Annotated in this window: 51 protein-coding genes, 1 tRNA gene and 1 pseudogene (2 of these 53 only partly in view); 27 read left to right on the top strand and 26 right to left on the bottom strand. The window is 60.7% G+C overall.

Translation table 11 applies throughout. The annotated features are described in order from the left end of the window. Together ngg and P3C18_RS08460 are read right to left on the bottom strand one after the other, a co-directional pair. A protein-coding gene (gene ngg, locus P3C18_RS08455) for an N-acetylglutaminylglutamine synthetase (protein WP_275961372.1) crosses the window boundary here: on the bottom strand, positions 1-472 show its beginning. Its footprint begins 1,265 nt before the window's first position; 472 of the gene's 1,737 nt are visible here — the first part of the coding sequence; the start codon lies at positions 470-472; the stop codon falls past the left edge of the window. A 105-nt stretch (positions 473-577) separates the two neighbouring features. Continuing rightward, on the bottom strand, positions 578-2,347 hold the full coding sequence (locus P3C18_RS08460; protein ID WP_275961373.1) for an N-acetylglutaminylglutamine amidotransferase: 1,770 nt from the start codon (positions 2,345-2,347) through the stop codon (positions 578-580). Positions 2,348-2,458: 111 nt separating this feature from the next. Here P3C18_RS08460 and P3C18_RS08465 point away from each other — a divergent pair, with 111 nt between their 5' ends. After that, a complete protein-coding gene (locus P3C18_RS08465) occupies positions 2,459-2,932 on the top strand; it encodes a MarR family transcriptional regulator (RefSeq protein ID WP_275961374.1) in 474 nt (157 codons plus the stop codon). A gap of 38 nt (positions 2,933-2,970) precedes the next feature. Here the strand turns inward: P3C18_RS08465 and dacB are convergent, their stop codons facing one another. Next, entirely contained in the window at positions 2,971-4,419 is a 1,449-nt protein-coding gene (gene dacB, locus P3C18_RS08470) for a D-alanyl-D-alanine carboxypeptidase/D-alanyl-D-alanine-endopeptidase (protein ID WP_275961375.1), read from the bottom strand. 234 nt (positions 4,420-4,653) lie between these two features. Here dacB and P3C18_RS08475 point away from each other — a divergent pair, with 234 nt between their 5' ends. After that, positions 4,654-4,995: a YggL family protein gene (locus P3C18_RS08475; RefSeq protein WP_275961376.1), complete on the top strand. Its 342-nt coding sequence runs from the start codon at positions 4,654-4,656 to the stop codon at positions 4,993-4,995. A gap of 202 nt (positions 4,996-5,197) precedes the next feature. On the opposite strand, the gene P3C18_RS08480 is transcribed toward P3C18_RS08475, so the two are convergent. The 8 genes from P3C18_RS08480 to P3C18_RS08515 all read right to left on the bottom strand — a co-directional run bounded on the left by P3C18_RS08480 (position 5,198) and on the right by P3C18_RS08515 (position 14,026). Further along, positions 5,198-8,167 carry an HD domain-containing phosphohydrolase gene (locus P3C18_RS08480; protein ID WP_275961377.1) on the bottom strand — a complete coding sequence of 990 codons (2,970 nt, stop codon included), beginning with the start codon at positions 8,165-8,167 and terminating at the stop codon, positions 5,198-5,200. 99 nt (positions 8,168-8,266) lie between these two features. After that, complete coding sequence (locus P3C18_RS08485; RefSeq protein ID WP_275961378.1) at positions 8,267-9,337, bottom strand: FUSC family protein; 1,071 nt, start codon at positions 9,335-9,337, stop codon at positions 8,267-8,269. A 3-nt stretch (positions 9,338-9,340) separates the two neighbouring features. Next, complete coding sequence (locus P3C18_RS08490) at positions 9,341-10,672, bottom strand: deoxyguanosinetriphosphate triphosphohydrolase (protein ID WP_275961379.1); 1,332 nt, start codon at positions 10,670-10,672, stop codon at positions 9,341-9,343. Positions 10,673-10,799: 127 nt separating this feature from the next. Next, positions 10,800-11,594 carry a hypothetical protein gene (locus tag P3C18_RS08495; RefSeq protein ID WP_275961380.1) on the bottom strand — a complete coding sequence of 265 codons (795 nt, stop codon included), beginning with the start codon at positions 11,592-11,594 and terminating at the stop codon, positions 10,800-10,802. Between the two features lie 127 nt (positions 11,595-11,721). Next, positions 11,722-12,885, bottom strand: a complete 1,164-nt coding sequence (locus P3C18_RS08500; protein WP_275961381.1) for an EAL domain-containing protein — start codon at positions 12,883-12,885, stop codon at positions 11,722-11,724. Positions 12,886-12,959: 74 nt separating this feature from the next. Beyond that, positions 12,960-13,316, bottom strand: coding sequence for a hypothetical protein (locus P3C18_RS08505; RefSeq protein WP_275961382.1), 357 nt, complete (start codon positions 13,314-13,316; stop codon positions 12,960-12,962). Next, a complete protein-coding gene (locus P3C18_RS08510) occupies positions 13,313-13,696 on the bottom strand; it encodes a phage holin family protein (protein WP_275961383.1) in 384 nt (127 codons plus the stop codon). The genes P3C18_RS08505 and P3C18_RS08510 overlap by 4 nt, the downstream gene beginning before the upstream one ends. A gap of 12 nt (positions 13,697-13,708) precedes the next feature. Further along, entirely contained in the window at positions 13,709-14,026 is a 318-nt protein-coding gene (locus P3C18_RS08515) for a YqjD family protein (protein WP_090248105.1), read from the bottom strand. A 377-nt stretch (positions 14,027-14,403) separates the two neighbouring features. On the opposite strand from P3C18_RS08515, the gene P3C18_RS08520 reads away from it, so the two are divergent. Then, positions 14,404-15,612: an ammonium transporter gene (locus tag P3C18_RS08520; RefSeq protein WP_275961384.1), complete on the top strand. Its 1,209-nt coding sequence runs from the start codon at positions 14,404-14,406 to the stop codon at positions 15,610-15,612. Between the two features lie 70 nt (positions 15,613-15,682). Here P3C18_RS08520 and P3C18_RS08525 read toward each other — a convergent pair whose 3' ends face one another. After that, a complete protein-coding gene (locus P3C18_RS08525) occupies positions 15,683-16,936 on the bottom strand; it encodes an OprD family porin (protein WP_275961385.1) in 1,254 nt (417 codons plus the stop codon). A gap of 259 nt (positions 16,937-17,195) precedes the next feature. Here P3C18_RS08525 and P3C18_RS08530 point away from each other — a divergent pair, with 259 nt between their 5' ends. The 3 genes from P3C18_RS08530 to P3C18_RS08540 are packed head-to-tail and all read left to right on the top strand — an operon-like array spanning position 17,196 to position 19,577. Next, positions 17,196-18,350, top strand: a complete 1,155-nt coding sequence (locus tag P3C18_RS08530) for a DUF5610 domain-containing protein (RefSeq protein WP_275961386.1) — start codon at positions 17,196-17,198, stop codon at positions 18,348-18,350. Between the two features lie 50 nt (positions 18,351-18,400). Then, positions 18,401-18,643, top strand: coding sequence for a glutaredoxin family protein (locus tag P3C18_RS08535; protein ID WP_275961387.1), 243 nt, complete (start codon positions 18,401-18,403; stop codon positions 18,641-18,643). A 49-nt stretch (positions 18,644-18,692) separates the two neighbouring features. Beyond that, complete coding sequence (locus P3C18_RS08540; protein ID WP_275961388.1) at positions 18,693-19,577, top strand: chemotaxis protein; 885 nt, start codon at positions 18,693-18,695, stop codon at positions 19,575-19,577. A gap of 53 nt (positions 19,578-19,630) precedes the next feature. Here P3C18_RS08540 and P3C18_RS08545 read toward each other — a convergent pair. The 3 genes from P3C18_RS08545 to mobA form a co-directional block, all read right to left on the bottom strand. Continuing rightward, positions 19,631-19,707, bottom strand: a tRNA-Pro gene (locus tag P3C18_RS08545). A gap of 141 nt (positions 19,708-19,848) precedes the next feature. Then, positions 19,849-20,070: a YgdI/YgdR family lipoprotein gene (locus P3C18_RS08550; protein ID WP_275961389.1), complete on the bottom strand. Its 222-nt coding sequence runs from the start codon at positions 20,068-20,070 to the stop codon at positions 19,849-19,851. A 76-nt stretch (positions 20,071-20,146) separates the two neighbouring features. Next, positions 20,147-20,728 carry a molybdenum cofactor guanylyltransferase MobA gene (gene mobA, locus P3C18_RS08555; protein ID WP_275961390.1) on the bottom strand — a complete coding sequence of 194 codons (582 nt, stop codon included), beginning with the start codon at positions 20,726-20,728 and terminating at the stop codon, positions 20,147-20,149. Between the two features lie 67 nt (positions 20,729-20,795). Between mobA and moaB the strand changes: the two genes are divergently transcribed. Beyond that, positions 20,796-21,335: a molybdenum cofactor biosynthesis protein B gene (gene moaB / locus P3C18_RS08560; protein ID WP_275961613.1), complete on the top strand. Its 540-nt coding sequence runs from the start codon at positions 20,796-20,798 to the stop codon at positions 21,333-21,335. Then, positions 21,332-22,546: a gephyrin-like molybdotransferase Glp gene (gene glp / locus P3C18_RS08565; RefSeq protein WP_275961391.1), complete on the top strand. Its 1,215-nt coding sequence runs from the start codon at positions 21,332-21,334 to the stop codon at positions 22,544-22,546. Before moaB ends, glp begins: the two co-directional genes overlap by 4 nt. Before the next feature lie 94 nt (positions 22,547-22,640). Here glp and P3C18_RS08570 read toward each other — a convergent pair whose 3' ends face one another. After that, positions 22,641-23,663 carry an AraC family transcriptional regulator gene (locus P3C18_RS08570; protein ID WP_275961392.1) on the bottom strand — a complete coding sequence of 341 codons (1,023 nt, stop codon included), beginning with the start codon at positions 23,661-23,663 and terminating at the stop codon, positions 22,641-22,643. A gap of 125 nt (positions 23,664-23,788) precedes the next feature. Between P3C18_RS08570 and P3C18_RS08575 the strand changes: the two genes are divergently transcribed. From P3C18_RS08575 to P3C18_RS08585, 3 genes are all read left to right on the top strand, one after another. Beyond that, positions 23,789-25,384 carry an FAD-binding oxidoreductase gene (locus P3C18_RS08575; RefSeq protein WP_275961393.1) on the top strand — a complete coding sequence of 532 codons (1,596 nt, stop codon included), beginning with the start codon at positions 23,789-23,791 and terminating at the stop codon, positions 25,382-25,384. 2 nt (positions 25,385-25,386) lie between these two features. Then, a complete protein-coding gene (locus P3C18_RS08580) occupies positions 25,387-26,970 on the top strand; it encodes a glycerol-3-phosphate dehydrogenase/oxidase (protein ID WP_275961394.1) in 1,584 nt (527 codons plus the stop codon). An 81-nt stretch (positions 26,971-27,051) separates the two neighbouring features. Continuing rightward, entirely contained in the window at positions 27,052-28,611 is a 1,560-nt protein-coding gene (locus P3C18_RS08585) for an FGGY-family carbohydrate kinase (RefSeq protein ID WP_275961395.1), read from the top strand. A 51-nt stretch (positions 28,612-28,662) separates the two neighbouring features. Here P3C18_RS08585 and P3C18_RS08590 read toward each other — a convergent pair whose 3' ends face one another. Next, the gene (locus P3C18_RS08590; RefSeq protein WP_275961396.1) at positions 28,663-29,361 is read right to left on the bottom strand and encodes a pirin family protein; all 699 of its coding nucleotides are present in this window, start codon (positions 29,359-29,361) and stop codon (positions 28,663-28,665) included. Between the two features lie 211 nt (positions 29,362-29,572). Between P3C18_RS08590 and yegS the strand changes: the two genes are divergently transcribed. Both yegS and P3C18_RS08600 read left to right on the top strand, forming a co-directional pair. Continuing rightward, positions 29,573-30,469: a lipid kinase YegS gene (gene yegS / locus P3C18_RS08595; RefSeq protein WP_275961397.1), complete on the top strand. Its 897-nt coding sequence runs from the start codon at positions 29,573-29,575 to the stop codon at positions 30,467-30,469. A gap of 153 nt (positions 30,470-30,622) precedes the next feature. Further along, positions 30,623-31,558 (top strand): chemotaxis protein CheV, encoded by a 936-nt coding sequence (locus P3C18_RS08600; RefSeq protein WP_275961398.1) that lies wholly within the window; start codon positions 30,623-30,625, stop codon positions 31,556-31,558. A 17-nt stretch (positions 31,559-31,575) separates the two neighbouring features. Here the strand turns inward: P3C18_RS08600 and P3C18_RS08605 are convergent, their stop codons facing one another. Continuing rightward, the gene (locus tag P3C18_RS08605) at positions 31,576-32,055 is read right to left on the bottom strand and encodes a DUF1499 domain-containing protein (protein ID WP_275961399.1); all 480 of its coding nucleotides are present in this window, start codon (positions 32,053-32,055) and stop codon (positions 31,576-31,578) included. Between P3C18_RS08605 and P3C18_RS08610 the strand changes: the two genes are divergently transcribed. After that, positions 32,054-32,860, top strand: a complete 807-nt coding sequence (locus tag P3C18_RS08610; protein WP_275961400.1) for an MOSC domain-containing protein — start codon at positions 32,054-32,056, stop codon at positions 32,858-32,860. The two genes, P3C18_RS08605 and P3C18_RS08610, sit on opposite strands and share 2 nt — an antisense overlap. A 49-nt stretch (positions 32,861-32,909) precedes the next feature. On the opposite strand, the gene P3C18_RS08615 is transcribed toward P3C18_RS08610, so the two are convergent. Further along, the gene (locus P3C18_RS08615) at positions 32,910-34,835 is read right to left on the bottom strand and encodes a transglycosylase SLT domain-containing protein (protein WP_275961401.1); all 1,926 of its coding nucleotides are present in this window, start codon (positions 34,833-34,835) and stop codon (positions 32,910-32,912) included. Between the two features lie 167 nt (positions 34,836-35,002). Next, the gene (locus P3C18_RS08620) at positions 35,003-35,206 is read right to left on the bottom strand and encodes a hypothetical protein (RefSeq protein WP_275961402.1); all 204 of its coding nucleotides are present in this window, start codon (positions 35,204-35,206) and stop codon (positions 35,003-35,005) included. Here P3C18_RS08620 and P3C18_RS08625 point away from each other — a divergent pair. Both P3C18_RS08625 and P3C18_RS08630 read left to right on the top strand, forming a co-directional pair. Beyond that, a complete protein-coding gene (locus P3C18_RS08625; RefSeq protein WP_275961403.1) occupies positions 35,205-37,127 on the top strand; it encodes an ATP-binding cassette domain-containing protein in 1,923 nt (640 codons plus the stop codon). The genes P3C18_RS08620 and P3C18_RS08625 overlap by 2 nt on opposite strands. 63 nt (positions 37,128-37,190) lie before the next feature. Continuing rightward, positions 37,191-37,877, top strand: coding sequence for a hypothetical protein (locus tag P3C18_RS08630; RefSeq protein ID WP_275961404.1), 687 nt, complete (start codon positions 37,191-37,193; stop codon positions 37,875-37,877). A gap of 31 nt (positions 37,878-37,908) precedes the next feature. On the opposite strand, the gene P3C18_RS08635 is transcribed toward P3C18_RS08630, so the two are convergent. Beyond that, positions 37,909-38,349, bottom strand: a complete 441-nt coding sequence (locus P3C18_RS08635; RefSeq protein WP_275961405.1) for a universal stress protein — start codon at positions 38,347-38,349, stop codon at positions 37,909-37,911. Between the two features lie 86 nt (positions 38,350-38,435). On the opposite strand from P3C18_RS08635, the gene P3C18_RS08640 reads away from it, so the two are divergent. After that, positions 38,436-38,873 carry a hypothetical protein gene (locus P3C18_RS08640; RefSeq protein ID WP_275961406.1) on the top strand — a complete coding sequence of 146 codons (438 nt, stop codon included), beginning with the start codon at positions 38,436-38,438 and terminating at the stop codon, positions 38,871-38,873. 158 nt (positions 38,874-39,031) lie between these two features. Here the strand turns inward: P3C18_RS08640 and P3C18_RS08645 are convergent, their stop codons facing one another. After that, positions 39,032-39,850 carry a hypothetical protein gene (locus P3C18_RS08645; RefSeq protein ID WP_275961407.1) on the bottom strand — a complete coding sequence of 273 codons (819 nt, stop codon included), beginning with the start codon at positions 39,848-39,850 and terminating at the stop codon, positions 39,032-39,034. Between the two features lie 482 nt (positions 39,851-40,332). Between P3C18_RS08645 and fadB the strand changes: the two genes are divergently transcribed. From fadB to P3C18_RS08675, 6 genes are all read left to right on the top strand, one after another. Next, positions 40,333-42,480: a fatty acid oxidation complex subunit alpha FadB gene (fadB, locus tag P3C18_RS08650; protein WP_275961408.1), complete on the top strand. Its 2,148-nt coding sequence runs from the start codon at positions 40,333-40,335 to the stop codon at positions 42,478-42,480. A 30-nt stretch (positions 42,481-42,510) separates the two neighbouring features. Next, positions 42,511-43,686, top strand: a complete 1,176-nt coding sequence (fadA, locus tag P3C18_RS08655) for an acetyl-CoA C-acyltransferase FadA (protein ID WP_090248066.1) — start codon at positions 42,511-42,513, stop codon at positions 43,684-43,686. 86 nt (positions 43,687-43,772) lie between these two features. Next, complete coding sequence (locus P3C18_RS08660) at positions 43,773-44,009, top strand: DUF1653 domain-containing protein (RefSeq protein WP_090387350.1); 237 nt, start codon at positions 43,773-43,775, stop codon at positions 44,007-44,009. Positions 44,010-44,134: 125 nt separating this feature from the next. After that, complete coding sequence (gene topA, locus P3C18_RS08665) at positions 44,135-46,744, top strand: type I DNA topoisomerase (protein WP_275961409.1); 2,610 nt, start codon at positions 44,135-44,137, stop codon at positions 46,742-46,744. An 82-nt stretch (positions 46,745-46,826) separates the two neighbouring features. Then, positions 46,827-47,345 carry a DUF6586 family protein gene (locus P3C18_RS08670; protein ID WP_275961410.1) on the top strand — a complete coding sequence of 173 codons (519 nt, stop codon included), beginning with the start codon at positions 46,827-46,829 and terminating at the stop codon, positions 47,343-47,345. Positions 47,346-47,423: 78 nt separating this feature from the next. Further along, positions 47,424-47,657: a hypothetical protein gene (locus P3C18_RS08675; protein ID WP_090248059.1), complete on the top strand. Its 234-nt coding sequence runs from the start codon at positions 47,424-47,426 to the stop codon at positions 47,655-47,657. 111 nt (positions 47,658-47,768) lie between these two features. Here P3C18_RS08675 and sulA read toward each other — a convergent pair whose 3' ends face one another. Together sulA and lexA are read right to left on the bottom strand one after the other, a co-directional pair. Then, the gene (gene sulA / locus P3C18_RS08680) at positions 47,769-48,245 is read right to left on the bottom strand and encodes an SOS-induced cell division inhibitor SulA (protein WP_275961411.1); all 477 of its coding nucleotides are present in this window, start codon (positions 48,243-48,245) and stop codon (positions 47,769-47,771) included. 255 nt (positions 48,246-48,500) lie between these two features. Then, positions 48,501-49,112, bottom strand: a complete 612-nt coding sequence (gene lexA, locus P3C18_RS08685) for a transcriptional repressor LexA (RefSeq protein WP_160084936.1) — start codon at positions 49,110-49,112, stop codon at positions 48,501-48,503. A 272-nt stretch (positions 49,113-49,384) separates the two neighbouring features. On the opposite strand from lexA, the gene P3C18_RS08690 reads away from it, so the two are divergent. From P3C18_RS08690 to P3C18_RS08705, 4 genes are read left to right on the top strand one after another with little or no spacing between them, the layout of a single operon-like run. Next, positions 49,385-50,092: a TetR/AcrR family transcriptional regulator gene (locus tag P3C18_RS08690; protein WP_275961412.1), complete on the top strand. Its 708-nt coding sequence runs from the start codon at positions 49,385-49,387 to the stop codon at positions 50,090-50,092. 47 nt (positions 50,093-50,139) lie between these two features. Beyond that, positions 50,140-50,664, top strand: a complete 525-nt coding sequence (locus P3C18_RS08695) for a L,D-transpeptidase (RefSeq protein ID WP_275961413.1) — start codon at positions 50,140-50,142, stop codon at positions 50,662-50,664. A gap of 21 nt (positions 50,665-50,685) precedes the next feature. Beyond that, positions 50,686-51,684 (top strand): beta-N-acetylhexosaminidase, encoded by a 999-nt coding sequence (nagZ, locus tag P3C18_RS08700; RefSeq protein WP_275961414.1) that lies wholly within the window; start codon positions 50,686-50,688, stop codon positions 51,682-51,684. Between the two features lie 10 nt (positions 51,685-51,694). After that, positions 51,695-52,432, top strand: coding sequence for an S-methyl-5'-thioinosine phosphorylase (locus P3C18_RS08705; protein ID WP_275961415.1), 738 nt, complete (start codon positions 51,695-51,697; stop codon positions 52,430-52,432). Positions 52,433-52,493: 61 nt separating this feature from the next. Here P3C18_RS08705 and P3C18_RS08710 read toward each other — a convergent pair. Beyond that, positions 52,494-53,712: pseudogene (locus P3C18_RS08710) on the bottom strand (IS3 family transposase). A gap of 107 nt (positions 53,713-53,819) precedes the next feature. Then, positions 53,820-56,032, bottom strand: the 3' portion of a protein-coding gene (gene rne / locus P3C18_RS08715) for a ribonuclease E (RefSeq protein WP_275961416.1). 910 nt of this gene lie beyond the right edge of the window; 2,213 of the gene's 3,123 nt are visible here — the last part of the coding sequence; its start codon lies off the right edge, out of view; it ends in the stop codon at positions 53,820-53,822.

Below are 56,032 nucleotides of genomic sequence, written 5' to 3' on the forward strand. Positions count from 1 at the left end.
GCCAGTACACCGGGCCACCCAGGTGGCGCGGGGTGAGTTTCTCGGGCTCGATCGGCAGCATGCCGCGCAGTTGATACAGCTGATTGATTGACTGCCAGTCCTCGGCATTCTGCGCGCGGCGCACGCGGTAACCGCGAAAGCCCCGGCGTGCCGGGCGGTAGTCGGTAAACCACAGGCGCATGGTGTCGGAGGGGTCGAGAAACAGCTGCTGCGGCGCCTGCGCGAGCACCTGGTGCGGCGCGGCCACATACAGGGCGATATCGCGCTCGCCGGGCTGCTCGGTCAGCAGGTCGCTGGCCAGGGCGGCAGCATCCGGGTAGGTGTGACCGAGCAGCAGGCGCCCCCAGCCGCAGTGCACGGCTTGCGGCTCGCTGGGCCGGGCGGTGTGATCCTCGGCCAGGCGCGCCTGCAGGCGCTCGTAGGAGGGCGCTTGGCCGCGCAGCAGGCGTTGATTAAAGGCAGTGGCACGCATTGGAGGAGTCCTTTGCTCATTCGCTTGGCCTGGGCTGTGCCAGGTTGTGGGTTTGAGCCGCAACACCCCCGGATTGCATCCGGGCTACGGCGGTGTTGCCGAGGTCTACAGACCGTGTTCGTTGAGCCAGAGGTTGAGCGCCGCCAGTTGCCACAACTTGGAACCGCGCAAAGGCGTCAACTGGCCGTGCGGGTCACTCAGCAAACGATCCAGCATGGCCGGGTTGAACAGGCCGCGATCTTGGCTGGGGTCGAGCAGCAGATCACGCACCCAGCCCAGGGTTGCGCCTTGCAGATGCTTGAGGCCGGGCACCGGGAAGTAACCCTTGGGCCGGTCGATTACCGCGCTGGGGATTACCTGGCGCGCGGCTTCTTTGAGCACATGCTTGCCGCCATCGGGCAGCTTGAATCGCCCTGGAATACGCGCCGAAAGCTCGGCCAGGCGATAGTCGAGGAACGGTGTGCGCGCCTCCAGACCCCAGGCCATGGTCATGTTGTCGACCCGTTTGACCGGGTCATCGACCAGCATCACCGTGCTGTCCAGGCGCAGTGCCTTATCTACCGCCGCCACGGCGCCAGGCTGGGCGAAATGCTCACGGACGAAGTCACCGGCCATGTCGCCGGTCAGCCAGGCGGGCTGTACGCAGGCGGCGTACTCGTTGTAATCACGGTCGAAGAACGCCGCGCGGTAAGCGCCGAAGGCATCCTCGGCGGCGTCCACCTGCGGGTACCAGTGGTAGCCGGCGAACAGCTCATCGGCGCCCTGGCCGCTCTGCACCACCTTGCAGTGCTTGGCCACCTCGCGTGACAGCAGGTAGAAGGCGATGCAGTCGTGGCTGACCATCGGCTCGCTCATGGCGCGAAAGGCCGCCGGCAGTTGTTCGAGAATCTCGTGCTCACCGATACGCAGCTGATGGTGACGGGTGGCGAAGTGCTCGGCGATCAGGTCGGAATACTGGAACTCGTCGCCGCGCTCGCCGCCGGCATCCTGGAAACCGATGGAGAAGGTCGACAGGTTTTCCACGCCAGCTTCGCGCAGCAGGCCGACCAGCAGGCTCGAGTCGACGCCGCCGGAAAGCAGCACGCCGACATCCACGGCGGCGCGCTGGCGGATCGATACCGCCTCGCGCATGCCATCAAGCACACGCTCTTGCCATTCTTCCAGGCCGAAGGCGATTTCCTCGCGCAGCGGACCGAAGGTGAGGTTCCACCAGGTCTGCTGTTCACAGTTGCCCTGGGCGTCGATACGCATCCAGCTGGCAGGCGGCAGTTTTTCCACGCCGGCCAGCAGGGTGCGCGGTGCAGGCACCACGGCGTGGAAGTTCAGGTAGTGGTTGAGGGCGACGGGGTCGAGGGTCTTGCCAATATCCCCGCCGGCCAGCAGCGCCGGCAGGCTGGAAGCAAAACGCAGGCGTTCGCCGGTGCGTGACAGGTACAGCGGCTTGACCCCGAGGCGGTCGCGGGCGATGAACAGTTGTTGGCTGTCGCGCTCCCAGATGGCAAAAGCGAACATGCCATTGAGCTTGGGCAGCAGGTCGGTGCCCCAGGCGTGATAGCCCTTGAGCAGTACTTCAGTGTCGCCAGCGGAGAAGAAGCGATAGCCGAGGGCCTTCAGCTCTTCGCGCAGTTCCGGGTAGTTGTAGATGGCACCGTTGAATACCATCGTCAGGCCCAGCTCGCTGTCGATCATCGGCTGGCCGGAGGCTTCGGCCAGGTCCATGATTTTCAGGCGGCGGTGGCCGAGGGCTAGCGTGCCCTGGCTGAAGAAGCCGTGGGCATCGGGGCCGCGGGCGGCCATATGGTGGGTGATTCGCTCGACTGCAGCCAGGTCGGCCGGTCGTTGATCAAAACGTAATTCTCCAGCGATTGCGCACATAATTCCTTACCGGTATTGCCGTTGGGGAGTGGTTCGGGGCTGCCGAACCTTTTACACCAAAACAAAATAATGATTTCATGTCAAAGTTTTATATCGAATTAAAAGGCATATATGGCTGATAAAAAGGTTTCTACTGAAATAGATTTGTCATCTGTTTCAGCCTTCGAGCTGCCGCTGTTTCAGGCCTTGCGGCGTTTGCAGCAGGCCGGTGAAGTGCATGCCAAACGCCTCGGCCGCTTTGGTGGGCTGACGCCGATGCAGCTGCTGATTCTGCAGGTGCTGGCGGGGGAGACGCGGCTGACGGCCAGTGACTTGAGTGGTCGGGTCAGCCTCACGGCTGCAACCTTGTCCGGCATGCTTGACCGGCTGGAGGAAAAGGGCCTGCTGCAACGCCAGCGCGACGATCAGGACCGGCGCCGCCAGTGGCTGCTGCTTAGCGAGCAGGGCCGCACCCTGCTGAAACAGGCGCCGAGCCTGCTGCCGCCGGAGTTTGTCGAGCGTTTTGCCGGGCTGCAGGAGTGGGAACGGCACAGCCTGACCGCCGCGTTGTTACGCGCGGCGCAGCTGTGTGGAGAGATGGAGTAGAGCCGCCGCGCCCGGGAAAGCGCGGGGTTGACGAAGGCTTAGCGCTGGGCGCTGAGCTTGGGCTGCTTGTACAGATCGATCAGCACCTGATCGAGAATCGACGAGGCGCCCCACGGGCGTGGGTCGTTGAGAATGGCCACCACGGCCCAGCTGTTGCCGTTGCTGTCGCGGCTAAAGCCGGCGATGGCGCGCACATTGTTCAATGTACCGGTCTTGATTCGCGCCTCGCCCACCAGCGGGGTGCGGTGCAGGCGTTTGCGCATGGTGCCGTCCATCGCCACCAGCGGCAGCGAAGCCATAAATTCGGCCGCATAAGGGCTCTTCCAGGCTGCCTGCAGCAGGGTGGCCATTTCCCGCGCGCTGACCCGCTCGGCACGTGACAAGCCGGAGCCGTTCTCCATCACCAGGTGCGGTGCAGTAATGCCTTTACGCGCCAGCCAGCTGCGAATCACCCGTTGTGCGGCCTTGCTGTCGTCCTGGTCGGCGGAGTTGCGAAACTGCGCGCCGAGGCTGAGGAACAGCTGCCGGGCCATGGTGTTGTTACTGTACTTGTTGATGTCGCGGATGATCTCGGTCAGGTCCGGCGAGTAGGCACGGGCCAGCAGGCGGGCTTTCTCCGGCACCGGGGCGAGGCGGTCCTTGCCCATGATGCTGCCACCCAGTTCCTGCCAGATGGCGCGGATGGCGCCGGCGGCATAGCTCGGGTGGTCGAGCAGCGACAGGTAGGTCTGCGAGCTGCAGCCTTCGGCCAGTTGGCCGCTGACAATCACCGTGGTGCCATCGAACTCGGTCACCGGGTTGTAGCGTACATCCGGCCAGCCTGGGCATTTGGCGGCAGGCAGGGCTTTGACGCGGTTGTCGATACGGATATTGGCAATCGGCGGCTCGGCGGCGATATACACCTTGCCGCCCTCGGTACGGGCGATAAAACGCAGCGCCTTGAGGTTGACCAGCAGCGAGTCGGGGGCCACCAGGAACGGCTTGTTGGCGTCGCCGCCGTCGTCATTGAAGCTCGGTAGCTGCGGCTGCACGAAGTGGCTGCGGTCGAGCACCAGATCGCCCGTCACCTGCAGCACGCCGTTGGCGCGCAGGTCGCGCATCATCAGCCAGAGCTTTTCCATGTTCAGCTTGGGGTCGCCGCCGCCCTTGAGGTAGAGGTTGCCGTTGAGCACGCCGTTCTTCAGTTGGCCGTCGGTAAAGAATTCGGTTTTCCACTGGTGGGTTGGGCCGAGCAGCTCAAGCGCTGCATAGGTGGTGACCAGCTTCATGGTGGAGGCTGGATTTACGGAAATATCGGCATTGAAGAAATTGCTGTTGCCAGGACCGTTGAGCGGCACGGTGGCCACGGACAGCGACTGGCTGCTGATCTTGTTGGCTTTCAGCGATTGCTGAACCTTGTTGGAAATACCGCTCGTGGCGGCCGCCAGCGGCAGGCAAACAGGCAGCAGCAGGCCGGCGATGGCCAGTTGGCGTAGGGTTTTGATCATGGGCGGCTACCCTCCAGCTGAGGGACAAAGGTGACGCGAGGCATGTAAAGAGGTTCCGTCGCGGGTTGGGATAATGTTGGCAATTATGCCCCAATACGGGGCCTGCTGAGTGGCAGTAAATACCATCGGCCGGGCTTTTCTGCGGGCTATCGGCCGACCTGTCGTCTTCCAGGCGGGCGCGCAGGCCGCGAAACTGCTAGAGTGCCGCGCGTTATCACTTTTGAGGATTGTTCCATGGCTACTAACCGTTCCCGCCGTCTGCGCAAAAAACTCTGCGTGGATGAATTCCAGGAGCTGGGTTTTGAGCTGAACCTGAACTTCAAGCAAGACTTGGCTGATGAGGCCATCGACAGCTTTCTTGAGCAGTTCCTGCGTGACGCCATGACCGTTAACGGCCTGGGCTATGTCGGCGGCGATGACTTCGGTCTGGTGTGCCTGTCCAAGCGTGGCTCGGTCAACGAAGAGCAGCGCGCTGCCGTTGAAGCCTGGCTGAAAGGCCGTGATGAGTTGGTGGATTTCACCGCCAGCCCGCTGATCGACGTCTGGTACCCAGACAACGCGATCAATCAGGCCTAAGACCCGTTCACGATCTGCTGCGCGTCGGCCAGGCTGCGTTGAAAATGGCCTCGGGATGCTCATTTACCCTACGTAAACTCCGCTCCCTCGGCCATTCTCGCCTTGCCTGACTCTAGCTCGCGAGATCGTGAATCGGCTCTTTACCTGTAAGCAGGGCATGCATCGCGCATGCCCTGTTGCTTTTCCCTCCTGTACTTCCTCGTTAGTCGCTCAGGCCAGCCTTGGCCAGCAGCGCAGCGTTATCGACCTGATCAATCTGCTCACGACGTAGAAAGCGTTCGGCGTAGCTGAGATAGATCTTTTCCCGCACAAACAGCCCGAACAGCTCGGGGTCGATGTGCGCGCCTTTGCACATACCCGCCATGATGTTGAGTGATTCGGACAGCAGCTTGCCCTTTTTGTAGGGGCGATCCACCGCGGTCAGTGCTTCGAAAATATCGGCAATCGCCATCATCCGTGCCGGCAGGCTCATGTCCTCGCGTTTCAGGCGTTTTGGGTAACCGGTGCCGTCCATCTTTTCATGGTGGCCGCCGGCGATCTCGGCGACGTTGGCCAGGTGCGCGGGGAAGGGCAGGTGGCTGAGCATGCGGATGGTCTGCACCATATGACCATTGATGATAAAGCGCTCTTCGTTGGTCAGGGTGCCGCGACCGATGCTGAGGTTATAGACCTCGCCACGGTTGTGTTTGTAATGCGGCACTTCCAGCTTGAAGCCCCAGGGGTTGTCCTCGGCGATCAGCTCGCTTTCGGGGCGCTCGATCAAGTGTTCGGCTTTGTCGCTGAGCAGTGTTTCCTGCACCGGCAATGGCTGCGCGGGGGTGCGCGACTGGCGCAGGTTCTCTTCCCAGGACACCCCTAGGCGATCATCCAATGTCCGCGTCCAGGTGCGCGCGGCGATACTGCGCAGGCGCTGCAGGTCAGCTTCGGCCATCGCCTCGCCGCCCAGGTTGCAGCGGGCGATAAAGGCGAATTCATCATCCAGGGTGGCGAGCAGTTCGTCGCGCACCTGAGCCAGGCTGGCCGCTTCGCCGCCCTGGCTGAGGTTTTCCCAGTAACTGATCCAGGCATCGCGCTTGAGCACCTCAAAGCGCATGCGCACTTCATGGATGCGGTCGCAGATGGTTTCCAGTTTGGTGGCCTTGTCCACCACGTACTCAGGCACGGTGACCTTGCCGCAGTCGTGTAGCCAGGCGGCGATATGCAGGGCTTCCCATTCTTCGTCAGTGGGTTGGTAGTCGCTGAACGCGGCGTCCTCGCTGGCGGCAGCGGCGCGGGCGAGCATCAGGGTAATTTCCGGCACGCGCTGGCAGTGACCGCCGGTGTAGGGGCTTTTGGCGTCGATGGCGCCAGCGATCAGCTGGATAAAGGCGTCGAGCAGTTTCTTCTGTTGATCGAGCAGGCGCTGGCTCTCGATGCACAGCGCCGCCACACCGGAAACCGCCTCGACATAGGCGATGCGCTCGGGGCGCAGCATGGCCAGGTCGGCTTCATCTCCGGTGTCGCGGTGCAGCAGCAGCAGTACGCCCAGCGTCTGGCCCTGGCGGTTATGCAAACCGGTGCAGACCAGGTGCGCACGCGGGCTGTCGAGGGTGTGCAACAGGCTCTGGAAGCCCTGGGCATGCTCGAAACCGAGTGCCACGGTGACGCTGGAGCCGCCGGTTGCCGTCTGCGCGAGCCAGCTGGGCAGGGCCGGATCGTTTGGGTCGAAGCTCGGGATGCGGTGTTCTTCCAGGTTGTGCTGCTGCTCGTCGATAAACAGACCGTGCGGCTCCAGGCGGCCACTGCTGCTGTCGCGCAGATAGAGCAGGCCGCCGCTGGCTTCGCTGAGGTCGACGGTTTCGCGTAGCACCCGGCGTAGCAGGGCATCGAAGCGGGTTTCCGCAGAGAGTGTGGCGGCAATATCGAGGAAGCTGGAGATGGTCTCCTTCATCCGCCCCATCGATACCGCCAGTTGGTCGACTTCCTTGACGAAGGAGCGGCCGCTGGCCGGGTAATCGAAGTTGAAGCTGCGGATGGCTTCGGCTTCACCCACCAGCAGGCGCAGCGGTTTGACCAGAATATTGGAGAGCAACCAGCCAATCGGGATGCACAGCAGCAGGATGCCCAGGGTCAATATCGCGCCTTGCCAGCGGATACGGTAAGCATCGGCCAGCAGCTCACTTTCCGGGGCTAGCAAAGCCAGGCGCAGCCCCTGCGGGCCACCTTCACTGAACTGGCTGTAGGAGATTTGCCAGCGTTGTTTGTTCAGGCGCACGGCACCCTGACGATCCTCATTCAGGCCGAGGCTGAGAAAATCGGCGAGCACCGGGCTGAGATCCTTGACCTGAGCCAGTTGCAGCTTTTCCCCGGGGATTACCAGGCGTGTGCTGTCCGGGTAGGCGACTGCACTGCCATCGGGGCTGTACAGCACCACTTCGGTGGAGGGTGTCAGGCGGTGTTCGGCCAGGGTAGCGGACAGATCGTCGAGGGTCAGGTCAGCGCCCACCACCGTGGTTTCGCTGCTCTTGCGGGCAATGGTGGTGCCGATTTCCTGGGTGGAGAAGAAGGCATAGGGCGCGGTGGTGAAGTGCTCCTGGCTTTGCAGTGCGCTGTTGTACCAGGGGCGGCTGCGCGGGTCGTAGGTTTCCTTGAGGTTCTGCCGGCGACTGATCGGCTGCAGCTGCGCATCGAAGAACAGGTATTCGGAATCCAGACGTTGTTCGCTGATGCGGTCGATGCTCCACACCTGATATTCGGCACTTTCGGGGGCAAAGAAAATCTGCCGCAGTTTCTCGCTGCGCAGCGGCCGCACCATAAAGAAACTGCCATCGCCATAGCCGACATAAATTGACGCCAGCTTGGGGTTGTCGCGCAGCGCCTGGCTGAAAATCGGCAGCATGATCATGCGTTCATGGCGGTCACGGCCGTTGATCTGCTCGTTACGCGCCAGCAGGTTGATCATGTAGCGAATCGGTTGGTAGGTATTGCGCAGATCCGCCTGGACTTCCTTGCGCATCTGGCTGAACAGCTGGTCGCTGCTGCTGAGGATGATGTTGCTGGTTTGCTGGTAGTTGAAATACCCCAGCACCACCCCTGAGCCCAGCAGCAGCAGGGTGAACAGCACGCTGATATGGATATGCAGCGGAAAACGTCGTTCCTTAGACCTTGCTTGGGACTTTACTGTCTGCTGCATCCGCGCATGCCCTTGTATGCCTTGGCTAAGCGCCAAGCATAGTGGAGCCTTTCGCGCTTTGCCGTTGCGTGGATGCAGGTTTTTTACGCTGCAACAGCTCTAGATTGGGCCTGTGCTGTGCTTGATTTTTTGCAGATTGTTTCGATGTTCCAGCCAGCGTTCCAGGCCATACACCAGCAGCGCGACCAGCAAGGCCAGGGCTACACCAATCAGGCTGTTGAACAGACGCACCTGCGGCAGTTGCCAGTCATGCGCCAGGCTTTCGGCCAGCAACACGAAACACACCGTGGTCTGCAGCACAAACAGGCCGTAATGGTTGGCTTGCAGGGCGCGACTAAGGGTGATCAGCGGTAGCAATATGGCGACCATCAGCGCCGGGTTCTGCATGCTATGGCCGAGCAGAATCAGCAACCCGGCGGCGCCAAGGCTGGCGACGATTGATTGCACGGCACGCACCAGGCTGCCTTGAAAATCCAGCTGCAAGGTGGTGACCACGGTCAGCGTCAGCCAGTAGCCGCGGTGCAGCTCGGCCAGGTTGACGATCAAGCCGGAAAGGGCAAACGCCAGGGTGCAGCCCAGCGCATGCAGGCGCCACTTCTGTTGTGGCAGGCGTTTGGCGTGGCGTTTCAGTACCTTGAAAATGCTGATAAAGCGCGGCATGTACGGCCACATGCGCAGGCCATGCATGCCACGCAGGCCGAAGGCCAGCAGCATCACCCAAAGCCCGCCGAGGATAAACAGCATGGCGATGGCATAGGGATTGTTCAGCGAGCCCAGGCCTTGCTGGCCTTGGCCCAGGCACAGGCAGATGGCCAAGCCGATGCCCAGTTTGCCGGCTTCGCTGCCAAAGCGTTGCAACCAGGCGAGCAGAAAGCCAAACAGGGCGAAGACCAACAAACTGGCATAAGGATGACTGGCCGACCAGAAGCCCAACCCGGCGCTGCAGGCGCCCAGGCCGCAGAGCATCAACATACGCAGCATGCCCAGACGGTGCAGCGGGTTGGCCTGGGCCGCCTGGAAGGCACCGGCCGAGGCCCAGAGAAACCCCGGATGAGCGCTGAACAGCCCGAGCAGCAACGGCAGCGCGCAGCCGAAGCCGGCAACCATCGCCGGGCCCCAGGCGGGCGGGCCGGCATGCCAGCTGAAGGTTTGTCGCAGTAGGCTATTCATGGCTTATACCGGGCTTGAACGGCCCGTCATCTCGCGGGCCATTTCAGTAGCGTAGCTGTCAGTCATGCCAGCGATAAAATCGATCATGCGTAGGAAGGAGCGGTACAGCGGCCAGTTGGGGTCGGGTGCGTTATTGCCGAGCAGGTCGAGGATGCGCCGGTTCTTGAACGACGGCGTACGCCCACCATGCTGTTCCAACGCGGCGCCGCAGAAGGCATTGAGCAGAATTTCCAGGGTGGTGTAGGCGCCGATCTCATGCAGCGTCTTGCGCTTGTCCTGGAAAATCTTCTGCCGGGCCATGTCCTTGGCGCTCTGCACGCAGCGTTTGGCGGTGCCGTGCATATGCTCGACCAGATCGCCCTGCAAGGTGCCAGCGAGCAAGGCATCCTGCTGCTCGACAAAAGCTTCGGCGGCGGCATTGGTCAGGTGTTCGATGGCTTTACCGCGCAGGATCGCCAGCTTGCGTCGCCGGGAGTCGTCCGGGCCGAGCTGACGGTAGGTTTCCGGCAGGTCATCGCCGACCAGGTCGAGCAACAACGCCTCGACTTCGCTGTAATCGAGCAACTCCATTTCCAGGCCGTCTTCCAGGTCGATCAGGCCGTAGCAGATGTCATCGGCCGCCTCCATCAGATAGACCAACGGGTGACGCGCCCAGCGCTGTTCTTCCAGCTGCGGCAGGCCGAGTTTGCTGGCGATCTGCTCAAGCAGCGGCAGCTCGCTCTGGTAGCAGCCGAATTTGTGCTTCTTGTAGCCCAGGGCCTCGGCGTGGCGCGCGGTCCAGGGGTACTTGAGGTAGGTGCCGAGGGTTGCGTAGGTCAGCCGGGTGCCGCCATCAAACTGGTGGTATTCCAGCTGGGTGAGTACGCGAAAACCCTGGGCATTGCCCTCGAAACTGAGAAAGTCGCCACGCTCGGCCGCGCTCATCGAATCCAGCCAGCCGCGCCCGGCGGCCTGCTGAAACCAGTGGCGAATGGCGTCTTCACCAGAATGGCCAAAGGGTGGGTTGCCGATGTCGTGGGCCAGGCAAGCGGACTGCACGACCATGCCCAGGTCACTTGGCTCGCACCAGGCGGGCAGGGCATCGCGAATCATCTCGCCGACGCGCATACCCAGGGAGCGGCCGACGCAACTGACTTCCAGCGAGTGGGTCAGGCGCGTGTGGATATGGTCGTTGCTCGACACCGGGTGCACCTGGGTCTTGCGCCCCAGGCGGCGGAACGCGCCAGAGAAGATGATGCGGTCATGGTCTTTATGAAACGGGGTGCGGCCCAGTTCGGCGACGCTGTGCGTCGGCTTGCCGAGTCGTTCACGGTTGAGCAGGGTTTGCCAATCCAAGGTAGATCCTCGCCGTTACCTGGCTTTTGCCAGCTAGCTTCGGGGTTCTAAGCCGCTGATGCAAGGCGTGCGGCAGGCAGTTGGACGATTTATACCCTGATCACGGCCGCTCTTTTGCTGTCGTTACCTAAGGCATATAACGCTGGCGCAATTCGGCTTCACGCGCTTCACGTTGTTGACCAAGGGCCTGCCAGAAGCGCACGGCTAGCTGCGGGTGGTGTTGGTAGAACGTGTGCGACAGGGGCAGGTGCCAGTCCGCTTGCAACAAGGGCTGCGGGAGCAACTGCAACTGTTCCTGCAGGTGTAGCTGGGCAATCAGCGCCAGGCTGATATTGCGTTCGATGACAAAGCCATCCAGGCGGCCGCTGGCTACCAGTTGCAGGCCTTTGTCGGGTTGCAGTGAAACGCTGGCCAGGGCGCCCAGTTCGGCGAGGCGCTGGTGGGTGAGATAACCCAGGGGCGAGCTCAGGCCGTACTTGAGGTTGGCGAAACGCTGGCCATCCCAGCTCAGGCGGGTGTCGCGGCGAGTGGCAATCGGGTAGTCGACTTGCCAGAGCCGATACTGCCGCTGTACTGGCTGGCCAGCTTGCGGATCGCGGCCGGGGAACTGGCCCCAGGTGTCGCGCTCTGCCTGCCAGATGGTCGGGAAGATGCCATCCACATCGCCCCTCTGCAGGGCCAGGATGCAGCGTTTCCAGGGTTGGCGTTGCCAGTCGATGGTCAGCCCCGCCTGGGTCGCGGCAGCCTGGATCAGTTCCAGCAGAATGCCGGGACCAGGCGTTTGTGCGTTGTTCGCGGGGAGGGTGAACGGCGGATGATCCTGCAGCTGGTAGCACAGGCGCAGAGCGGATGGCCCCTCGGCCTTGAGCGTCTGGGGCAGGAGTAAGAGTACAAGCAGTAAGTTGCGGATGGCCGCTTGCATGATGCTGAGTCGCCGTGGGCGGTGGAACACCCGGCAGCCTCAATGGGCTGCACTCTGCGTTGCATGTCCTTCTTTGATTGTGGCCACCTCAGGGCATTCGTCAATGCCCTGGGACGCTCGCGCGAGCCTAGAAACCGGCAGCGTCGATATCGATCAGCAGCAGCCGCTTGCCGTTATCGATAAATTGCCCGGCGGTCAGGCAGTACTGATTGGTGGTGGCGTCGCGGTAGGTGCTGGAGAGAATCAGCCGGCGTTCTTCCCAGCCTTCGGCCAGCAGCTGATAGAAGTACGGCCGCCAGGACCAGTTATGCCCGACGTAACGCGCATCGCTGTGCCAGGCATGCTCGCGCCATTCCAGGTTGGCGGTCAGTTGGGTGCCGTGGCGGTCGCATTGATAGATGCGTAGCAGCCAGGGGTAAGCGTGCGGTTGCGGCAGTTGCTCGGGCTGGGAGCCGCCTTCGCTCCAGGCCTTGAAGCTGTTCATCAGCTCGCCAAGCTGCTGGCGCAGGGTCATCAGCCGTGCGCGCTCGGCGAGTTTTTGCTGCACATAGTGGTCGCGCAGCTGGGCGAAGCGTTTGACGAAGGCGCTGCTGCTGAAGAAGGTTTCTTCGGGTTTGGCAAACAGGTAGCCCTGCACATAGCGCGCGCCGCACTCCAGGGCAAAGTCCAGCTCTGCTTCAGTTTCCACGCCTTCGGCAATGATCCAGCAGCCGGTCTTTTCCGCCATCTGTGCCAGGGCCTTGACCACTTCGCTGCTCGGTCCGCCACGGGCGGCCTGCTGAAACAGGCGCATGTCCAGCTTGAGGATGTCCGGTTGCAGGGCCAGCACGCGGTCGAGCTGCGAGTAGCCTGCACCGAAGTCGTCGATGGCAATGCGTGCACCGGCTTCGCGATAGCGCTCCACCACGCCCGGCAGGCGCGCGCTGGCGCCGCCCAGTTCGGTGATTTCAAAGACGATGCGCGCTGGGTCGATGCCGCTGCGTTGCAGCTGTTTGAGGCTGGGTAAGGCTTGCTCGGGGCGCAGCCGGCTGATCCAGCGTGGGGAAATATTCAGACTGAGGAACCAGTCCTGCGGGGCTTCATGAAAGCGTGTCAGGGCTTGCTCGCGCACCTCGCGGTCGAGGCGGCGTAGTGCGGTAGGTGGGGTTTTCGGGTCACTGAACAAGGGGCCTGCCGAGTGCAGCCGGCCATCATCACTGCGCAGGCGTGCCAAGGCCTCGACACCGGCAATACGTCCGGTGGCGGTATCGATAAAAGGTTGGAATACAGCAAGCGGTTGACCGTTGAACACTGCGCAGTTCCTTAGCCAGGCAAGACGCCCCAGTGGGCGGCGTAGCTAGGTGGCTAAGCAAGATCGTGGCCAGCTCAATCCCCTGCGCGGGTATCTTTAGTCGAGTCTGCCGGTGTGTCCGGGCGCCGCGGCGGGTTGCGCCTGAGCAGCGGGAAGGCGATCAGGGCGATGCGCAGCCAGCGTCGCCACTGGCCACGGCGGATACCTACGGTGGCCAACAGCAGTGCGCCGCCGGCGACCCAAAGTGGTGCATTGCTATTGCCCAATTCCTCACGCCAGTGGTTGCGCCAGTATTGCGCTTGCCGCAGTGGCTGCAGCATGACCAGGGTTTCGTGGCGCAGTTCCTGACGGTGCATTTCCAGGCGCATGCGCAGCAAGGTTTTGCGCAGTTCGCGGCGCGAGGCCTTGGCGGGTAGCTCGGGCATATTCATGGCAGCAGTTGCTCACGGTCGCGGGCCAGTTCTTCAAGGCTGGCGCTGAAAGGCGCAGGGGCATTGCGTACACGCTGCAACAGCGTGATCAGGGCGCCCAGCAGGGCCAATGCATAGAAGGCGCACAGGGCGCTGATAACCAGCAGGCGGTGCGTCTCCCAGAAGGCAATCAGCAGCGCGGCGGACAACCCGATAACCAGCAGCAGGCCGAACAGCAGGCTCAGGCTGGTGAGTACCAACAGGCTGAGGGTATGGCTTTGCTGTTCTTTGAGCTCTTCGCCAAACAGCGCGATATGGCCCTGCAATAACCCCAGCAAGGCGCTGGCAAATCGCCGTGGCGAACTGCCGCGACTTGGCGGGGTGGGCGGTGTTGCATCCATTAAGGTTTCTCTTTAGCGCCGGGTAATCAGCATGCCCAATAGCAAGCCAATGGCGGCAGCAATACCGAGGGTCTGCCATGGGTGAGTCTGCACATAGCCTTCGGTGGCTTCAATAGCCGCCTTGCCGCGTGCATGCAGGGCGTCTTCGGCGTTGTGCAGGGTGCTGCGCGCGCGGCCCAGGCTGCTGCGAATCTGCTCGCGCAGCTCTTCGGCTTGCTCGCCGGCGAGGCTGGCGGAGTGCTGCAACAAGCTTTCGGTGTCGCGTACCAGCGCCTGGAATTCGTCGAGTAACTGATCCGAGCTGGATGATACGGGGGTCTTACGAGCCATGGTGTCTCTCCTTGTGACGGGGCAGTGTAGGGGGTTCGAGTCCCCTGCGGGGCAGTGGTTCCTTTTTTCTTTGGTGCGCGGCGGATGCTGCCGGCTGATCGGCTGGTACAGCGCTTGCATTGCGCTGGTGCGCGCTCTTGCTAATACGCTCCTTTATGGGGCTGCAAGGGTTCTGGCCAGGACGCCGTGGTGCATCAATAACTTATTAATAACTATGGAATAAGTACTTCGATGTAAGGTTTGCTCAGCACCGGCTTGGTGCTGCACAGGCTCTGCTTCGGCAAGGTGGTTCGTGATAAATGCTACCATATGGTGCGTATTTATTGGTTTGTGATCCGCTTTGGTGCTTTTTCCCCGCGACGGAGTTTTCTTCGCAGATGGAAAACATCAACAGTGCTGTGGAAACCCTGATTCACGGCTCCAATACCCTGTTTATCCTGCTCGGCGCCGTGATGGTGCTGGCCATGCACGCCGGTTTTGCCTTTCTCGAAGTAGGCACGGTGCGGCAGAAGAATCAGGTCAACGCCTTGTCGAAGATCATCTCCGACTTTGCCGTATCGGCCCTGGCCTATTTCTTTGTCGGCTACTGGATCGCTTATGGCGTGACCTTCCTTGAACCGGCCAGTGTGCTGACTGAAGGCCACGGCTATGCGCTGGTGAAGTTCTTCTTTCTGCTGACCTTTGCTGCGGCCATTCCGGCGATTATTTCCGGTGGTATCGCCGAGCGCGCCAAGTTCGGCCCGCAGCTGTGTGCCACGGTGCTGATCGTGGCCTTTATCTACCCCTTCTTCGAGGGGATGATCTGGAACGGCAATTACGGCGTACAGGCCTGGCTGGAAGCGCAGTTCGGCGCAGCCTTCCACGACTTTGCCGGCTCGGTGGTGGTGCATGCGATGGGCGGCTGGCTGGCCTTTGGCGCGGTGATTCTGCTGGGGCGTCGCAATGGGCGGTACCGCGATGGCCGTCTGGTGGCCTTTGCCCCGTCGAATATTCCATTCCTGGCACTGGGTTCGTGGATTCTGATCATCGGCTGGTTCGGCTTCAACGTGATGAGCGCCCAGACCTTGGGCAGCGTCAGCGGCCTGGTGGCGGTCAACACCCTGATGGCGATGGTCGGCGGTACGGTGGCGGCCTTGGTTGTTGGGCGCAATGACCCGGGCTTTCTGCACAACGGCCCGCTGGCCGGCCTGGTGGCGGTGTGCGCCGGTTCCGACCTGATGCATCCGGTCGGTGCGCTGGTGACTGGCGCGATTGCCGGTGCGCTGTTTGTCTGGGCATTTACCGCAACCCAGGTGAAGTGGAAGATCGACGATGTGCTCGGCGTATGGCCGCTGCACGGTCTATGCGGCGTGTGGGGCGGGATTGCCTGCGGCATCTTCGGCCAAGAGGCGCTGGGCGGTCTGGGCGGTGTCAGCCTGGCCAGCCAGTTTATCGGAACCGCGCTGGGCGTGGTGGTGGCCTTGCTTGGTGGTGTGCTGGTGTACGGTGTGCTGAAAGCCACTGTGGGTATCCGCCTGAGCCAGGAGGAGGAGTACTACGGTGCCGACCTCTCGGTACACAAAATTGGCGCCGTCAGCCAGGATTGATGGCTAGTGCTAATGCAAAAGGCCCGGACAGTGTCCGGGCCTTTTTATTGCAACTGCTTAAGTGTGAGGCTTAGAACAGCGGCAGGGTGTAGCTGACGATCAGGCGGTTCTCGTCGAGGTCGCCGCCGGTTGCTGCGGCGTTGCTGCGCACCATCGCATTCCGCCAGCGGAATGCCAGGTTCTTGAAGGTGCCTTCCTGAATGGTGTAGCTGACATCGAAGTCGCGTTCCCATTCCTTGCCATCACGGCCACCAGCGCCATCGAAGCCATCGCCGGTGACGTAACGCACGAAGGCATTCAGACCGGGTACGCCGTAGGTGGCGAAGTTGATGTCATAGCGTGCCTGCCAGGATTTCTCGTCCTTGCGGGTGAAGTCGAGAATTTGCAGGTAGTTGACGATGTAAGGATCGGTTTCGGTGAGGAACGGGAAGGCGTTGTCGCCGCCGACCTTCTGGTAACCCAGGCGGAAGGTGTGTGCGCCTGTGCCAGCCCAGAGGTTGACCGACGTCAGGTCGTTGTCCAGCTTGCCGCCGCGTTTGTTGCCGTTGTCCTGGGAATCGAAGTAGGCCAGGTTGGCCCCCAGCTTCCAGTCGCCGATGGGTTGTACGTGGATCAGGTTGTACAGCTTCTGGTCGTAGATATCTTCCAACTCGCCATACCACAGGCCTACGGTGGTGTTGCCGGCGTTGAATTTGTAGTCGCCACCGGCGAAGTTGTAACGGTCACTCACGCCGCCGACGTTGCTGGCGGTGATGTCCTGGCTGTCGGTGGAGCTGCGGAAGTTCACTTCGCGTAACTGGCCGCCGTTGAGGGTCAGGCCGTCGATTTCCTGGGAGGTGATCATCGCGCCGTTAAACACCTGTGGCAGCAGGCGCGAATCACCGGACGCCACGATAGGCAGCTTGGGCATCAGGCCGCCGACTTTGCCAACGGTCTTGGAGATACGCACTTTGGCTGCTGCTGTGGCTTCGGAATACTCCCCCGGCCCCTCATTACCAAAGCTGTTTGGCAGCAAGGCGGTGCCTGCGCGCTCATCGGACGAGTCGAGTTTCAGGCCCAGGCCTGCGTAGGCATCCAGACCAAAACCCACGGTGCCTTCGGTAAAGCCCGACTCGGCTTTTAGGATAAAGCCCTGGGCCCATTCTTCGCGTTTGGATTGCTGCGCTGCGGTGCTGTTACGCAGGTCGCGGTTCATATAGAAATTGCGTAGCTCAAGGGTGGCTTTGCTGTCCTTGATAAACTCTGCCTGGGCCAGCGATGGCAGGGTGAGGCAGGTGCCCAGTGTGGCGAGTGCCACAGCGCGGGCGAGGGGAGATTGAGTCATTATTGTTAGCTCCTCGTGTGTGCGGGTCGGCTTGTGGCCGATCTGTTACAGCGAGGCGCAATAAAGCATGGGGGCTTATGCTTGGCTTTTAGACTTTGGTCTGCTCGGGCAAGGTCTGTGCCGGCTCGGCGTGCAGCGGTTGCTGCCGCAATCGCTCTAGCATGCATCGCGCACCGTTGATCGGGTTATCCCTAATCAGGCTAAAGTTTTATCCCACACGGCCGCCAACCAGTCAGATACACCGCCTAGGTACTTTGCCATGAACCCCCTGGCCTCAAATTTATCCTCCGCTTCACGTCCCACTTCCGTTACCGCTCAGCCGGTTGTACGCAATGCTGCTGATGCGCAGGCGACGCTGGCCAACCGCCTGGCTGAACGCCTTGGGCTGGAGCCGGGTGCGTTGGCTGGTAAGGCCAATGACTACACCCCGGAGAAAGTCGCCGGGCGCATCCTCAGCTTTATCGAGCAGCGTCTGCAAAGCGAGCAAGCCGCCGGTGCCGATACCGGCAAGCTGCAAAAACTTCTCGACCAGGCCCGCAGCGGCGTGGAAAAGGGCTTTGCCGAAGCGCGCAAGATTCTCGACGGTATGGGCGTTTTGCAAGGCAAGGTGGCGAGCGATATCGACGACACCTACCAGAAGATTCAGGACGGTTTCAGCGACCTGAATAAGCGCTTTAATCCGGACGCGGCGCTGGTTGAGGGCTCGACCAAGATCGCTGCCTACAGCGAACGCTTTGCCGCCAAAGCCGAAACCTTTGAAATGGAAGTGACCACCCGTGATGGTGATCGCTTGCGTATTTCCATTGCCCAGGCTTCGGCCAACTGGTCGCAGAGCGGCGTTGTCGCTAGCAGCAATGGCAACGGCAGTTCGGTAGTTGCCAGTAGCCAGTCCGGCAGTTTGCAGATTGGCGCCTGGCAGGTCAGCGTCGAAGGCGAGCTGGATGATAAGGAGCGCGCCGCCCTGGAAAAACTCTTCGGCCAGGTGCAGGAGCTGTCCAACAAGTTCTACGCTGGCGATCTGTCCGGCGCCTTCGATCGTGCCATGGCATTGGAAATGGATGGCGAGCAATTAGCGTCCATGTCCTTGCGGTTGACCCAGACCACTGTGCGCCAGGCGACCGATGCCTACAGCGCTGTGGCGCAAGATGGCGGTCAGGCTGCCAGCGCAGTCAACAACTCGTTGATCGACTACGCCCAGGGCCTGCTCGAAGCACTGCGCAGCGCCAATCAGGTGGCTGAAGAAGGCACGGCTAAAACCAGCCTGCTGGATCTGCTCAAAGGCGGCTTCTCGCTGGATGAGCGTTTCGACAGTGGTCGCCTGGACAAGGCCGAGCAGCTCAACAGCCGTCTGCTCGATGGCCTGCAGAACCTGCTCAACCCCGCCCTAGACAGCAGCAAGTCCACGGACGCCTGAGCCCGGGGCAGTGCTAAACTGCACCTCCAGTAGTCAGTGGAGGTGCGCAGATGCTCCCGGAATGTCAATTATTCGGTACGCTCGGCTGCCACCTGTGCGAGGTGGCCGAAGCGTTGCTGATGCCTTTTGTCGAGCACGGCCTGCTGGTTGAACTGATCGATATCGCCGAGCATGAACACTGGGTCGAAGACTATGCTCTGCGCATTCCGGTGCTGCGCCGCAGCGATACCGGCGCCGAGTTGAACTGGCCATTCGAAGCCGAACAGATTGTCGAATTTCTGCGTAGCGCCTGATGCTCGATGGGTGCGCGGCGGTCAATGATTTAGTGAAGGAAGAAGATCAATGAGCATGGTGCTTGGAGACGCCTTGTCGCTGCTGCTGTTTCGTTTGCACAGCGGTCGCTTGTTGGGGATCAACCTGCTCAAGGTTCAGGAAATCATTCCCTGCCCGGCGCTGACCAAACTACCCAGTCGCCATCCCCATGTGCGTGGCGTGGCCACTCTGCGCGGTTCGGCGCTGACGGTGATCGATCTGGCCAAGGCCATCGGCGAGCAGGGCGTGCCTGGCAACAACGACGGCTGCCTGATCGTCACCGAGCTCAGTCGCTCGCGCCAAGGCCTGCATGTACAAAGCGTGGAGCGCATCGTGCAGTGCTACACCCGTGATGTCCGTCCGCCACCGGCAGGTTCCGGCAGCAAAGCCTTTATCACCGGAGTGACGCAGATCGACGGCAAGATCGTGCAGATTCTCGATATCGAAAAAGTCTTGCACGAACTCGCGCCGATGATTGTCGAGGAGCTGGATGAGCAGCTGCTCTCAGAGCGCGAGCGCGCGCTGCTCAGGGGCCGTCGCGTGCTGGTGGTGGATGATTCCCACGTCGCGTTGCACCAGACCATGATTACCCTGCGCAAGCTGGAGTTGGATTGTCAGATGGTACGCAGCGCCGCCGACGCGCTTGAATTACTGCAGAAGCAATTTGATGCCGGAGAACCCATCGAAGTACTGGTGTCGGATATCGAAATGCCGGAAATGGACGGCTACGACCTGGTGCGCACGCTGCGCAAGAAAGCGGATATCGGGCAGATCTATGTGCTGCTGCACACCTCGCTCGACAGCACCATGAACACCGAAAAAGCCAAGGCAGTGGGTGCCAATGACGTGCTGACCAAGTTCTCCACCATAGACCTGAGCAAGGCCTTGGTGCACGCATTCGAAAGCTTGCAATAGCCTTTCTCACAGCGATAAAAAAGCCCGCAATTAAGCGGGCTTTTTATGTGATCTGGTCGGAGAGACAGGATTCGAACCTGCGACCTTCTCGTCCCGAACGAGACGCGCTACCAAGCTGCGCTACACTCCGAATGGGTCAAGATTTTACTGAGAAAGTATTGCCGCACAAGGGTTTAGCTTTTAATTTTTTCTATTAGCCAAGCGCTTTGAATGTATCGCTCAGAGCCCAGGCGCCAGGCAAAAAAGTACCTGGCACGCCTGGGTCACTTTCTTACAGCTCTTTGACGGTACGCACTTGATCCTTGTTGACCTTGGCGCGTTTGCCATCGAGTTGTTCGAACTCGTAGAAGCCTGAGCTTTCGTCAAAATCCGGCTCGTCGATGGTCTGAATTTCGCGGCCATCATTGAGCGTGATTACCGATGGGGATGCGCAACCAGTCAGCGCGACCAGGCCCAAGGTAAGCAGCAATGCTGGAATAATCCGCTGAGACATGGGTTTCTCCTTGATTGATAGAGGTTTTTACCCAGCTTGTGACGAAATTTTGCCAATCAAGTTCCCTTGTTGGCGTTTATCCGCGTGTCGTCAGCAAGTCTGGGGTGTTGAGGTTGGCCAGGCGAGGGTCACCGGGCGGGCACTCGACTGTCAATGGGTCAAGGCCACGTAGCCAGCGTTGTGGGCTGCGTTCACCGGTTTGCCAGGCTTGTTCCAGGTCGGCATGCAGTGCACGGGGAATAACACTGAACAGCGGTTCGAGAAACTCGCCCTGGCGCACCACGACTGCGCGCTCACCGGCCAGGCTCAGTAGCGCCTCAAGCAGCGGTCTGTCGAGTTGCGGCGCATCGCACGGCAGGATCAACAGATTTGCCTGGCGCGCGATGCGCAGGCCGGCGCGAATGCCTGCCAGCGGGCCCTGGAAGTCCGCCTCGTCATCACTGACCAAGCGATCCGCGAAGGGTGCATAGCGCTCGGCGTTGCGGTTGCAGGAGATGATCAGGTCGTCGGTCAGCGGCCGCACCAGCTCGTGCAACCAGGCGATCAGCGGACGGCCTTGCCAGTCGAGCAGGCCCTTGTCGGCGCCGCCCATACGCTGTCCACGGCCGCCAGCAAGCAGCAAAACAGAACAGCGGGGCAGGGTGGCGGGAGCGGGCATGCGCAGTCTCCAAAAGCAGGCCTGTGATATAACGGCGGGCATTATCGCCCATAACTGGAAGCCTGCCATGAACCACAAGGCCGAGGCACATTTCGTGCCCTTGAATATCGCGGTGTTGACCGTCAGCGACACCCGCAGCCTGGAAACCGACACCTCCGGCCAGCTGTTTGTTGACCGCCTACAGGCCGCCGGTCACCAGCTCGCCGCCCGGGTTTTGCTCAAGGACGATCTGTACAAGATTCGCGCCCAGGTCGCCACTTGGATTGCCGAAGATCAGGTGCAGGTGGTGCTGATTACCGGCGGTACCGGCTTCACTGGCCGCGACAGCACACCAGAAGCGGTGAGCTGTTTGCTGGATAAACAGGTCGATGGTTTTGGCGAGCTGTTCCGGCAGATTTCCGTACCTGATATCGGCACCTCGACCATTCAATCCCGAGCCCTGGCAGGTCTCGCCAACGGTACCCTGGTGTGCTGTCTGCCGGGTTCGACCAATGCCTGCCGCACCGCCTGGGATGGCATCCTCGGTGAGCAGCTGGATAACCGTCATCGCCCGTGCAATTTCGTCCCGCATCTGAAATCGGTGGCCGTCTGCGAGAGCCGTGGATGAGCTGCTGTGACAAGCCGGGATTGATGCCCGTTGAGGCGGCGTTGGCGCGCTTGCTGGCGCAGGCCGAGGCCAGCGCGATTGTTGAAACCGAGCAGGTCAAACTGAGCGACGCCGCTGGCCGGGTATTGGCCAAGCCGTTGCTTGCCGAGCTGGATCTTCCGCCTTGGGACAACAGCGCCATGGACGGTTACGCCTTACGTTTGGCCGACTGGACGGGTGAGCCTCTGGTCGTCAGTCAGCGTATTCAGGCCGGTAACGCGCCGCAGCCGTTACAGCCCGGCACCTGCGCGCGGATATTTACCGGCGCGCCTCTGCCAGCCGGTGCCGATAGCGTAGAAATGCAGGAAAACGCCATGCTCGGCGAGGATGGCCGCGTTGCCTTTAGCGAGCCGCTTAAGCTCGGGCAGAACGTACGCGCCCAGGGCCAGGAAACCCGTATCGGCGATTCGGTATTGCCGGCCGGCACGCGTCTAGGCCCGATCGAATTGGGCCTGGCTGCGTCCCTGGGTTGCGCCGAGTTGACCGTACGCCGCCAGCCGCGCGTTGCTGTGCTGTCCACGGGCGATGAGCTGGTCGAGCCGGGTCAGCCGCTGGGCCCTGGGCAGATCTACAACAGTAACCGCCGTTTACTGATCGCCTGGCTGCAGCGTCTGGGCTGTGAGGTAGTGGACGGCGGCATTCTGCTCGATGATCTGGAGCTGACCCGCGCAGCGCTGGGCGCATTGAGCGACGTTGACCTGATTCTCTCCACCGGCGGCGTATCGGTGGGCGAGGCGGATTTCCTTGGCATGGCCTTGCGCGAAGAGGGCGAGCTGGCGCTGTGGAAGTTGGCGATCAAGCCGGGCAAACCGCTGACCTGCGGGCAGTTCCGTGGCGTGCCGGTAATCGGCCTGCCGGGTAATCCGGCTTCGACCCTGGTGACCTTTGGCCTGCTCGCACGGCCATATCTGTTGCGCCGTCTGGGCGTGCAGCGGGTCGAGCCGTTGGGCTTTCCGGTGCCGGCGGGTTTTACCTGGAGCAAGCCGGGCAATCGCCGCGAATACCTGCGCGCGCGTCTGGAAAACGGCCGCGTGGTGCCTTACCCGAACCAGAGCTCCGGGGTGTTGCGCAGCGCCGCCTGGGCCGAGGGTTTTGCTGAAGTCTTGGAAAACACCACGCTGGCCGAAGGCGATAGCCTGAGGTTTATTCCGCTTAGCGAGATTCTTGGGTAGGACCTGGCTGGCTTTATGGTGGATGAAAACAGCGTCATCCACCCTACGTTTGGAGTGAGTAGGGTGGATGGCGCTTCACCCATCCACCAAGTGGTCAGCTATTACGCCGGCTCTCGCGAAACTCCCCAGGCGTCTGTCCGGTCCAGCTCTTGAAACTGCGGTGGAACGAGCGCGATTCGGTAAAGCCCAGGTAGCTGGCGATATCCTGTATCGCCAGGTCGCTGCGCAGCAGGTAGTGCTCGGCCAGCTCCTGGCGCAGTTCATCGAGAATCTGTTGGTAGCTGGTGCCGGCCAGTTGCAGATGACGCTGCAGGGTGCGCACCGTCATATTGAATTTCTCCGCCACGCGTTCCTTACGTGGCAGGCCATCCTTGAGCAGCAGGCGCAGGGCGTTCTTCACCCGTTGCGGCAGCGGCTCGTTGTCGTCCAGCCCAGCCATCAGAGTCAGGGCGTGTTCTTCCAGGGTGCGCAGCAGGTTGGCGTCGGCCTGGCGCAGCGGCACGGCGAGGTATTCCAGCGGCACGATCAGCGTATTGCAGCTCTGTTCGAAGCGGATCGGGCAGCCGAAGATGGCTTCATATTCGCCAAGATCGACGCCCTCAGGTAGGGCATGCTCGAACCACACCTCCCGCGGCGAGCTGTCCGAATCGGAGATCCAGCGTGCATACAGCAGCCAGGAGGCCAGCACGTTTTCCACCATATGCCGGCGGATCGGTTCGGCCTGATGGCGACAGGTCCAGATCAAGCGAACGTGGTCGCTGCCCGCTTCGACCCGGCTGACGCCCATATCGCCCACCAGTTTTTCATAGGGCACGATGCGGCTCATGGCCTCACCGAGGGTTGCGCAGTTCATGGTGATATAGCCCAGCACGCTCCACGAACCCGGCTGCACAAAGCGCGCGCAGTGCAGGCCGAACAGCGGGTCATTGGACACACGCAGCAGGTGCGCAAGCAGGCGCTCATGGGTTTCGCTGGGGATGCGCTTGCCATTGTCGGCCAGGTCCTCGGCCTTGATGCCGGCGGCCGTCAGCGCCTGATCGATATCCAGGCCCAGCTGCTCGGCGTGGCGCAGGTACTTGAGCAGGGAGGGGACGGAGGTATAGCCGAGGTTTTCCATGAACTGTTCTTATTCTGAATGTCTTGATTGGCGATAACGCCTGGCTCGATACGACAGTGACGCCCTGAAGCGGCCAGCTAGTATAGGCAGCCATCGAGGGTGACTGAAATATCCGGGAGACACAGATGCGACGTTGGAACGGCTGGGGTGATGAAGCAACAGTGGTGGAACTGCCGGCCCATGGCGAGGCTTTTCTGGCCGAACTGGTCGGCCCTGGCCAGCTGCTTGCCGATGCCAGCCTGGAACAGGTGCTGGCCCAGGTGCCGGCTTCGCGCCTGCAGGCCCATCCGTTGATCTGTCTGAATGCCGAAGATCGCGTGCGCCATGCCCGTGGTCAGAGCCTGCCAGATTGGCTGGCGATGCGTTCCGGCGATTTTGGCGTGTTTCCCGATGGCGTGGCCTACCCGGAAAGCGCTGCGCAGATCCGCGAGTTGCTGGCCTGGGCCAGCCAGCAGGACCTGATCGTAATTCCCTACGGTGGTGGCACCTCGGTGGCTGGGCATATCAACCCGCAGGCCAGTAGCAAGCCGGTGCTGACCCTGTCGCTTGAGCGCATGGGCAAGCTGATCGAGATCGACCACGACAGCCTGATCGCCACCTTCGGCCCTGGCGCCAATGGCCCGCAGGTGGAAAGCCAGCTGCGTGCCCAGGGCTACACCCTTGGCCATTTCCCGCAGTCCTGGGAGCTGTCGACCCTCGGCGGTTGGGTCGCCAGTCGTTCCAGCGGCCAGCAGTCGCTGCGCTACGGGCGCATTGAGCAGCTGTTTGCCGGCGGCAAGGTCGAGACCTTTGCCGGCACCCTGGAGATTCCGACCTTCCCGGCCTCTGCCGCTGGCCCTGATCTGCGCGAAATTCTGATGGGCTCGGAAGGGCGCTTCGGCATCATTTCCGAGGTCAAGGTGCGCATCACTCGTCTGGCCGAGCAGGAAAACTTCTATGCGGTGTTCCTGCCCAACTGGCAGCAGGCGCTGAGCGCCATTCGTAGCCTGGCTCAGGCGCGGGTGCCGCTGTCGATGCTGCGCCTGTCCAACGCCATCGAAACCAAAACCCAGCTTGCCCTGGCCGGCCATCCCCAGCAGATCGCCTGGCTGGAGAAATACCTGGCCCTGCGCGGCGCCCGTGAGGGCAAGTGCATGCTGACCTTTGGCGTCACCGGCAGCCGCACACAGAACGCCGCTTCGCTGAAACAGGCGAAGAAGTTGCTGAAAGGTTTTGGTGGTGTATTTACCGGCACCCTGCTGGGCAAGAAGTGGGCAGAGAACCGCTTCCGTTTCCCTTATCTGCGCCACGGCCTGTGGGCCGCCGGCTACGCGGTGGACACCCTGGAAACCGCCACCGACTGGAGCAACGTCGACAGCCTGCTGAACAAGGTCGAAACCAGCCTGCGCACCGGCCTGAGCGAGGAGGGTGAGCAGGTGCATGTGTTTACTCACCTGTCCCACGTCTACAACGAAGGCTCAAGCATCTACACCACCTATGTGTTCCGCCCTGGCAATAGCTACGCCGAGGCCATGGCGCGCTGGCAGAAGCTCAAACATGCCGCCAGCCTGACCATCGCCGAGAATCGCGGCACCATCAGCCATCAACACGGTGTCGGCCGCGATCACGCGCCTTACCTGTCGGTGGAGAAGGGCGAGCTGGGCATGGCCACGCTCAAAGCGCTGGCCGGGCACTTCGACCCTGAGCAGCGCCTGGCACCTGGCGTGCTGATTCAGGATTGATGATGAACAACTGGAACGCCGCCTGGCGCGAACAGGCCTTGCCTGAGCTGGCCGCACGCGATTGGGACTTGATCGTGGTCGGCGGCGGCATCAGCGGTGCCGGGATTCTGCGTGAAGCAGCGCGGCGTGGCTGGAAGTGCCTGCTGCTGGAACAGCGCGACTTTGCCTGGGGCACGTCCAGTCGCTCCTCGAAGATGGTGCATGGCGGGCTGCGTTATATCGCCAAGGGCCAGTTTGCTCTGACCCGCGATTCGGTGCGCGAGCGCCAGCGCCTGTTGCAGGAAGCGCCGGGGCTGGTCGATCCGCTAAGTTTTCTTATGGCGCATTACCAGGGCGGCTTTCCCGGCCCGCGAGTTTTCGGCGGCCTGCTGGCGGTGTATGACGCCTTGGCCGGCAAGCGCAATCATCTGTACTACCCGCTGCAGCAACTGCGCTATCTGGCGCCGGGTCTCAAGGAAGATGGCCTGCTCGGTGGCACACGGTTTTTCGATGCGGTGACCGATGATGCGCGGCTGGTGCAGCGCGTACTGGGCGAGGCCCGTGCCGAAGGCGGCGAAGCGCTGAATGGCATACGTGTAGTCGAGTTGCTGCGCGAGGATGGGCGGGTCACCGGCCTACTTGCCGAAGATGTTGAAAGCGGCCTGCACTATCGCTTCAAGACTCGCGCCGTGGCCCAGGCCACCGGAGCCTGGGCCGATCAGCTGCGGCAGAAAACCGGGCTGGAACATATCCGCCCGCTGCGTGGCAGCCACCTGTTGCTGCCCGCCTGGCGCTTGCCGGTGGCCCATGCCTTTAGCTTTATGCACGTGGCGGACAAGCGTCCGGTGTTTGTCTTCCCCTGGGAAGGCGCGACGGTAATCGGCACCACCGATCTGGATCACCCGGCGCCATTGGCCGAAGAAGCGCGAATCAGCCCAGATGAAGTGGAGTATCTGCTGGCCGCCTGCACTCAGCAGTTTCCTGCGGCGCAGATCAAGGCGGCGGATGTGCTGTCGACCTGGGCCGGGGTGCGCCCAGTGGTTACGGATGGCAGTGAAGGGCGCAAACCTTCGGATGAGAAACGCGAGCATGCACTCTGGATTGAGCCCGGCTGCGTGACCTTGGCCGGCGGCAAACTCACCACCTTCCGCCTGCTGGCGCTGGAGGTGTTGCAGGCCTGTGCGCCGATGGTCGGGCGTACTGTGGATGATCAGGGCGCGGCGACCTTTGCAGCCGTACCCGTTCAGCCTATGCCGCATTTGAGCCCTGCCCAACAGAAACGCCTGATCGGCCGTTATGGCCGGGCGCTGCCGCAGCTGCTGGCGTTGATCTATGAGTTGGGTGTCGAACAGGTGGCCGACACGGACACCCTGTGGGCCGAACTGGCCTGGGCGGCCGAGCAGGAGCTGGTGCTGCACCTGGATGATCTGCTGCTGCGCCGCACCCGTTTGGGTCTATTGCTGGCCCATGGCGCGGCTGCCGCGCTGCCGAATGTGCGTGCGTTGTGTCAGGCCCGTCTGGGTTGGAGTGATGCGCGCTGGCAGAAGGAAGAAACGGATTATTTGGCGTTGTGGCAGCGCTGCTACAGCCTGCCAACAAATGCCTGATGGGTAGCCCGGATGCAATCCGGGTGCGGCCTCCCGGATTACATCCGGGCTACGTTGTGTATTTACAGAAAGGGTTGTGCCTTGAGCGATAAAAACTACCTGCTGGCCATCGACAACGGCACCCAGAGTATCCGGGCGCTGTTGTTCGATCTTCAGGGCAACCTGCTCGGCAAGGGCAAGGTGGAGCTTGAGGCCTACTACTCCAAACAGCCCGGCTGGGCCGAGCAGGACCCCGAGTATTACTGGGCCAGCCTCGGTGAGGCTTGTGCGCAGCTGTGGCAGCAGGTGGATATCGACCGCAGCAAAATCCGTGGTGTGTCACTGACTACCCAGCGCGGCACCCTGATCAATGTGGATCAGCAGGGCCAACCGCTGCGCCCGGCCATGCTCTGGCTCGATCAGCGGCAGGCCAAGGTCGAAGGGCGGATCACTGGGCCCTGGGGTTGGCTGTTCAAACTCGCGGGCTTGCAGGCCACGGTGGATTACTTTCGCGCTCAGGCCGAGGTCAATTGGATCGCCCAGAACCAGCCGGAAATCTGGGCCAATACGCACAAGGTGCTGCTGCTCTCGGGTTTTCTTACTCACCGGCTGTGCGGCAAGTTTGTCGATTCGCTGACCAGCTGCGTGGCCTACCTGCCGTTCGACTACAAACGCCTGCAGTGGGCCAAACCCGGTGACTGGAAATGGCAGGCCATGCCGGTGCGCCGCGAGCAGTTGCCGGAGCTGTGCAAACCGGGTGAGCTACTCGGCCATATCACGGCAGCCGCCAGCCGGCATACCGGGATTCCCGAAGGCCTGCCGCTGATTGCCGCCGGTGCCGACAAGGCCTGTGAGGTACTTGGTGCCGGCGGTGTCGAGGCGAGCACGGCCTGTCTGTCCTACGGCACTACGGCGACGATCAACACTACGCGCAGCAAGTACCTGGAAACCATTCCGCTGATTCCGCCATACCCGTCGGCGATTCCCGATCACTTCAACACCGAGGTGATGATCTATCGCGGTTTCTGGATGGTCAGCTGGTTCAAGCAGGAATTCGGCCTGCGCGAGATGCAGCGGGCCAAGGAACTGGGTGTGGAGCCTGAGGCGCTGTTTGATGAGCTGGTCAACAGCGTACCGGCCGGCTCCATGGGCCTGATGCTGCAGCCCTACTGGTCGCCGGGTATCCGCGAACCGGGGCTGGAGGCCAAGGGTTCGATCATCGGTTTTGGCGACGTACACACCCGTGCGCATATCTACCGGGCGATTCTTGAAGGCTTGGCTTATGCCCTACGCCAGGGCAAGGAAAAGATCGAGAAGCGTTCGGGAACGAAAATTACCCGCCTGCGCGTCTCCGGTGGCGGCTCGCAGAGCGATGCGGCGATGCAGCTGACGGCCGATATCTTTGGCCTGCCTGCCGAGCGTCCGCATTTGTATGAAACCAGCGGCCTGGGCGCGGCAATCAACTGCGCGGTGGGCCTGGGGTTGCATCCGGATTACCCGACAGCGATTAAAGCTATGACTCGGGTCGGTCAGGTGTTTACGCCCAATCCAGAAGCGCAGCGCACCTATCAGCAGCTGTACACGCAGGTTTATCAGCGCATGTATAAGCAGCTTAAGCCGCTCTACCAAACTATCCGTAAAATCACCGGTTATCCCGCGTAAAGCGGCTTAGCGGCGCGCAGGTTTTGCTGCGCTGCTAAGCCATCACCGCTGTCAGGCCACATCCACCAAGATGATTTCGCTATCTTCGATAGCCGTCACCCGGATCACTTCTACATCGCTAACCGCGACACCATCGCGAGCCTGGGCGCTTACGCCGTTGACCTCGATACTGCCGCTGGCGGCCACCAGATAAGCCCGGCGCGCCGCGCCAATCGGGTACTCGGTACTTTGCCCAGCTTGCAGGGTAGCGGCCGCCATCCGCGCGTTGGTGCGGATCGGCAGGGCGTCCTGGTCTTCGGCAAAGCCGCTGGCCAGGGTGACGAAGGTGCCGGCGCGCTCACCTTTAGGGAACGGCTTGGCGCCCCAGGAAGGCGGCAGGCCCGACTGGTTGGGCTGAATCCAGATCTGGAAGATCTTGGTGGTGGTGTCTTCCAGGTTGTATTCGCTGTGGGCAATCCCGGTGCCGGCGCTCATTACCTGCACATCACCGGCTTCGGTACGACCGTGGTTACCCAGGTTGTCCTTGTGGGTGATGGCCCCTTGGCGTACATAGGTGATGATTTCCATATCGCGGTGCGGGTGGGTTGGAAAGCCGGTGTGCGGCGCGATCTCATCATCGTTCCAGACCCGCAGCGGGCCCCAGCTCATGCGCGCCGGGTCATAGTACTCAGCAAAGGAAAAGTGATGACGGGCATTCAGCCAGCCATGGTGGGCACCGCCGAGCTCGGCGAAGGGGCGTACTTCGATCATCTGCGTATCCTCATTGAGGAACACCGGCTTTCAGCAGCGGTGTTCAGTGGCGATGAACAGATGATCCAATAAATCAATGCGATTAAAAATTCGTAAATATTGAGCCTAATAATCTACTTATTTGATGTTTATGTGCGCGTCTTAGATAGACGAGCGCAACCTCAAGCGGTGTCGCTGAGTCTTTACCTAGAGCGTGAAAAGGATGCCGGGAATGCAAGAACGTAAAGCGCTGCTGATTCTGCATGGCAAGCAAGCCCTCAATGCCGAGGTGCGTGCTGCCGTGCAGGCGCGCCGTGAAGAGGGCTGGCAACTGGATGTGCGGGTTACCTGGGAAGGCGGCGATGCGCAGCGTCTGGTCAATGAAGCGCTGCAGGCCGGTTACTTGACCCTGATTGCCGGCGGTGGCGATGGCACCCTGCGCGAAGTGGCCGAAGCCATGGCGCTGGCCAAAACCCAGGCCAGCCTGGCGCTGTTGCCACTGGGTACGGCCAATGATTTTGCCCGTGCCGCCGGCGTGCCGCTTGAGCCTTTGGCTGCGTTGACCTTGTTGGATATGCCGGCGCAGCCAATTGATCTGGGCGAAGTCGACGGTCAAGTGTTTCTCAATATGGCCACTGGCGGTTTTGGTTCCAACGTCACCGCCAACACGCCGGAAGACCTCAAGCGCGTGCTCGGCGGCGCGGCTTACTTTCTGACCGGGCTGAGCCGTTTTGCCGAAGTGCAGTCGTCGTTCGGCCGCTTTACCGGGCCGGATTTTCAATGGGAAGGCGAGTTTCTTGCCCTCGGCATCGGCAATGGTCGTCAGGCCGGCGGCGGGCATGTGCTGTGCCCGCAGGCGCGGGTCAACGATGGTTTGCTGGATATCTGCATCGTGCCGGCGGCGGCCGATGTGGTCGGCACCCTGGGTACGTTGCTGTCTGGCGGTATCAACGGTTTGCAGAGCGTGGCCCTGAGCGCGCGGCTGCCTTGGCTGGAGGTCGAGGCACCGCAAGGCCTGGATCTCAATCTGGATGGTGAGCCGATGGAAAGTCGCAAACTGCGTTTTGCGGCAATGCCGAACGCGCTGCGCGTGCATTTGCCGGAAAATTCGCCGTTGCTGGTGGAGTAAGCCAAACGGTTCCTGCTGCCTGGCTGGTCTAGCCGCTGCGCTTGTCGCATGATGGCGCTGCGCTATCTGCCTTCAGATGCGCGGCAGATGGCCGATACACCAGGGCATGGCTATTTGAGCTAGGCTAGATCGATAAGTGAACAGGAGCGCATGATGGCCGGCATTCTCGACTCAGTGAACCAACGCACCCAACTGGTGGGTGAGAACCGCCTGGAAATTCTCATGTTCCGCCTGACGGGGCGGCAGCTGTTTGCGATCAACGTGTTCAAGGTGCAGGAAGTCCTGCAGATGCCCAAGCTGACCCTGATGCCGCAGCGGCACCGGTTTGTCTGTGGCGTGGTCAATCTGCGCGGGCAAACGCTGCCGGTGATCGACCTGTCCCAGGCCATCGGCATGCGCCCCATCGTGCCGGATGAGCGCAGCACTATCATCGTCACCGAGTACAACCGTTCGGTGCAGGCCTTTCTGGTTGGTGGGGTCGAGCGCATCCTCAACCTCAACTGGGAGTCCATCCTGCCGCCGCCCGGTGGCGCCGGACGCCAGCATTACCTGACCGCCATCACCAAGGTTGAAGACCAGATCGTCGAAGTCATCGACGTGGAAAAGGTGCTGGCGGAAATCAGCCCGATGAGCACCAAGGTCTCTCCAGAAAAACTCGCCGATCCGCTGCTGGAATACGCCAAGGGCCGCGAAGTGCTGCTGGTGGACGATTCCAACGTGGCCATGAGTCAGCTCAAGGGCACCATGGCGCAGCTGGATATTCGTTGCCACGCCGCCAGTGATGGCCTGCGCGCGCTGAACCTGCTGAAAAGCTGGGCCGACGCCGGGGTTGATGTGCACGAGAAGCTGCTGATGGTGATCACCGATGCGGAAATGCCGGAGATGGACGGCTACCGCTTGACCACCGAAATCCGCAACGACTCACGCCTCAAGGACTTGTATGTGGTGCTGCACACCTCGCTGTCCGGCAGCTTCAACGAAGCCATGGTGAAGAAGGTCGGCTGCGACAACTTCCTCTCCAAATTCCAGCCGGACAAACTGGTGGACGTGGTGCACGAGCGCTTGGCGCTGATCCACCCGCAGGAGTAGCGCTGGCCAGGGCTGCGCTACTCGCCAAGGCGCTGGCGCAGCTGCTCGATGCGTTCGCGGTTGACGTCAAAATCCGCATAGCCCAGGCGCGATGCCGAGCGCACATCTACTCCGGCCGCGCCGATCATAAATTCCACATCATCGACAAAGCGCATCAGCTTGCTGCTGAATTCCGCGCGCAAATACCCCGGCGCTTCCTCCACCAGTGTCACGCGCGGTTCTTCGCTGAGCAGCGCCTTGAGGCGTGCTTGGGTTTCTTCAGCAGAGCCTTTCAGCGGCAGCGGCGCAATGGCATGTCGCGCGTCTCTGGCCTGGCTGTTTACGCAGTTGGGTGAATCCGGGCAGGCGCTCAGTTGGCCATTATGGATGCCCAGGTTATCCGGCGCGGTGCCGCTGCAGGCGCTTAGCAGCACCAGCAGCGGCAGGGCTAAGGCGGGCTTGTAGGTACGGCGGGTTGCTCGTATAAGTGCGTTTTGCCAAACGGAAGCTGGGCTCATGTTGCATCTCTCCGGGTTGTACCGTTATCCACTGAAGTCGGCGGCAGGCGAGGCCTTGCGTGAAACGGCGCTGGACGCCTTGGGCGTGCAGGGTGATCGTCGCTGGATGGTAGTCGATGCTGAAAGCGGGCGCTTCCTTACGCAACGCTTGCTGGCGCAGATGACTCAGTTGCAGGCGCGCTGGTTGGGCGGCACGCACCTGCAGCTGAGTGCACCGGGCATGGCTGATCTGCAGGTAGCCGTGCCGGATGAGCAGGCGCCGTTGCGCGGTGTGACGATCTGGCGCGACAGCCTGCAAGTGCCGGATGCCGGTGATCAGGCCGCGCAGTGGCTGAGCCAGTTTCTCGGCCGTACCTGTCGCCTGGTGCAGGTATCGGAGTCGCGCGCACGGCAGGTCGATACGGCCTATGCCGAGGCGGGCGACAAGGTGGCGTTTGCCGATGGCTTCCCTTTGCTGCTGATTGGCCAGGCCTCGCTGGATGATCTGTCGGCGCGGGTCGGTCGGCCGTTGCCGATGCTGCGTTTTCGCCCTAACCTGGTGGTTAGTGGCAGCGAGGCGTATGCCGAAGACAGCTGGAAGCGTATTCGTATCGGTGAGCTGGAGTTTCGCGTGGTCAAGGGTTGCTCGCGCTGCATCATGACCACCCTCGACCCGCAAACAGGCGAGCGCAGTGCGGATCGCGAACCGCTGACCACTCTGAAAACCTACCGTGAGCGTGAAGGCGCGGTGTATTTCGGGCAGAACCTGATCGCCTGTGGCGAAGGGCAATTGCGTCTGGATATGCCGGTGCAGGTGCTGGAATAGGCGGGCAATGCACGCTCAACTGTTGCAGTTGAGCGTGCCTGTTTAGCTGTTACTGGTCGAAGTAACGCTCATGCCAGGCCACCAGTGGCTGCGGCGCGTTGAGCTTCTCGCCGTAGATCACCGAGTAGGACAGCACGTTCTGCACGTACTGGCGGGTTTCATCAAACGGGATGTTCTCGATCCACACGTCATACGACAGGTGGTCCGCACCGCGCAGCCACTGCCGTACACGGCCTGGGCCGGCGTTGTAGGCGGCGGAGGCGAGCACACGGTTACCGTTGAACTGGCCGTAGATCTGGCTCAGGTAGGCCGCGCCCAGCTGGATATTGATTTCCGGGCGATACGCCAGCTGTGGTGATGACAGCGGAATGCCAAAGCGCTTGGCGGTTTCCTTGGCGGTGGCCGGCATCAGCTGCATCAGACCCATGGCGCCGACGTGGGATTTGGCATCGGCCATAAAGGCGCTTTCCTGACGGGTGACGGCAAACACCCAGCTGGAGTGAATGTCGCGGTTCTTCGCTTCGCGCACCAGGTGTTCGCGATGGGCCATCGGGAAGCGCACATCCAGATCGTCCCAGTACTGCGCCTGGCTGATGGTGCGGATGGCCGGGAAGTACCAGCCCATCTCATAAGCCAGGCGGGCCTGGGCAACCATTTCATCGCGGCTAAACAGACGGCTGACGTTGTACCACTCACGGCGGCCATCGGCGACCTGGCCCCGGGCGTGGAACTCCAGGGCACGGCGAATTGCTGCCGAGTTACGCACCTTCTGGATGGTCTGCGGGCTCAGCGCCAGTGGCTTGTTATTCAGCTGATAGGGCGCTTGCACCTGGTCGGCGGCCATAAAGCCGTAGAAGTCACGCTCCTTGGCCAGTGCCTGGTACAGCGCTTTCGGTTCCTGACTATTGGGCTGCGCCAATTGCAGGCTGCGCGCCTGCCAGTAGCGCCAGCGGTTGGTGTTACCCAGCTCGGCCGGCATTTTCCGGGTCAGCTGGTTGGCTTCATCCCAGCGGCCAAGGCGCAGCAGCAGGCGGGCGCGCCATTCGCTGACGGTGTTGTCACGCAGCTCAGGGTCGTACTTGGCCATGACTTGCAGGGCGCGGGCATCGAAGCGCTTAGCCAGGGTCAGGCCGATTTCGCGGGCGATGGCGACCTGTTCCTCGCTGGAAAACTTCATGCGCTGGGCATAGCCATCGAGCAGTTTCAGCGCACTTTCCGGGTCCTGGCGGGCCAGGCGGCGCAGGCCAAGGCCTACCACATCGGCCATGGCCGGGTCGGTCTGGGTAAAACGGGTGGTCTGTTTTAACAGTTCTGGTTTTTGCGCCACTTCCAGCAGGCTTTTGCCGTGATTACCCAGGGTCGGCATGGTCTTGATCAGGTGAGTGACCAGGCCATAGTTGCGGGCTTCGGCCGCCAGTTTGGCGCGCTGCCAGCGCTTCTGTTCGGTGAGCTGGCCTTCAGCGGCCCACAGTGCGAATAGCGGGTCGCAGGCGTTGGGCTGGGATTTACCCACCAGCCAGAGTTTCTCGGCAGTGGCACTGCCTTCGGCGCGCATGCCATGGCTCAGCTGGTATTGGCCATACAAGCAGTCGAGCTCGGTGAAGTTCAGCGCCGGGTCGTAGTAATTGATAAAGGTTTTCCACTCGCCGCGCTCGGCCAGCCAGCGCAGCCAGCGCAGCTTCATCCAGCTGATTTGCGGCAGATCGCCATGTTCGGCGAGGAATTTCTCGATTTCGTCATTGCTCGCCCATTTCAGTCGGGCGGTCAGCTCGTCATACGCCAGGTACGGCTCCAGCGGATAGTCACGCAGGGCGCTGGCATAGCGCTGGTAAGGGCCTTTATCGCCCTTGGCCAGTGCGGCTTTGGCTTGGTCGTAATATTGACGTTGTTGCGTCAGGGTGGCGGCCTGGGCCGCAGAGACGCTCAGGGAGGAAACCAACAGGCAGGACAGCAGGCTGAACAGGGGACCGCGCATGACACTTCCAGGCAAATAGTGCGTATGGCCCTAGCTTAGTCGTTTGCCTATGGGCGGTGAAGGCGCAAAGCGTTTCAACGCGTAATTGTCGGCACTAATCGCCGCTTGAGCCTTGGCAAGCGTGCTAGAGCGCTTGCCGCCTGGGCAGCCGGTGGCCAGGGCAGAATTTAGCGCGCCTGCCGCTGAAATTGCCTGCTTGGTCGGCGCGCTTCTCGGTTAGAATGCGCGCCCTGTTTTGCGGGTGCCTCGGGCAGCTGCAGATGATTTTCTGGGTGTTTCAGGTTGCCGCTGTGCACTGGATGCAACGAAGCCCGTTGCTCGGCCGCGGTTTTACCAGCGTTCACCCGTCGTTTTTTGTTGAGGCGTGCCATGACCCTGCTCAAGTTCACCGATATTTCCCTGGCCTACGGCGCAATGCCGCTATTGGACAAGGTGTCTTGGCAGATCGCCCGTGGCGAGCGGGTGTGCATCATTGGCCGCAACGGCACCGGCAAGTCGAGCATGATGAAGCTGGTCAAGGGCGACCAGAAGGCCGATGACGGCGCCGTCTGGCGCGCACCTGGCCTGAAGATCGGCGAATTGCCGCAGGAATTGCCCCAGGCTGATGATCGCACCGTGTTCGATGTGGTCGCCCAGGGCCTGGACGGTGTGGGTGAATTGCTCGCGCAGTACCACCACTTGGCGCAGAACTGTGTCACCGAAGCCGATCTGGACAAGCTGATGCATGTCCAGCAAGACCTCGAAGCCCGTGACGGCTGGCGCTTGCAGCAACTGGTCGACAGCACTCTGAGCCGCCTGCAACTGCCGGCCGACAAGACCCTGGCTGAGCTCTCTGGTGGCTGGCGTCGCCGCGTGTTGCTGGCCCAGGCGCTGGTGTCCGAGCCGGATCTGCTGCTGCTCGACGAGCCCACCAACCACCTGGATATCGGCGCGATTGCCTGGTTGGAAGAGGCTTTGACCGATTTCCAGGGTGCGGTGCTGTTTATTACCCACGACCGTTCCTTCCTGCAGAACCTGGCCACGCGCATCCTTGAGCTGGACCGTGGCGGCCTGATCGACTGGAATGGCGACTACGCCAGCTTCCTGGTGCACAAGGAAGCCACCCTGGCCGCCGAAGAAACCGCCAACGCGCTGTTCGACAAACGTCTGGCCCAGGAAGAAGTGTGGATTCGCCAGGGCATCAAGGCTCGCCGCACCCGTAACGAAGGCCGTGTACGCGCCCTCAAAGCCTTGCGCGTTGAGCGCAGCGAGCGCCGTGAACGCACCGGCAAGGCCAATATTCAGCTGGAAACTGCAGAGAAATCCGGCAAGCAGGTGATGGTGCTGGAAAACGTCAGTTTTGCGCATCCAGGTGGGCCGTTCCTGATCAAGGACTTCTCCATGGTGCTGCAGCGCGGCGACCGCATCGGCCTGCTCGGTGCCAACGGCACCGGCAAAACCACTCTGCTCAAGCTGATGCTTGGTGGTTTGCAGCCCACCAGCGGTGAAGTGGCCGAAGGCACGCGCATCGATGTGGCTTATTTTGACCAATTGCGTCACCAGCTCGATCTGGAAAAGACCGTGATCGACAACGTCGCCGAAGGCCGCGACTTTATCGAGATCGACGGGCAGAACCGCCATGTACTGAGCTACCTGGGCGACTTCCTGTTCAGCCCACAGCGTGCACGCACCCCGGTCAAGGCGCTGTCGGGCGGTGAGCGGGCACGTCTCTTGCTCGCCAAGCTGTTCAGCAAGCCGGCCAACCTGCTGGTGCTGGACGAACCGACCAACGACCTCGACGTGGAAACCCTGGAATTGCTGGAAGAAGTGCTGTTGACCTTCCCGGGCACCGTGCTGATGGTCAGCCACGACCGGGCATTCCTCGACAACGTGGTGACCAGCACTCTGGTCTTCGAAGGCGAAGGGCGCGTGCGCGAATACGTCGGTGGTTATCAGGATTGGTTGCGTCAGGGCGGTTCGCCGCGTCTGCTCGGGGTGGGTGAAAGCAAAGCCGGCAAGCCTGAACTAGCCTCAGCAGTGGTCCCGGCGCCAGTTGCGGCGGAGCCCGTGGCGGCCGTTGCAGCGGTGGCCAGCAAGAAAAAGCTCAGTTACAAGCTGCAGCGCGAGCTGGAGGCTATTCCAGGGCAAATCGATGTGTTGGAAGGGCAGGTGGCCAGCTTGCAGGAGCAGATCGGTTCGTCGAGTTTCTATCAGCAGCCTGCGGAAAAGACCGCTGAGGTGCTGGCGAAACTGCAGGCCGTACAGCATGAGCTGGAGCAATTGGTCGAGCGTTGGGCCGAGCTGGAAGGCTAAACCCGATGTGTTAAGTAGGTAACGCGCTCAAACAGGATTTTGAGACTTCTGGCGGAGACAGACATGGCCATCGAGTACCGCATCACTCTCGACGACAATCATCAGTTCAGCTACAGGATCGAGCTGGACCGGGTGTATGAGGCAGAGACTGCGCAAAGCGCACCCGCCTGGACGCGTCTTGAATACCAGCAGTGCAGCAATTGCCCGCTGAGCAAGGACAATTTCAGTCATTGCCCGGCGGCTGTCGATCTGCACCGGGTAATCGAGGATTTCCAGGGTCTGCCGGCATTCAAGAAGGTGGCTGTGTGGGTGCGTACGCCTGAGCGCGAGTACAACAAGCAGGTGGGGCTGGAAGAGGGCCTGCGTGCGCTGCTTGGGGTGATCATGGCCACCAGTGCCTGCCCGGTGCTGGGTAAGCTCAAGCCCATGGCGCAGCATCATCTGCCGTTCGCCAATAGCCAGGAGTTTATCCTGCGCACGGTGTCGTTGTACCTGACGCAGCAGTACTTCAACCTGCGCGAAGGGCGTACTCCTGACTGGGAGCTGAAGGGGCTGGTTCGTATGTTCCAGCAGTTGCAGCTGGTTAATCAGGCGTTCTGGCAGCGGATTCACGCCACCTGCGAGGGTGATTCCAATCTCAAGGCGTTCCTGACTTTCTTCTCCATGGCCTCGAGCATGACCTATTCGCTGGAAACCCAGCTGCAGAAGATTCGCCCACTGGTCATGAGCTCACCCGATAGCGGTGAATAACGCAAGCCGCGTTATTCACCCACCGCTCGCGTTACTCGGCTTTTTTCAGGCGTACGGCCAGCACATCGCAGGGTGCGCCGTGCAGTACGTCATTGGCCGTTGAGCCCAGTAGCAACGCCAGGCCGTGACGGCCGTGGCTGCCGACGACGATCAGGTCGCACTGCTGTTCTTCTGCCAGGCGATGGATTTCCTGGCGCGGCTGGCCGTAGGCCAGATGGCGATGCTCGGTGCTCAGGTCGGGGTATTTGCCGGAAAACTTGTCCAGGCGCTCGCGGGCCTGGTCGAACTGTTGCTGTTGCAGCATCGACAGGTCCATTGGTACATCGCCGCCAAAGGCCATGGCCATGGGTTCGACGATATGCACCACAGACAATTTGGCCCCGCTGCTGGCGGCCAGTTTCTGCGCGCGGTGCATAACCGGGTCGCATTCCTCGGTAAGGTCGACGGCGACCAGAATGTGCTGGTAGGGCATGGGTAACTCTCCTTGCAAGTGGTTCAATGGTTTTAGTATGGCCGTCCTGAGCGCTGATGACAGGCTTTTGCCGGTGAGATAACGATATGAGTCCTTGGTTTCTGCTTTTGCTCCTGGCCTTTTTGCTCAGCCCGCTGGCCTGGCTGGTGCCCTCGCGCCACCAGCGGGGGCAGATGGATGTGCGCTTGCAGGCGCGGCGTATGGGCGTGGCGATGCAGTTGTCGCGCCAGGAGTGGCCGCATTGGCTGCTGCGTCAGCCGCCGCATGCCTGTCCGCAATACCACCGCGCACGCCGCCGCGGCCAGGTTGATAGCTGGTGCTATTGGCAGCTGGAGCCGGGGCAATGGGTGAATAAATGGCGCGAGCCCTGCGCTGATCAGGCCTTGTTGACGCAACTGCAGGCGTTGCCGGCGGATGCATTCAAGGTCGAGGCGACCGATCAAATGCTGTCGGTCTGCTGGGGTGAGCGGGGCGCTGGGGAGGCGCTGGAGGCAATTGTCGCGTTTCTGCAGGCCAAAGCCTGAGCAAAAATTGTCTGGAGCAATTTTTAACGTCGCGTAGCGACGGCCCGAAGGGTGGCCGCCATGGATGGCAGGCCATAAAAAGAAGGCCCAGTGCAAGCACTGGGCCGGAGTACGGCCAGGCAGGCCGGTAAAGCGAATGCGGATGGCAGTGGTCGCGATCAGAGGTTGGTGGCTGCGTACTGGCCGGAAATCTGTTCAATGCCCTGGATGATGGTGTTGGAATACTTGTTGACCAGAAATGGCACGCTGTTCTCGTTGTAGTTGATCAGCGACTTTTCAATATAGCGCCATTTGGTGGCGACCCCTTCCCAGGATTGCTTGAGTTGCGGCGTGTTCTTCGGGTCTTTCTCCAGTGCCGCCATCTTGCTGGCGAACTCGCTGATCAGCTCTTCAATCGGTCGCGCATCGCCGCCGCCCATAAAGGTGGCGCCTACCGAGGCGCTGCGCGAGGCGTAATCCACGGCAATGCCTTGCATCAGCAGGCTCTGTTCGCGGCTGCGCTGGGTCAGCGTCGGTACGCTGTAGCTGCCTTCTTGCTGGATCTTGGTGTACAGCTCCTGGCTCAGGGTCATCAGCTGCTGGTTGCGCGCAGCCAGGTCGGCTACCGGTTGCAGGTCGGTAAAGCCTTGGCTCTTCAGGGCGTTGATCAGGTTGTTGAGGTCGATCTGATAACCCTTCCATTGCTGATCAAGCTGCGAACGCAGCGCTTTCGCACCTTCGCCGGGCATGTCCGTCAGCGCCGTCAGGTGGTTATTCACCTCACTCAGCGAGTCGTTGATCATCCGCGCATAGCGTTGATCACCTTCCATGCCGTTGAACATATAGAAGTCGCCCAGGGACTTTTGTGCAGCGAGGCGTAGCTGGTGCAGCTTCAGCAAGCTGGTGGCGGCATCTGCAGCCTGGGTCGCGGCGCTGAACAGGGGGAGGGTGATCGCGAGCAGGGTGCTCAAAACAATGGCAAGCATGCGGCTCGACATGGGGGAAACTCCGTGCGCCCTTGATTGGGCTCTAATTGTTTTTGTTTTGGCTACGGGCGGTCTAAAACGGCCGTATTGAGACGACTGTACCTGCAGCCAAATCATTTTGCTAGGTATGCACTGGATCACACTTCTGCCTGCAGAGTTGGCGAAGTAACCGTATATCGCTGCGGATCACCGCTTGTTCGCTGCAGAGTCACCGGCGTGCTGCTGTAAGCCTGAACGTAATTTTTTGTACGCCTTTGTAGTCACTACAGGCCAATTGACAAGTAGGGGCTTTTCCTTGAAGGTGTGCACACCCAAATCAAACGGGCGTATGAATTGAGCGTTTGCCTTCAAAGGCACCGCCTTTACAGCCCGATTATCGCGTCGGTGGGTGTGCCAGGCTGATTGGGGCTACTCTGAGACGGCTATGCCGTGGAGTAGCTTGCTGGTTGGCTCCGATGTGTACTGTTCAGCTTCCATACCGTGGAGATCAGTTGATGATTTACGAAGGTAAAGCCATCACGGTTAAGGCTCTTGAGAGTGGCATCGTCGAATTGAAATTCGACCTCAAGGGTGAATCCGTCAACAAATTCAACCGTCTTACCCTCAATGAACTGCGTCAATCCGTTGATGCGATCAAGGCCGATGGTTCGATCAAGGGCGTGATTGTCACCAGTGGCAAAGACGTATTTATCGTCGGCGCCGACATCACCGAGTTCGTCGACAACTTCAAGTTGCCGGACGAAGAACTGGTGGCTGGCAACCTCGAAGCCAACAAGATCTTCAGTGATTTTGAAGACCTCAATGTTCCGACTGTTGTCGCGATCAATGGCATCGCCCTGGGCGGTGGTTTTGAGATGTGCCTGGCCGCGGATTACCGCGTCATGGCCGAAAGCGCCAAAGTTGGCCTGCCAGAAGTCAAACTGGGCATCTACCCAGGCTTCGGCGGCACCGTACGTCTGCCGCGTGTTATCGGTACCGATAACGCCGTTGAGTGGATTGCCGGTGGTAAAGAAAACAAAGCGGCTGACGCCCTGAAAATGGGTGCAGTGGATGCCGTGGTTGCCGCTGACAAGCTGCAAGCCGCTGCCCTGGACCTGATCAAGCGCGCCATCTCTGGCGAGCTGGACTACAAGGCCAAGCGTCAGCCGAAGCTGGAAAAGCTCAAGCTCAACGCGATTGAGCAGATGATGTGCTTCGAAACCGCCAAAGGTTTCGTTGCAGGTCAGGCTGGCCCGAACTACCCGGCGCCGGTTGAAGCGATCAAAACCATTCAGAAAGCCGCCAACTTCGGTCGCGATAAAGCGCTGGAAGTGGAAGCTGCTGGCTTCGTCAAACTGGCTAAAACCCCGGTTGCTGCCAGCCTGATCGGCCTGTTCCTGAACGATCAGGACCTGAAGAAGAAAGCCAAGCAGTACGACGAAATCGCCAAAGACGTGAAACTGGCTGCCGTACTCGGTGCTGGCATCATGGGCGGCGGTATCGCCTATCAGTCGGCCTCCAAGGGCACCCCGATCCTGATGAAGGATATCCGTGAAGAGGGTATCCAGATGGGTCTGGCCGAGGCTTCCAAGCTGCTCGGCGGTCGCGTTGCCAAAGGTCGTATGACCCCGGCGAAGATGGCTGAAGCCCTCACCGCGATTCGCCCGACCATGTCCTACGGCGACTTCGGCGCTGTCGACATCGTTGTCGAAGCTGTGGTCGAGAACCCCAAGGTCAAGCAGATCGTGCTGGCTGAAGTGGAAGGCGTGGTTAAAGAAGACGCCATCCTCGCGTCGAACACCTCGACCATTTCCATCAACTTGCTGGCCAAGGCCCTCAAGCGTCCAGAAAACTTCGTCGGCATGCACTTCTTCAACCCTGTGCACATGATGCCGTTGGTTGAAGTGATTCGTGGCGAGAAGTCCAGCGACGTAGCCGTGGCTACCACCGTTGCTTACGCCAAGAAAATGGGCAAGACCCCGGTTGTGGTCAACGACTGCCCAGGCTTCCTGGTTAACCGCGTGCTGTTCCCGTACTTCGGTGGCTTCTCCAAGCTGCTCGGTTTCGGTGTGGACTTCGTGCGTATCGACAAGGTCATGGAGAAGTTCGGCTGGCCAATGGGCCCGGCGTACCTGTCCGACGTGGTCGGTATCGACACCGGTCACCACGGCCGTGACGTAATGGCTGAAGGCTTCCCGGATCGCATGGCTGTTGAAGGCCGTACTGCGGTTGACGTGATGTATGAAGCAGATCGCCTGGGCCAGAAGAATGGCAAAGGCTTCTACTCCTACGAAATGGACAAGCGCGGCAAGCCGAAGAAGGTCTCTGACCCAGTGGCTTACGACCTGCTCAAGTCCATCGTGACCGAGCAGCGTGAAGTGACTGATGAAGACATCATCAACTTCATGATGATTCCTCTGTGCATGGAAACCGTGCGTTGTCTGGAAGACGGCATCGTTGATACCGCAGCTGAGGCCGATATGGGCCTGATCTACGGCATCGGCTTCCCGCCGTTCCGCGGTGGTGCGCTGCGTTACATCGATACCGTCGGTGTAGCCGAGTTCGTTGCCCTGGCCGACAAATATGCCGAGCTGGGCGCGCTGTACACCCCGACTGCCAAGCTTCGCGAAATGGCCGCTAACGGCCAGAAGTTTTTCGGTTAATCGCGGACAGACTAGAGCGAGAGTGAATTTATGAGCCTGAATCCTAGAGATGCAGTCATCGTCGACTTCGGTCGTACCCCGATGGGTCGTTCCAAGGGCGGCATGCATCGCAACACCCGTGCCGAGACCATGTCGGCCAACCTGATCAGCGGCGTGCTGGCACGTAACACCAAGCTGGACCCAGCTGAAGTGGAAGACGTGATCTGGGGCTGCGTTAACCAGACCCTGGAGCAGGGCTGGAACATCGCGCGCATGGCGTCGCTGATGACCCAGATCCCGCACACAGCTGCTGGCCAGACTGTAAGCCGCCTGTGCGGTTCGTCCATGAGCGCTCTGCACACTGCTGTGCAGGCGATCCAGACCGGTAACGGTGACGTGTTCGTCATCGGCGGTGTGGAGCACATGGGCCACGTTGGCATGATGCACGGTGTCGATCCAAACCCGCACCTGTCGCTTTACGCGGCCAAGGCCTCGGGCATGATGGGTCTGACTGCTGAAATGCTTGGCAAGATGCACGGTATCAGCCGTGAGCAGCAGGACGCGTTTGGTGAGCGTTCGCACCGTCTGGCCCACAAAGCTACCGTCGAAGGCAAGTTCAAGGATGAAATCATCCCGATGCAAGGCTACGACGAGAACGGCTTCCTCAAGGTCTTCGACTACGACGAAACCATTCGTCCGGAAACCACTCTGGCAAGCCTGGCTGCGCTGAAGCCAGCGTTCAACCCGAAAGGCGGCACCGTGACTGCAGGTACATCCTCGCAGATCACTGACGGCGCTTCCTGCATGATCGTCATGAGCGCCCAGCGCGCCCAAGACCTCGGCATTCAGCCAATGGCAGTGGTTCGCGCCATGGCCGTTGCTGGTGTTGATCCTGCGATCATGGGTTACGGTCCAGTACCGTCGACTCAGAAAGCCCTCAAGCGTGCTGGCCTGACCATCAATGACATCGACTTCTTCGAGCTCAACGAAGCCTTCGCTGCCCAGGCCCTGCCTGTGCTGAAGGACCTGAAAGTGCTCGACAAGATGGAAGAGAAGGTCAACCTGCACGGCGGCGCGATCGCCCTGGGTCACCCGTTCGGTTGTTCCGGTGCGCGTATCTCCGGTACCCTGCTGAACGTGATGAAGCAAAATGGCGGCACCTTCGGTGTGTCGACCATGTGCGTAGGTCTCGGCCAAGGCATCACCACCGTCTTCGAACGCCTCTAAGCTTCACCGGTGTAAGAGATGGAAAAAACCGGGGCCCAGTGCCCCGGTTTTTGTTTATCAGCAGAAAATCTTCAAGGAATTCACCCATGCAGCTACAGCCCGGCCTCTACCGCCACTACAAAGGCCCTGAATACCGTGTGTTTGGCGTAGCCCAGCATTCCGAAACGGAACAGGCGATGGTGGTCTATCAGGCGCTGTACGGCGAGTTTGGCCTATGGGTGAGGCCGCTGGAGATGTTCTGTGAAAGCGTTGAGGTGGACGGCGAGACGGTTCCACGCTTTGCTTTGATTCAGGCTGAAACCGCACTGTTTACTCGGCCTTGAGCTGACATCGGGCCACTGCTGCGCTTGACCTCGGCCGGACCACCACTATATATAGCGGTGCCGCGCTAGCAGGCAGTACAGCGCCTCCCGCATTTATTTACCGAATTTCAGGAATTTTCCAATCCATGGGCAAATCGCTGGTCATCGTGGAATCCCCGGCCAAGGCCAAGACCATCAACAAGTACTTGGGCAACGAGTACGTGGTGAAGTCGAGCATCGGCCACATCCGTGACCTACCCACCAGTGGTTCGGCGAGTACCGCCAAAGAGCCGGTCAAGCGTGGTAAAGCCGCTGCAGGTGAAGTGCCGGCGCTGTCGCCCAAGGAAAAAGCCAAGCGTCAGCTGTTTGCGCGCATGGGGGTTGATCCCGAACACGGCTGGAAAGCCAAGTACGAGATCCTTCCAGGCAAGGAGAAGGTCGTCGAGGAATTGCGCCGTTTGGCCAAGGATGCCGACACCATCTATCTCGCAACCGACTTGGATCGCGAGGGGGAAGCCATTGCCTGGCACCTGCGCGAATCCATCGGGGGTGACGACAGCCGCTACAAGCGCGTGGTGTTCAACGAAATCACCAAGAAGGCGATCCAGGAAGCGTTTTCCAAGCCAGGCGAGCTAGATATCAATCGAGTCAACGCCCAGCAGGCGCGGCGCTTCCTCGACCGTGTAGTGGGCTATATGGTCTCGCCGCTGCTGTGGGCGAAGATCGCCCGTGGTTTGTCTGCCGGCCGTGTGCAGTCTGTAGCGGTAAAGCTGGTGGTCGAGCGCGAGAAAGAGATCCGCGCTTTCGTCCCAGAAGAATACTGGGAAGTGCACGCCGATCTGGGCACCGCCAAAGGCGCCAATGTGCGTTTTGAAGTGGCCCGTGAGAACGGCGCTGCCTTCAAGCCGCTGAACGAGGCCCAGGCCATGGCGGCCCTGGCCACGCTGAAAGCGTCTAGCTACAGCATCAGCAAGCGCGAAGACAAACCGACCAGCAGCAAGCCTTCGGCACCCTTTATTACCTCCACTCTGCAGCAGGCCGCCAGCAACCGCCTGGGCTTCGGGGTGAAGAAGACCATGATGATGGCCCAGCGTCTGTATGAGGCTGGCTACATCACCTATATGCGTACCGACTCGACCAACCTCTCGGCCGATGCCGTGAGCATGGTGCGCGACTTTATCGAAGGCGAGTTCGGCAAGAAGTACCTGCCGGCCAACCCGATTGCCTACAGCAGCAAGGAAGGCGCCCAGGAAGCGCACGAAGCGATTCGTCCTTCCGACGTCAACCTCAAGCCGACCCAGCTGTCGGGCATGGAACGTGACGCCGAGCGCCTGTATGAGCTGATTTGGCGCCAATTCGTAGCCTGTCAGATGCCGCCTGCTGAATACCTGTCGACCACAGTTACTGTGACGGCTGCGCAGTTCGAACTGCGCGCCAAGGGTCGTATCCTCAAGTTTGACGGTTATACCCGTGCCTTGCCGCAGCTGAGCAAGCCGGGCGATGACGATGTATTGCCGGAAATGAACCAGGGCGAAGTGCTCAAGCTGGTCAAGCTCGACCCAAGCCAGCACTTCACCAAGCCGCCGGCGCGTTACTCGGAAGCCAGCCTAGTCAAGGAAATGGAAAAACGCGGTATCGGTCGTCCGTCGACCTATGCAGCGATTATCGGCACCATCCAGGACCGCGGCTACGTGGCGCTGCACAATCGCCGCTTCTACTCGGAGAAGATGGGCGACATCGTCACCGAGCGTCTGGCGGAAAGCTTCTCCAACCTGATGGACTACGGCTTTACCGCCGGCATGGAAGAGCATCTGGACGATGTGGCCCAGGGCGAGCGCGAGTGGAAGCACGTGCTCGATGAGTTCTATGGTGACTTCAAGAAGAAGCTTGAAGTGGCTGAGGCAGGTGAGGGCGGCATGCGCGCCAACCAACCGACGCTGACTGATATCGCCTGCCGTGATTGCGGCCGGCCAATGACCATTCGTACTGCCTCCACTGGCGTATTCCTCGGTTGCTCCGGTTATGCCCTGCCGCCGAAAGAACGCTGCAAGGCCACCGTCAACCTGGTGCCGGGCGACGAAATTGCTGCGGACGACGAGGGTGAGTCGGAGTCGCGCGTGCTGCTCGGTAAGCACCGCTGTCCGATCTGCTCGACCGCGATGGACGCCTACCTGCTCGATGAAACCCGCAAGTTGCATATCTGCGGCAATAACCCGGATTGCAGTGGCTATGAAGTGGAGCAGGGCCAGTACCGCATCAAGGGCTATGAAGGCCCGAGCCTGGACTGCGATAAGTGCGGCAGCCAGATGCAGCTGAAAACCGGTCGTTTCGGCAAGTTCTTCGGTTGCACCAACAGCGAGTGCAAGAACACCCGCAAACTGCTGAAAAGCGGTGAAGCGGCGCCGCCGAAAATGGACCCGGTGAAGATGCCGGAGCTCAAGTGCGAGAAGGTCAACGACACCTACATCCTGCGTGACGGCGCTTCGGGTCTGTTTCTGGCTGCCAGCCAGTTCCCGAAAAACCGCGAAACCCGCGCGCCGCTGGTGTTGGAGCTGATCCCGCATCGCGACGAGATCGATCCCAAGTATCACTTCCTCTGCGACGCACCAAAGAAAGACCCACAAGGTCGCGCAGCGGTGATCCGCTATAGCCGCAAGACTAAAGAGCAGTACGTACAGACCGAAGTCGACGGCAAGCCGACTGGCTGGCGTGCGTTCTTTGATGGCGGTAAGTGGAAAGTCGAAGACAAGAGCTGATCAACAGCTGATTTAGCACAACGCGCGTCTGCCGCTGGCCGGCGCGCGTATGCTTATCCAATCCGTTATGGAGGGCGCCGCAATGGCCAATGAACTCTATACCCGTACCAACCAGAAAATTTTCTATGCCGGCTTGGCGCTGGAGTCCTGGCGCAAGGCTGAGCAAGGCCAGAGCATGAATGCCCTGGCCCTGATCCAGGCTGAGCGCGAGGCTGCGTTATTTCATCTGTACGGTGCCTTGCTCGGCCTGTGTCATGAGATTGCCGGTTACTACCGCTTGCCGGACAGCGCTGCTCCGCAGGCCGAGCGCTTTCTTACTGAGGAAGTGTTGCAGGCAGCGCCGAGCCAGGAGTTGGGTGAGCTGGTCGAGCTGGCACAGTCCGCTGACAGCTGGGTTGCTCAGCTGCTCAAGGCCTATGCCGGGCTGTTTCAGCCGCCGCAGGCGGGTAAGAAAGCCAAGGTCGATCCTGCTACGCCGTTGATCACTGCGGTCAGCCTGGATGAAGAGGTCGCGCCCCTGGCGCACGAGACGCTTGAGGCCTGGCGTCAGCAGGTAAAGGCTCTGGCACAGCGCTTTCGGCAAACCCTGAGTGAATGGTAAGAGGCTGATTGGACCGGCGGACTAGGGTGAGCCCGGGTCGGCTGTTACACTGTCGGCCTTTCGTGGAGAGCTAAGCCAATGCCTACATCATTCCTGGAAATTGTTGAATTGCCCGACGGGCGTATTGCCTTGCGTCGTGCAGAGGATGAAGAGTCACTGGTGGTGCTGGATTTCTCTGCCGATGCCAAGGCATTTCTGCAGGGGCAGCACGTCGAGGTGGCCAAGGCCATGCTCAATGTCGGTGTGCAGATGGCGGGGCGGCTGGCCGAAAATAATTTCCAGCAGGAAGAGGGACCGCGGGTTCTGCATTGATTGCAGCACGCGTTTGGCTCTGAGCTAGAGCGTTCTGCTCGCCATAGCTGTTTCTTGCATCAGGTTTTTACTGGCTGATACGCACATTCCTTGTGCGTGACCTTTGGCCAACTATCCCAAACTAATATTCAGGCTTTGCGCCTTGCCCAAACGTGCGGCCTGCTCAAGCTGTTGCCGCGCCTGGCGTTCCAGTGGGTGTAGCCAGCTGACTACGGTATGGCTGCGGCCCAGCGTCAGTGCCTGTTGCGCCAATTCCAGCGCACTTTGTTCGCCGCGTGGGTGCAGTAGCAGGATACGTTCGCGGTTCAGGCCTGCTTCGCGCAGCCAAGCCTGGGTAAGGCTTGAGGGTGGCGCGATCAGGGTCAGCCAGCGTGCGTCGTGGTTGTCGCTAAGCTCACGCAGAATCGGCGCGAGAAGGTTCAGGCAGTGCCCGGCTGCGCCCCGCAGCGACAGTTCACTGAACGCCTCTGTCCCATCATCCTGCCAAGGCAGCTCAGCGCTATCGGCAAGTAATGGCGTCACCGTCGATGCCAGAAATGCATCGAACAAAGGCAGTTGTGTACGGTTCAGTGAATGTGGGAACTGCATAGATCCTCCACTAGCAGGTGGTTGAAAACTACCTGCGTTGTCGATACTGCGTTAAAAATGCCCTCGGCAAACCGCTTGCGGTTAACGCGCTTCAGCGCGGCCCGAAGGGCGAGTGGAACGAGTAATGCTCATTTACAGCCGTAAACTCCGCTTCCTCGGCCATTTTTTCCTTGTCTCGCCTGCCTCGGCTCGGGCTTCCTGCTTCGCTCTACCTCCTGCATCCATGCAGTCGTCGCCTACGTTTTCAACGGCCTGCTAGCGGCGGATAACGCCGACGCTCAAACCTTCAATAATCAGGTCCTGTTCTTCCAGGTTTACTTCGATCGGCGCGAACTCTGGGTTTTCGGCAATCAGCCAAACCTTGTTGCCCTCGCGCTTGAAGCGTTTGACGGTCACTTCATCGTCGAGGCGCGCCACTACTACTTGCCCGTTACGGGCTTCGCGGGTGGTGTGCACGGCCAGCAGGTCGCCATCGAAAATACCGATGTCTTTCATGCTCATGCCGCGTACGCGCAGCAGGTAGTCGGCCTTGGGGTGGAAGAAGTCTGGATTGATCTTGCAGGACTCTTCGACATGCTGCTGCGCCAGGATCGGCGCACCTGCGGCGACGCGGCCAATCACCGGCAAGCCTTCGTCTTCCTCGGCATTGGGCTCGAAGCCTGGAATGCGAATGCCGCGTGAAGCGCCAGGGGTCATTTCGATTGCACCCTTACGAGCCAAGGCTTTGAGGTGCTCTTCTGCTGCGTTAGGTGATTTGAAACCCAGTTTCAAGGCGATTTCCGCTCGGGTAGGCGGGTAGCCGTTGTCTTCAAGGCACTGCTTGATGAAAGCAAGAATTTCAGCTTGGCGCGGCGTCAGTTTTAGCATGGTCGGCTCTGTTTTTTTGTACAGTGACTGGGATTATATACAGTGATCAGCGGTTGGCAATCCTTGTGTTCTGATCTCTACTCAATTGACCTTTATGTCGTCTGTTGCAGCGCACTGTTACTCGGGTCTCTCACGGGGCGTCTAGCTAGGGTTAACCTGTGCCTTCAGCGGATGTCTGTGACCACCCGGCCACAAGATGGTTTGCCCGGCTTGACAAGGCGGGCGGCTGAAACGTATGTTTCAAACAAGTGTTTGTTCAGATGAAAAGAGTCATGGCCCAGTCGGAAACCGTTGAACGCATTCTTGATGCGGCAGAGCAGCTTTTTGCGGAGAAAGGTTTCGCAGAAACCTCTTTGCGTTTGATCACCAGCAAGGCAGGGGTAAACCTGGCTGCGGTGAATTACCACTTCGGCTCGAAGAAGGCCCTGATTCAGGCAGTGTTCTCGCGCTTTCTCGGGCCTTTCTGCGTAAGCCTGGAGCGTGAACTGGATCGCCGTCAGGCCAAGCCGGAAACCAAGGTCAGCCTCGAAGAGCTGCTTGAGTTGTTGGTTGAGCAGGCTCTGGCAGTAAAGCCGCGCAGTGGTAATGACCTGTCAATCTTTATGCGGCTGCTGGGCCTGGCTTTTAGCCAGAGCCAGGGGCACCTGCGCAAGTACCTCGAAGAGGTGTACGGCAAGGTGTTCCGCCGCTATATGCAGCTGGTGCATGAGGCCGCTCCACGCATCCCTCCACTGGAACTGTTCTGGCGTGTGCACTTTATGCTCGGCGCTGCAGCGTTCAGCATGTCCGGGATCAAGGCCCTGCGGGCCATGTCGGAAACCGATTTCGGCGTTAATACCTCGATTGAGCAGGTGATGCGCCTGATGGTGCCGTTTCTGGCTGCCGGCATGCGTTCGGAAACCGGTCTGACCGATGAAGCCCTGGCCAGCGCACAGCTCAAGCCGCGCACCAAAACGCCAGCCGTCCCCAGCAAAGTTTGACCTCGGCGGGTGGGCTTGGTGGATGCTATCCGCTAAGCTAGCCGCCCATGGTTGCTCTCGATTTTCTGCATATTTCCCTCGCTGATCAGTGCCTGTACGGCTTCGCTAACGGGCAGCTGCAGCTGCGCCTGAGTGTTTCCACTGCGCTGAATGGCGCTGGTGAGCGCAATGGTTCCGGCTGTACGCCGCGTGGCTTACACCAGGTGCGGGCGAAGATTGGCGAGGGTTTGCCAAATGCCGCTGTGCTGCGCGGGCGGCGTTGGACCGGCGAGGTCTGGTCGCCTGAATTGCACGCGCAATTTCCCGGGCGTGACTGGATTCTTACGCGCATTCTCTGGTTGAGTGGTTGTGAGCCTGGGCGCAATCGTCTGGGCGCTGTCGATACCTTTCGCCGCTATATCTACATACACGGTACGCCGGACAGCGAGCCCATGGGCGTGGCGCTGTCGCATGGCTGCGTGCGCCTGCGCAACAGCGACCTGCTGGAGCTCTTTGCGCGTGTCCCGGTTCAATGTGCGGTACAGATTGACGAGGCCGCCTGCCCTGAGTGGGCGGTTGCGCCGCTTAATTAAGGAAGAGTTGTGAGTTCACCCATGCAAGGTTCATTGATGCTGGATATCGCCGGCACCTGGTTGACGGCTGAGGATCGGCAGATCCTGCGTCAGCCGCAGGTGGCCGGGTTGATTCTGTTTGCGCGGAATATCGAAGACCCGCGCCAGGTGCGCGAGCTGTCTGCGGCCATTCGCGCGCTGCGCCCGGATCTGTTGTTGGCGGTGGATCAGGAAGGCGGCCGCGTACAGCGTCTGCGTCAGGGTTTTGTGCGCTTGCCGGCGATGCGTGCGTTGGCCGATAACGCCAATGCCGAGCATCTGGTTGAGCAGTGCGGCTGGGTTATGGCCACCGAAGTGCTGGCTGCCGGGTTGGACCTGAGTTTTGCCCCGGTGCTGGATCTCGACCATCAGCGCAGCGCGGTGGTTGGCAGCCGCGCTTTTGAGGGTGATGCGCAGCGCGCCACTTTACTGGCCGGCGCGTTTATCCGTGGGATGAACGCTGCGGGCATGGCCGCCACTGGTAAGCATTTCCCCGGTCACGGCTGGGCCGAGGCGGATTCCCATGTGGCCATCCCGGTGGATGAGCGCAGCCTGGAACAGATTCGCGCAGTCGATTTACAGCCTTTTGCGCAATTGAGTCGGCAGTTGGCTGCGGTGATGCCCGCCCATGTGATCTACCCTCAAGTGGACAGTCAGCCGGCCGGTTTTTCCCGGCGCTGGCTGCAGGACATTCTGCGTGGCGAGCTGGCTTTTGATGGGGTGATTTTCAGCGACGATCTGTCCATGGCCGGCGCCCATGTGGTCGGCGATGCGGCTTGCCGTATCGAGGCAGCGCTGGTGGCAGGTTGTGACATGGGCCTGGTGTGTAATGATCGGGCAGCGGCAGAGCTGGCCTTGAGCGCCTTGCAGCGCCTCAAGGTGGAACCGCCGCAAGGTCTGGCGCGGATGCGTCGGCAGGCCTTCCCGGGTATTGAGTATCGGCAGAATCCGCGTTGGCTGGCGGCACTTGGCAGCTTGCGCGATGCGCAATTAATCGACTGAGGAGTAATGGATGACGGTTTACGCGATTATCGGTGGTACTGGTCTGACCAAGTTGGACGGTCTGACCATCAAGGCCGCGCTGCATATCGATACGCCCTATGGTGCGCCCTCTGCGGCGGTGCTCAAGGGTGACTATGCCGGCCGTGAAGTGCTGTTCCTTGCCCGCCACGGGCATCCGCACCGCATCCCGCCGCATCAGGTCAACTACCGCGCCAACCTCTGGGCGCTGCGTGAGGCGGGGGCCAAGGCGATTATCGCGGTCAACTCGGTGGGCGGTATTCATCCGGCCATGGGCACCGGGCATTTCTGCCTGCCGCACCAGATCATCGATTACACCTCGGGGCGCGAGCACACCTATTTCGAGGGCGAGCTGGAGCATGTCACCCATGTCGATTTCAGCCATCCCTACGACGCAGGGTTGCGCACCAAACTGGCCAATGCCCTGACTGCCGAACACTGTGCGTTCAGCAATCACGGCCTGTATGGCTGCACCCAGGGGCCGCGGCTGGAAACCGTTGCCGAGATTGCGCGGATGGAGCGTGATGGCTGTGACATCGTCGGCATGACCGGTATGCCGGAAGCAGTACTGGCCCGTGAGCTGGCTTTACCCTACGCCTGTCTGGCGCTGGTGGTAAACCCGGCGGCCGGCAAGTCCCGCGCGCTGATCACCATGGCGGAAATCGAACGCGCTCTGGAAGAAGGCATGGGCACGGTCAAGGCCGTATTGGCGCGCGTGCTGGCCAGCTGATTGAATCGTGTTTGTCTAGTCCTGAAATAGGTTTACACCTTTCCAGGTAGGTCAACAGACCTCAAAACGCCCGATGCACAGCATCGGGCGTTTTTTTTTCAGGGCCATGTGGGGCCGTTCCGTGTTGTAGATCTGCACCGCTTCTTCCACCATTTTCCTGGCTTGGTGCAAATCTTCTGGGCTACTCAAGAGCAGCTCGGTTTTGAGGATTCCGTTGATTCGCTCAGCTAGCGCATTCTGGTAGCAATCGTATCCGTCGGTCATTGAGCAGCTGATGCCATGGCGCTCATGCAGCGACTGGTAAAGCGCTGAACAGTATTGGATGCCACGATCCGAGTGATGAACCAAGGTGTTGTTCCGGCATCGCTTTCGCAGCGCCTGCTTGAAGGCGGTGGCTACAGATTCAGCATGCATGCCTTCGTGCACATGGTGGCCAACGATCTTTCGAGAGTAGGCATCCGTTACCAGACTCAGATACAGCGGGCCGCTACGAGCGGGGAGGTAAGTGATATCGGCCACCCAGACACGCTCAGGACCTGTCGGGACAATTTGCCCAGGGCCAGGTTTGAGTAAATTGGGATGGCGATAGAATCGATGAAAGCTATGTGTTGTCTTGTGATACGCCCGTTTGGGCAACACCAGCAGGCGGCGCTCTCCCAGCACTTGGAACAATCGGTCACGACCAATTTGTAGCTGCCTGTCAGGCTGACAGTGCAGGAGATAATGCAGCTTGCGCGTTCCTAGCCGAGGCTGTCGCATACGAACATGGCGAACATACTGAGCCACCTGCTCTGCCTGCCTTTCCTTGCCGTCTGCCACTCGATTACGTTTGTAATACGCCTGTCGGCTAATGCCCAGAAATCGACAAGCCCTGACCACGCTTAGCCCTTTGACTTGGCCTTGCGAGAGGACTTGCCGGATCGCTTTTTTACGAGAGATACGCCGTAATCATTCTTCAGCACGCCAACAACGGTCTCGAAGAACTCGGCCTTCTGACTCATCAACTCAAGCTGCTGCTCTAGCTCCTTGATCCGCTGCTCTGGAGTCAGCGTCTTGGGATCGGACATCACTAGGCTCCTCTCGACTCGGACTGATGCCCCCTGACTCCAATCCTGCCGACCGTGCTTACGTAACCATACCAGCACTGTTGATCGCCCTTGAATGCCGTACCGCTCCTGGGCCTGCTTGTAGGTCAGCTCGCCTTTTTCGATCTGATCGACAACAGCCAATTTAAAGGCCAGCGAGTAATCACACTGTGTTCGCTTTACACCTTGTTCCATCTAGATCTCCGGAAATTCGGGATGGGAGGTGTAAACCTTATTCAGAACGGGACAGCCAGAACGCAAAAGGGGATGCCGAAGCATCCCCTTTTTTATTGCCTAGCGGATCAGATCTGCGGTTTGACCGCTTCTTTATTCTGCTCCTCAGCTTCTACTTCAGTAAACAGCGAGCTTTGCGGCTCCTGGGTTACTTCTGCTTCTGCGTGCACTGCGGTTTCGGCCTTGGGCTCGACTGCTTCGATGCTCGTAGGTGCTTCGGCTGCAGTTTCAACTACGGCTTCGGCAACCACTTCTGCAGCCGGCTCTTCGGCCACCGGTGCAGCAGCTTCAACCTGTACGGAGGCAGCTGGTGCTTCGGCGGCTTCGCGGGCCAGACGCTCGGCTTCACGCTGACGACGACGCACTTCGCGCGGATCGTTGGGTGCGCGACCGGTGCTGCTGACGGTGACCGCGGGTGCAGCTTCGGCTGCCACAACTTCAGCCACTGCAACTTCCGCAACCGGCTCGGGAGCGGCAACCACGGCAGGTGCTTCAACGACCTCTGCGGCCGGCGCTGGCGCCTCTACAACAGCAGGTGCCGCTTCGGCGGCATATACAGGCGCTTCGCGGACTTCGACAGCTGGGCTGCTTACAGCTTCAACAGCTACGGTATCAACAACGGCTTGTGGCGCTTCAGCTGCAGCGACTTCGAGTGGCTGCTCCTGCTCGACAACTACCGGTGCGGCTTCAGTGGTCGCTTGGGTTGCTTCGTCCGCGCCAGTGATAACGGCGGCGGTCACTGCTGTAGCGACTACTGCGTTGTCGGCATCGGCTGGGGCTTCTGCGCCTTCCTCACTGCCTTCAATCGGGTTGCCATTGGCATCGTTCTGGCGCTCACGACGATTGCTGCGACGACGCTGGCCACGGGAGCGGCGACGTGGGCGATCGCCACCTTCGCTACCTTCCTGTTCATCGTCCTGCAGCGCTTCTTCAGCATTCAGTGCTTCTTCGTCGCTGGCGGCGGCAGCCTGTTCAGTACGCGGCTGGCGCTCTTCACGCGGTGGGCGCGGCTGGCGCGGTTCGCGTTGTGGGCGTTCGGCACGGACTTCTTCGCTGACCGTTGCGCTATCGCCAGGTGCGGCATCCAGTGGCTCACGCAGTTCGCGTGGCTGGCGCTCTTCACGTGGCTTGCGGTCGCGTGGCTGGCGCTCTTCACGCGGAGGGCGCGACTGACGCACTTCCTGCGGCTCGCGAACTTCTACGACGTCACGCGGGCTGCGTTCTTCGCGCGGAGCGCGGTCCTCGCGTGGCGCACGCTCTTCGCGCGGAGCGCGTTCTTCACGCGGTGCACGCTCTTCGCGAGCTGCGCGAGGCTGGCGCTCTTCACGCGGTGCGCGTTCTTCACGTGGGCCACGGTCTTCGCGAGGCTTGCGCTCTTCGTTGTTGCGACCACCGCGGCTGCGGTTCTGCTGGCGACCGTTGCGGCGCTCATCGCTGCGCTGTGGGCGTTCGCTGGTTTTCTTCTCGACGACAGCAGGCTTCTCTTCTTCCTTGCTGGCGAACAGGCTGACCAGCGACTTGACCAGGCCCTTGAACAGGCTTGGCTCGGCAGCAGCTACAGGCTGTGCGGCTACTGCTTCAACCGGGGTTGGTGCAGTGCGCTGCGGCGCGGTCTTGATTGCGGCTTCCTGGCGAACCAGGGTGCGCGTTGCGGCGGCCTGCTTCTCTTCTTCCACTTCAATGGTCGCCATTTCATAGCTGGATTGAGTGGACTGAGCTTCCGGGCTGTCGTCACGGATGCGGGTGACTTCGAAGTGCGGCGTTTCCAGGTGATCGTTCGGCACGATGACGATGCGCGCACGGGTACGCAGTTCGGTCTTGGTGATCGAGTTGCGTTTTTCGTTGAGCAGGAAGGCGGCAACTGGAATTGGCACTTGTGCGCGAACTTCAGCAGTGCGGTCTTTCAGGGCTTCTTCTTCGATCAGGCGCAGAATGGCCAGCGATAGCGATTCAACGTCACGGATGATGCCTTGACCATTGCAGCGTGGGCAGACGATACCGCTGCTTTCACCCAGGGACGGACGCAGGCGCTGACGCGACATTTCCAGCAGACCGAAGCGCGAGATGCGACCCACCTGTACGCGGGCACGGTCGGCTTCCAGGCTTTCACGGACTTTTTCTTCCACGGCGCGTTGGTTCTTCGCCGGGGTCATGTCGATAAAGTCGATAACGATCAGGCCGCCGATGTCGCGAAGGCGCAGCTGACGGGCGATTTCTTCAGCCGCTTCCAGGTTGGTCTGCAGGGCAGTTTCTTCGATGTCGCTGCCTTTGGTCGCGCGGG

This window comes from Pseudomonas sp. 1928-m (assembly GCF_029269135.1).
Lineage (GTDB): Bacteria > Pseudomonadota > Gammaproteobacteria > Pseudomonadales > Pseudomonadaceae > Aquipseudomonas.

Bases quoted from the DNA above. Each gene is read 5' to 3' on its own strand.
- P3C18_RS08460 (WP_275961373.1), bottom strand. From the start codon at position 2,347: ATGTGCGCAATCGCTGGAGAATTACGTTTTGATCAACGACCGGCCGAC.
- P3C18_RS08465 (WP_275961374.1), top strand. From the start codon at position 2,459: ATGGCTGATAAAAAGGTTTCTACTGAAATAGATTTGTCATCTGTTTCA.
- dacB (WP_275961375.1), bottom strand. From the start codon at position 4,419: ATGATCAAAACCCTACGCCAACTGGCCATCGCCGGCCTGCTGCTGCCT.
- P3C18_RS08475 (WP_275961376.1), top strand. From the start codon at position 4,654: ATGGCTACTAACCGTTCCCGCCGTCTGCGCAAAAAACTCTGCGTGGAT.
- P3C18_RS08480 (WP_275961377.1), bottom strand. From the start codon at position 8,167: ATGCAGCAGACAGTAAAGTCCCAAGCAAGGTCTAAGGAACGACGTTTT.
- P3C18_RS08485 (WP_275961378.1), bottom strand. From the start codon at position 9,337: ATGAATAGCCTACTGCGACAAACCTTCAGCTGGCATGCCGGCCCGCCC.
- P3C18_RS08495 (WP_275961380.1), bottom strand. From the start codon at position 11,594: ATGCAAGCGGCCATCCGCAACTTACTGCTTGTACTCTTACTCCTGCCC.
- P3C18_RS08505 (WP_275961382.1), bottom strand. From the start codon at position 13,316: ATGAATATGCCCGAGCTACCCGCCAAGGCCTCGCGCCGCGAACTGCGC.
- P3C18_RS08510 (WP_275961383.1), bottom strand. From the start codon at position 13,696: ATGGATGCAACACCGCCCACCCCGCCAAGTCGCGGCAGTTCGCCACGG.
- P3C18_RS08515 (WP_090248105.1), bottom strand. From the start codon at position 14,026: ATGGCTCGTAAGACCCCCGTATCATCCAGCTCGGATCAGTTACTCGAC.
- P3C18_RS08520 (WP_275961384.1), top strand. From the start codon at position 14,404: ATGGAAAACATCAACAGTGCTGTGGAAACCCTGATTCACGGCTCCAAT.
- P3C18_RS08525 (WP_275961385.1), bottom strand. From the start codon at position 16,936: ATGACTCAATCTCCCCTCGCCCGCGCTGTGGCACTCGCCACACTGGGC.
- P3C18_RS08530 (WP_275961386.1), top strand. From the start codon at position 17,196: ATGAACCCCCTGGCCTCAAATTTATCCTCCGCTTCACGTCCCACTTCC.
- P3C18_RS08535 (WP_275961387.1), top strand. From the start codon at position 18,401: ATGCTCCCGGAATGTCAATTATTCGGTACGCTCGGCTGCCACCTGTGC.
- P3C18_RS08540 (WP_275961388.1), top strand. From the start codon at position 18,693: ATGAGCATGGTGCTTGGAGACGCCTTGTCGCTGCTGCTGTTTCGTTTG.
- P3C18_RS08550 (WP_275961389.1), bottom strand. From the start codon at position 20,070: ATGTCTCAGCGGATTATTCCAGCATTGCTGCTTACCTTGGGCCTGGTC.
- mobA (WP_275961390.1), bottom strand. From the start codon at position 20,728: ATGCCCGCTCCCGCCACCCTGCCCCGCTGTTCTGTTTTGCTGCTTGCT.
- moaB (WP_275961613.1), top strand. From the start codon at position 20,796: ATGAACCACAAGGCCGAGGCACATTTCGTGCCCTTGAATATCGCGGTG.
- glp (WP_275961391.1), top strand. From the start codon at position 21,332: ATGAGCTGCTGTGACAAGCCGGGATTGATGCCCGTTGAGGCGGCGTTG.
- P3C18_RS08570 (WP_275961392.1), bottom strand. From the start codon at position 23,663: ATGGAAAACCTCGGCTATACCTCCGTCCCCTCCCTGCTCAAGTACCTG.
- P3C18_RS08575 (WP_275961393.1), top strand. From the start codon at position 23,789: ATGCGACGTTGGAACGGCTGGGGTGATGAAGCAACAGTGGTGGAACTG.
- P3C18_RS08580 (WP_275961394.1), top strand. From the start codon at position 25,387: ATGAACAACTGGAACGCCGCCTGGCGCGAACAGGCCTTGCCTGAGCTG.
- P3C18_RS08590 (WP_275961396.1), bottom strand. From the start codon at position 29,361: ATGATCGAAGTACGCCCCTTCGCCGAGCTCGGCGGTGCCCACCATGGC.
- yegS (WP_275961397.1), top strand. From the start codon at position 29,573: ATGCAAGAACGTAAAGCGCTGCTGATTCTGCATGGCAAGCAAGCCCTC.
- P3C18_RS08600 (WP_275961398.1), top strand. From the start codon at position 30,623: ATGGCCGGCATTCTCGACTCAGTGAACCAACGCACCCAACTGGTGGGT.
- P3C18_RS08610 (WP_275961400.1), top strand. From the start codon at position 32,054: ATGTTGCATCTCTCCGGGTTGTACCGTTATCCACTGAAGTCGGCGGCA.
- P3C18_RS08605 (WP_275961399.1), bottom strand. From the start codon at position 32,055: ATGAGCCCAGCTTCCGTTTGGCAAAACGCACTTATACGAGCAACCCGC.
- P3C18_RS08615 (WP_275961401.1), bottom strand. From the start codon at position 34,835: ATGCGCGGTCCCCTGTTCAGCCTGCTGTCCTGCCTGTTGGTTTCCTCC.
- P3C18_RS08625 (WP_275961403.1), top strand. From the start codon at position 35,205: ATGACCCTGCTCAAGTTCACCGATATTTCCCTGGCCTACGGCGCAATG.
- P3C18_RS08620 (WP_275961402.1), bottom strand. From the start codon at position 35,206: ATGGCACGCCTCAACAAAAAACGACGGGTGAACGCTGGTAAAACCGCG.
- P3C18_RS08630 (WP_275961404.1), top strand. From the start codon at position 37,191: ATGGCCATCGAGTACCGCATCACTCTCGACGACAATCATCAGTTCAGC.
- P3C18_RS08635 (WP_275961405.1), bottom strand. From the start codon at position 38,349: ATGCCCTACCAGCACATTCTGGTCGCCGTCGACCTTACCGAGGAATGC.
- P3C18_RS08640 (WP_275961406.1), top strand. From the start codon at position 38,436: ATGAGTCCTTGGTTTCTGCTTTTGCTCCTGGCCTTTTTGCTCAGCCCG.
- P3C18_RS08645 (WP_275961407.1), bottom strand. From the start codon at position 39,850: ATGTCGAGCCGCATGCTTGCCATTGTTTTGAGCACCCTGCTCGCGATC.
- fadB (WP_275961408.1), top strand. From the start codon at position 40,333: ATGATTTACGAAGGTAAAGCCATCACGGTTAAGGCTCTTGAGAGTGGC.
- fadA (WP_090248066.1), top strand. From the start codon at position 42,511: ATGAGCCTGAATCCTAGAGATGCAGTCATCGTCGACTTCGGTCGTACC.
- P3C18_RS08660 (WP_090387350.1), top strand. From the start codon at position 43,773: ATGCAGCTACAGCCCGGCCTCTACCGCCACTACAAAGGCCCTGAATAC.
- topA (WP_275961409.1), top strand. From the start codon at position 44,135: ATGGGCAAATCGCTGGTCATCGTGGAATCCCCGGCCAAGGCCAAGACC.
- P3C18_RS08670 (WP_275961410.1), top strand. From the start codon at position 46,827: ATGGCCAATGAACTCTATACCCGTACCAACCAGAAAATTTTCTATGCC.
- P3C18_RS08675 (WP_090248059.1), top strand. From the start codon at position 47,424: ATGCCTACATCATTCCTGGAAATTGTTGAATTGCCCGACGGGCGTATT.
- sulA (WP_275961411.1), bottom strand. From the start codon at position 48,245: ATGCAGTTCCCACATTCACTGAACCGTACACAACTGCCTTTGTTCGAT.
- lexA (WP_160084936.1), bottom strand. From the start codon at position 49,112: ATGCTAAAACTGACGCCGCGCCAAGCTGAAATTCTTGCTTTCATCAAG.
- P3C18_RS08690 (WP_275961412.1), top strand. From the start codon at position 49,385: ATGGCCCAGTCGGAAACCGTTGAACGCATTCTTGATGCGGCAGAGCAG.
- P3C18_RS08695 (WP_275961413.1), top strand. From the start codon at position 50,140: ATGGTTGCTCTCGATTTTCTGCATATTTCCCTCGCTGATCAGTGCCTG.
- nagZ (WP_275961414.1), top strand. From the start codon at position 50,686: ATGCAAGGTTCATTGATGCTGGATATCGCCGGCACCTGGTTGACGGCT.
- P3C18_RS08705 (WP_275961415.1), top strand. From the start codon at position 51,695: ATGACGGTTTACGCGATTATCGGTGGTACTGGTCTGACCAAGTTGGAC.